Here is a 57,671-nt window from a genome sequence, read left to right as displayed (position 1 = left end):
GTACATTCCAGCGATTTGTGCGGACCCACCAGTTATCGATGTGATTTGTCTATACGGCGGCTATATCGATACAAAGCCGGTGGGCCCCCATCTCCTATAGCTTAACAATGGAAAGGACATGCCTTCGTAGTGTGGCCGAGAGCTTAGAAGTCTTTCGAATGGACTCCAAGCTCTCGGTATGCACTTTATACTACAATAGTCTAGTATAATAGTTATATTAATTTATACGAATGTTAGCTTACTTGATTTTTTTGGTATAAATAGAGAACAAACGTCAAAATATAATAGCTGTGATTAGATAATTAATCACAAACTACGTTCAATATGTATTAATGTAAAAACTAAAGATCTTATGGAGGTAAAATGATGAAAGTATCAAGTTTTTCAGAGAATTCACAACCACCTGACACAGATTTGGCTTCAAGTATGCCAGATATCAGCAATCTTTCTCAATGTATCGATGATGTTAAAAAAGCTGCATTTGACAGTGATACCGGTCCAAGTGATATAAAGGACTATAATGAGTTACGAGGAAAATTGGAAGCTTGTCGGGATAAGTTGCCCTCACTTTATCAAAAAGCCGTATTTGAACCGTTTATGCAAACACTAAATCATATTGGGCAAGATGGATTTAATAAAATCCTTTTACGAAATGATGGTACATCCCAAGTGATGTTCGATATTATTCAAGCGATATTGCAGTATGGGGAAGGGTATAACAAAAAGGCAACACGCGCTTTTCAGGAGGTAGTTAGTGATATCTATGATGGCTTTCTAAGTAATGAAGATCGTACAGGAGTAAAACGACCAGATAAAAGCGTTATTCCTCCACTTGTAAAATGGGGAAATCCAGAATCTGGCCCGTATACTATTCCGGTTGATGGCACTTCTCAAACCTTTGGTTTGCAGACAGGGATAGTGAATCTTCCTCCCGTTAATGCTAGACGGGGTGTTTTAGCATGGGGTGCACTAGGCCATGAAACAGGTGGACACGATATTCTACATGCTGATACTGGATTGCTTAAAGAACTTTCCACGAGTGTTTTCAATGAGCTGAACAATCAGAATTTGAATGATGGATTGCCAGAATATTGGGCATCAAGAATTGATGAAACAGCATCAGATGTTTTAGGGATACTTAATATGGGACCTGCAGCTGGCATAGGCTTAATCGGATATTTTAGGGGTCTTCGTGCCGCTTTCCAAGGAAAACCTGAATTAAGTAATGAGGGACCCACTAACGATCCACATCCAGCTGATATTTTACGGGGCTATTTAGCTGCATCTACAGTAAATTTACTTAGTTTTGACGGTGCAAAAAATTGGGCGGATGTTATAGCATCCGAGACAGATAAAGACCTTAAAAAAATTATTCTCGATGGAACTCAAGTAAGTGCGGAGGATGCTCGAAAATCTGCAGAAATTGTTGCATCTGTCATTGCGCAATCGAGACTACAAGTACTAGGCGGCCATGCACTAAGTGAGATTCAAAATTGGAAAAATACGGATGAAACGATTGTTCAGCAACTGCGCTCAAATTTATCAGTCGTAAACCCATTGCCTAATAACTTTGAATCAAGCGTGTTTGCTACTCATGTTGTTGCTGCCTCTGTTGTTGAGGCATTATCTAGCAATGGTAATCTTCCAGTTATATTTGATAGGATGTTAAGTATGTTAAATATTTTGCATGATGCGAATCCTTCATGGGGGCCTTTACATATTACGCTTCCAGGAAACATATGTCTACGTCAAGCTTACAGAAATTTCATTTAAAGTATTAAGAATAAAATAGAAGAATTTAGAAGTACTTTTGTGTAAATAAAAATAATTTATTTTTAGCAAATATCACTAATGATCTATCATGTTTAGAGGGATAAAAAGTAGAAGATCCACATGGTGAAACAAGACGTTTCTTAGTTTGCGTTAATGACTTGGAGGATATTTCTCTCTATTCTAAACATTGTTGTTACCTTTAAATAAAGTTTGATCAAATTAATACTAAATACCACTGATAAACAATTATAGAAAAGAGCGTGTTTTGAAAAAAGCTAATCAAAACACGCTCTTAATATTTTCAGTTTGTTTATTCTTTTATAAAAAAGTTTAATCATTTCCTATTTATATTTCCCAACTATTGAACTCTTTTTTTAATAAATCTACATGTCATTGTCGTATCGAAAACATTTGCTTCCAGCCAACTATGTTCTTGTTGTGGGTATCAAAATAAAGACGTTAAAAATCTAAACCTACGTAAATGGGTTTGCCCTTCATGTCAAACACATCATGATAGAGATATTAACGCAAGTATCAATCTAAAGCATGAAGCGATAAGGCTTCTAACCGCAAGGACTGCGGAGATAGCGCCTAATCAATTAGAGTTCGATAGAACTCTTTACTTAGGAATCCCCCACTTCTAAACGAAGAGAAAGTGGGGGGAGTTCAAAGATATTCCTCATGTATTTGCTGACGATAATAACCCAGACGTGAATGAAGTATTTAAAGATGTACAGTCCAATGACGGAGCAATAAAAAATTATATAGATGGCCAGTTATACAATCGTATTGTAAATGCTTTTGAACCAGTTATATTCTTAATTAAAGCAGTGTCCTATCCGATAGCATCCGTTGTAGCGTTATGCGGTGAGCTGTTCATTATGGTTGGTAGCCAGGAACGGGGTTTTTCTCTTATTTCAAGGGCAGGGATCGGCTATATAGTTGTTCAAATGATTCCATTGTTTATGCGATGAGTGATTCGTGCTTTTAAAAAAGTATTTTCTGAGAGTTATAAATCGCTAATAATTATTTTGATACCTGCATTCCTATTTGTTGATTATAATAATCTAATATTTATTGATTATATTTATTTTACGGCAGTTATAGTAGCGTATGTATCTTTTTTGTTCTCCGTAGTAATGACTTGTGTAACATTACGATATGAAGAACAAAAGAAAGCACATTTAGAACGAATAAGAAAGAGTGCTTTCAGAATGAAAAAAAGAAAGAGCACTTCTTGAGGAAAGATAAATATATACGGAATTGAAGAATATGTATTTTTTTACTGATGAAGCTATAAAAAAAGTCCTGTGTGTATAGGGACTTTTTTATTTATAGGAACGTATTATCTATCAGTTCAATTATATCCGTTGTAGCATTTGTGATGGTTTGTTTATTATGGTTGGTAGTCAGGAACGAGGATTCTTGCTAATAAGTCAACCGGGGATCGGTTATATAGTTGTTCAAAAGATTCCATTGTTTATGGGATTACTTGTTGAGATTGCTAAAGCAATTTAGTCCTATATAGATGGGCTTATTTTTTAAAAATCAGGCTTATATATTGTAGGCAAGTGCGTATACACATAAAGTAAGTATTCATAGAAATATCCAAAGATAGTATCTATTTCTTAGGGGAAGGTGTCGCTAATATTTAACTAATATGAATAAGTCTTGAGGATTATATCACATACGAAATAAAAATATATGGGTGATGATTATATGTACAATGAATATAATGTATTTGATAGGCAGACTACTGGTACATTAAATGTATTTTCATTTGTAGGAGAGCAAGCGAAACCGATTACTGGGGCAAAAGTTTCTGTTATGGATGTAAACGGAAACGTGATTACTAGACTACAAACGGATAAATCTGGTCAAACACAAACAATAAAATTACCAGCTCCTAAAAAAAGTCTTTCCTTATCTCCTGTTGGTGTTATTCCATATGCTAAGTACAATGTGAAAGTTGAATCAGAAGGACATGTCACTTCAGAAATTAAAGGGGTTCAAGTTTTTGCAGACATTGAGTCTACACAGCCTGTTCAACTTACTGAGTTGGGTCAAACCAGAAATCGTCAAATACAGGAAATTACCATTTCAGACCATGCGTTGTTAGGTAAAGTGCCAAAATTATCTGAGGAACAAATTCAAAAGGAAGTAATACAAGAAATGGTTCCGCATGCGTATCATTTAATAGATAATATACCCAAAATTCCTAGCCATGTTATTGTTCATGATGGACATCCAAATAACAATTCTGCACCTAATTATCGAGTGGATTTTAAAAATTATATTACAAATGTAGCATGTAGTGAAATCTATCCTGGCTGGCCTATTGAGTGTATTAAATCCAATGTCCATTGCATCGTTTCATTTACGTTAAACCGTGTATATACGGAGTTTTATAGAGGGAAAGGAAGGGGATTTACAATCACGTCCTCCACTGCATTTGACCATAAATATACTCATAACACAACTATCTTTTCGACCATTAGCAATGCAGTTAACAATATATTTGACAGATATATTAGCACTTCTGATTCATCACCATTTATACCATTTCTGGCTCAATATTGTGATGGGAAAATGGTGACATGCCCAAACTGGTTATCACAATGGGGAAGTAAACATCTTGCTGATTTAGGAAAAAATGATATGCAAATTTTGCAGCATTATTATGGGTCAAAAATTAATTTATTTAATGCTCCAATAGCGGAAGGTAATCTAGAATCGTTTCCAGGTCAAAATCTACAAATTGGTTCTACAGGAAAATATGTAAATGCTCTCCAACAGTATATAAATAAAATATCGCAAAATTATCCAGAAATAGGGGAAATTACAGTTGACGGCTCATTTGGGCCTGCAACTCAAAAGTCTGTCAAAAAATTTCAATCTATTTTCAAATTACCTCAGACAGGTATCGTAGATTCGGGTACTTGGTATAAGATCTCTGATATTTATGTAGCTGTGATGAAATTCGCTGAAGGTATCCCCCCTAGGTAACCACGATACACTTCCACTTCATTTAGAAATTTTCATTCCTTAAATGAAGGATATACCTATAATCCTTATGTAACTTAAGTGCCGATGTGGATATCTACAGTAAAGGATTGAAAGGAAACAGAGTACTAAAATAAGAGGTTTATTTATTTTAAGCTTGGAGGAAGAACAATAATGCCTTATTATTTTTATCCTTATGGGTTTATCCGTCCATCACCTTCACGCCAAAAACTCTATTTAAACTCTGATTACAATATAAAATTTTATTATCCTGAATATTGGATGAAAATGGCTGGTTATGAGGAGCGTTATGGATTTCAAATGGAATTTTTTCAAATATCACTCCTCTCTGATAATAGCTTATCGCTTGATCAAATCACCCAACAAGAAGCATTTCACCAAATAAGGCCCTATGGTTCTCAACCTTCTATAAAAAATATAAATGTCCAAGGGCAATCAGCACGTCTAATTTTGCCATCATCTGATCAGCCGCATGAAATGATGAAACAAGCCGCTATAATTGTTACTTATCCAACTCCAATTCAGTTATCAGGAAGAAAATATGAATACTTTATATTGTGGGCAGATACGTCTCACATTCAGATGATTATTCAAAGCCTACAGTTTTTAAAACAATAGTAATTGACGGTCCTATACTATAGGGCTTTTTTCTTTGCAGGAATTTCCCAATATCATGGAGTATTGTCATCAGGAGATGTTGGTACGCTATGACGGATGAAATAGTGTAATCTGCTAGTAAAGTAAACAAACCACTAGGGATAAGTGATAGAACCCTTAGAAAGTACATGGAAGTATTACAGCGTGAGGGATTCACTGTAAAGAAAGATAATCGTGGCAGACGCCGATATACAGACAATGACATTATGGTGATTGAAAAATTAATTGAACTGAGTAAGATATTTATAGGAATGCATAGGAGTTGCAAGGTATTTTAAAATAGTTTGAATTTGTTGCGGGAGATGTTTATAACTTAGAAACAATAATTCAATAACCAGTGGTATTATGTACGAAATCCAATGGTTTAATATTTTAACATTAAATACCAAGGAGAGGGGGACATAAATAATTAATAGTATAATCAATGTATAGTGGACTTGCTTATCTAACTTTTTCCAGTTCATTGCGTGCTGGAATGGTTTAACAATAGTGACAAAAATCAAAATGTAAGCCATAAGAGATGGAAGTATAAATGGAAAGACCATAAGAAAGTAATTAAGTAAATCATTCATTTCAATTTTAATGAGAGAAAGAGAATTTAGTTTGTAATAACTGTGATATCCATATTTAAAAAGAGCAGTGAATGAATAAGTTAAAGCAGTTAATAAAAGGACCACAATGGCAGCTTGTGTTAAAAATATAGAAGATTGATTCTTTTCTTTTTCACTCCTTTTGAAAGACGTACGATCAAATTTTCTTGTTTTAAAAGGTAATGTTGAATGTTTATGTTGTAACCTATTTTTCAAAATGATTCCTCCGCTAAGTTATTTTTTATATATATATTAAGTTTTAATGATTAATTTAGTCAAACCTGAACTACATATTTTTGAACCAAAATTAGGTCCAATTATTTCTAATCATAGTTGTAATAGATAAATAATGATAAGAATTTTACAGAATAAGCGCAATTCAGTTGAGAATTTGCTTTTATATAACAAGAAATATAGATTTTTAAATTAGTAATTTTATAATGTTCATTCGGTTTAAGCCCAATTGAAATGAAAAATATGTAAAGGGCTAATAGTCTATTGATATATGTTTTTCGTTAAGAAGAGGAGAGATATGTATTAGAATGTTTAATTTTACATTAAATCCGTGTTTAACGTAACCAACAATTGTAGGAATCTAAAATTTTCATTTATATCCATCAAGAAAGAGTCTTTATATACCAATTATAGAAGGATTCAAATTATGTATTTTTTACATAATAAAATCAAATTTAAAACGAATAATAAATAGCGTTTAAATCTAAAGTATATAAAGGAATAAAAGTTCAACAATGCAAAATTGCTGAACTTTTATTCCTTATTCTTTCCTATTCTGCCTAAACTATCTTTAATAGTTGTTTCTCCAAGTTGTGTATATAGCAAAGCTGTATCTTGACTCGTATGCCCAAGTTGCTGCATCACTTGTAACGAGTCTTTTTCTTCCATATATAATTTATTTGCCAATGTATGTCTTAATTTATGAGGAGACATTCTTTTACCGTAGGCCTTAGTATATTTTTCTACGATATCTTGGATAGCCCTAACCGAAAGAGGCTGTGCAGTATGTTTATACTTCGATAAGAATACATTTTTTAATTCTTTCCCTGGAGCATATTTTTTATCTCTAATTTCCATATAATTTTCAAGATCATTCAATGCAATTGGGGTAATCCATACAGAATCTTCTTTGTTTCCTTTTCGTATTACATCAATTAGCCTTTCTTTTAAGTTTATATCTTCCATACGAAGATCGGCCAATTCACTTACACGAATACCACTACCAAGAAAGAGGGAAAGAATAGCTACATCACGATCTTTATCTCTTAGGAAATAGAACAACTGATGTTTTGTTAAAGATTTTTCATGTTCGTACTTAATGTAATTCAAAAACTCTTGATCGTCATCATTATGAAATATTTTAGATCTCATACGTTTTGCACGGGCATTTAATGTTTCCTTATCTTTATGTATTTCAATTTTAGCCATTACATTTCTATAAAAATAACATTCTCCATCATCATTCTCTGATAGGGAGGTAAGGTACTTAAATAAAGACTTTAAGGCTGAAATTTTTCTGTTAACAGAGGAATTCTGCATATTTTGTTGTAGTTTTAAAAACCTCATAAAATTCTCAACATCTTTTTTCTTTAAATTCTCCAAATCAGAGAAAGATATGTCTTTAATGAGCTTAAATTCAATAATTTGTTCAGATAATAGCCAATTAAAGAAAACTCTAAAATCATATACATAATTCAGTAGGGTGGAGGGAGAGGCATCATGCAATTCTTTGTACTCCACAAATTCTTCTATGTAAAAAGGCATTTCATTTAAATTCTCGTATAATTTCTTACGATGTACTGATTTTTGACGTTGCTTGCTGTAATCCATAAAAATCACCTCATATATACTATAACAGAAAAAACACACGAACACAAGTTCGCGTTAAATTCAATTTTTACACGAACTTATTTACATAATTAAATTATGGGATACTAAAATTCACTCGAAATTGAATGGGAAAGTGTAGTTATTCTAATAAAAGTTATAGATAACCAAGTGATAAATTTATATTTGGCGATAAAAATTATATATGTATATAAAATTAAACGATTTTCAAATATAAATTCTAACAAAATGAATACATGAACACAGTTTAAAATTCGTTATAAAATGTGAATTGGTTAATTTAATCAAGGTTAATCAGGAGTTAGATAGATCAACACAAGAAAAGCTCTTATAAATTAAAATGTAATTCACTATAAAAATTGTTTATGAGTAATTCAGTATTTGATTATTCTTATATAAAATATGAATTATATGGCGTATACCAATATACTACTATTCATGCATTTGGGCTTGAAATCCCTAGAAACTGTATTTGATTTTTATATAATCGTATTATTGTGCGTAAAATTGGTATTTCGTGCGAAGTTATGCAGTGTATGCTTTTGCACCCCTCTTTCAATTCTTTTATGTTCAATCCAACAGAATGCATTGTTCACTTTTCATCAGTTAGTAATATTTTTTAGTCCCAGATCCATCTGCTTTTATATATCATTTTTGATTGTGCGGTTACTAATAGAGTCCGATCAGCATAAAAAACACATTAAGATAAATTTATGACAAAACAGCTAAGTTAATCCTTTAGGGCTAACTAGGCTGTATTATACTCAAAACTAAGCCGTTTGTAATATCAAAAGAGATTGTTTCTTTTAGTGCTTTTTACGTCAAAAGTGTTCTTTATTGCTCTTATTTTATGTAAAAGTTGAGCCTAATTTAATTCTAATACAGAATTGAAAATATAACTTTGAAATTCTCTTATATGTCTCAATAAGATAAGAATTCTTTTCATTTTGAGACGGAACCCCCTCTAATTTTTACAACTTCTGATAAGATTTCTTATGTAAACAAGGTTTTTGGGAAATATGCCGTCATATCAACGTTTTCGGCACTTTCGAATACTTCCATTTCCAATACCTTTTATACATCGTTGATTTTACGCTATTTCCACCATTAAACTCTCGTTATTTCCTGCATAAACTTCACTTTGTTAACTATCGATATTTTTGTGCGCTTTTTATGTGGAGACTGGTATTTATTTTTGTATATAGCCCCGTAAGGGAAAAACAAAAAGGGCGATTGCTATATGCATTTTAAGTTTGAATTTAACATTTCACCAGAGTTCATTGTAGCTATTGAACAATTGATCGTATCTCTCCACCTAGCAGGGCTCATTTGAATCTTGCTTTTTTTTTCGTTCGTTGTGTTCGTTTGTTTTGTTAGCACATGGTAAATCTATCAATTCTATTAAATCCATCAATTTAACTATTACATATTATTATTTGATTCATATACTGTAGTAGATTACTAGAAAGGAGGCGTAGTCATGACAAGTTGCGTTCTATTCATAAATGGCCAACCTTTTTTAGTTGTCTCAGTTGCTGGGATTGAAATTGCTAGATTAGAGATTTCTCTTCAAGTAGCATTAACTTTAATAGCGTTAGGAATTCCGATTTGTGCGTAATTAATCGAGTTCGGTTCCAAAAGAGGGCTTCGGCTCTCTTTTTTATTTATCCTTATCTTCCCTTAACAACAAATAAGACGCTAAATCGATCACGGCAGCGCCTACGATAATTGCTAATCCACGTAGAATTCCTGAGAACGCAAAACCTGCAATACGAATTCCTGGAGCATATCTATGCTCTAAATCTTCATTGTACGTTTTCTTATAATACGCTAGTTTAGAATCAATATTATATTTGTCGTTAATAATTACTTCATCGCTAGGAAATCCATCCATTTCAATCTGAACAGCTACATACTCTGCTCCTTCATTTACGGATTCATTAAAACACTTTTCTAATTCTTCTAATGTTACACCCATCATTAACCTCCATTTTATACAAAATAAAAGAGCACCCATAATCGATAGGTGCTCAAATATATGAAGTGGGGCTACCCCATACTCTAATATATGCTTGTCCTTTTCAAAAAGTGCAAGCGAAAAAGAGCAATTCCCAGTTCAAGTGCTCTCTCGTAAAATGTATAGGTTAACACATATTGGAAAGACCTTACTATGCCATTATATGATGTTCAATTCCAAATAATACCTAAGGACACCTTTAAAAATATTTATTGTGTAATCTCTATATAACAAAGAAAAAAGCACCCATTTTGGATGCTTTTTTTGTATTTAATCCTTCTTCTCTTTTACCACTAAAGAGAATACATTGTCCAAATTAACCATACGATCTCCAAATCTGAAGAATCTAGCTTCTCTTGCTTGTATAGAATTTTCTATAGCAGCAACTGTTACTGTCTTTTTATACTCAATTTCAAATTGGTGTTGTTTACCATCGACTGCTTCTATGCTTATTATAAATTTTTTCATTTACTTATTCCCCACCTCTCCCAATCTATCTATTCGACAGAAAAGAAGAATATCCTACAAAACAAAAAGCCACCACCGAAGTGACAGCTCCTGAAGGGGGAAGAGAGCGAACAAATGGCAATAAGTATCTCTTCAAGCCTCTGGTATTCTAGATACTCTCAGGCTTCTCCAAATCACCGCATCAACTAATATGGCTACACGCCCTGTGTCGGTGACTGGGAGAAGACTAAGAATCTTCTCGTTTATACTCCGTAGAGTCGGTATTTTAGGTCAGGTACACGATGTACCTGACCTAAAACTCTCTTTCAACATACAGTTTCCTATATGCTCAAAGAGAGCTATGGGGTAACTCTCTCATTTACACAAAGGGTATCTTTTAATTTATAAGACGCATATATTTATTCCGGCGCCTTATTTGAACTAACGTATTTTCAAGGGGACGGATGGGAGAATCTGCTGCGTTAGCTCAAAAAAAGAGCGGAAGCTCTTTGCCCTCGTTTGGTCATTAATAAAGATCGTGAGTAATTACTAATGAGCAATTGAAGCAATGTAATGATAAAGATCTAATTTATTCGTATTTCTTTTTAGAAACGCGATGTTCATTCAATCATGAACAACCACCCCATTTCCATTTTCAAGAACGACATTAACAAAGAATAGAAAGGCATTATATTCACTATCAACCCAGAGGACGCATTCCGAGTTGAATGATAAATATAATAGAAACAGTATGACGAATGCAAGTATATTACACCCGCCACACTGGAATATGTCATAGTTATACATTCATTGGTCTTTTCGTCCGTCAGAGTGCTCTTACCTCATCGCCCCACATTAGACATCCATCGCAACAGAGTGCACTGCATTAATGCCTACTTACATTTCAGCAATTAATACTTGCGGATATATCCTTGGGAGCATTCTTCCGCAGGATGCCAGCACCGGAAGGGATTGTGTTCCCCTTGTGATACTAACTTTACCGTTTATCCCAACCTCAAAAACCACTCAAAAAATACGCAAAAACTATGCATTTTCTCTGCCATTTTTAAATAATCCCAAGTGCTGTAGCAACCAGTTTAATTGCACTTTTCTTCTTCGTATAAAAATACGAGTTACTTATCATCAGTTCATTCTGTACAAACGAATCCTTTACAGATTTATTAGTTAAGAACTTCATTGAAATGATACTTCTTTCATCATCATCTAAAATATCATCTGGTACTTTCTCAATCTGTCTTACTTTAAATTGGCTCATAGTCTTCGAATTACGCAACTCCGGAAACAGACTGATTCCTTCCTGTTCCACTTCATTATTGAATCGCATCTTTAATGTACCGTATTCCTTTAATATGCTGACTACTTCCTTTTGCACTTTATTGTCATCGATTGCTGGTAATAAAGATAATTGTTCCATGAAGGAATTCCCCTATTTCGAATTTGTAATTTTAACATCACATAAGGTACGTAAAATTTTAATATCTCATTGTTGAATAAGGGAACGACGGTTAGTAAGTAGCCCCCACCATCTACTCGCCGTCGTTCCGCTATCCATTAAGCCTTTAATAACTTTCGTTTCTTGTTGTTCATCTTCTCTTTCGCTGCTTCAATGTTATTTGTAATCCTTGCATGGTCCTGATCTAACTGAATCATTCCCTCTAACACCCCTGGAATTAATCCTGTCTCATCGATGTATTGTAAGTAATCAACTGGTGCTCTTTCTGTTCGTTCCACTAAGTATCCATAAATATCAAAGTCTGCTCTTGATATAGACTTCTTACCATCCGGTTGATGAGAAACCCTTACATAAGATTGAACAACTGATGCTGGTACCAAGAATACTGTTTGGTCCTTACTAAACTCTATAAGGAAGAAACACACTGCTCCCATCTTCTCTGCTTTCTCCAAGTAATCTAATTGGTGCTGTGCAATGTTACTTAAATCGAATCGCGTAAGACTCTGTGTTGATTTCGCTTCAAATGCTACAGCTTGTCCTTTATACACACCGTCATAGTTCACTGTACTTTTAGCTTCATAGAAACCAATTAATACATGGTCACCTGTGCTTTTTAACACCTTCACAGGAATCGGACGCTTGTTTATAAGCGCCACTCCCTCGCGTTGATACATTTCATTCGATAGATTAATAAATTACTCATTACTTATTTTATTCTTACTTTACACACACGAGGCTTAAACATTAGTTATAGAAGTAATTCGCAAAAATAGCTCTTACAATTTTAATTAAGACCAGATCCATCTATCATCATTATTTTCAACTGTATTTTTTACTACCTGAACTTTCTCAATATTATCAGTTGTATTCCAGTTAATAGATGTTCCTCCCCAACCAACATATTTCATATCAATTTTGACAGTATCATCTGTTTTAAATGTTTGTCCTTTTGTTAAGTAAACTTCAATGCTAGCTTTTTTTCCATTTACCGAAGGATATTGAACAATCACATAGTCTGTAGGATCTTCTATCTCATCTTCCATCTTTCCTACTTTAGATACTTCACCAATTACATAATCAGGTGAACCGTCTTCTTTCATGTGCATGCCTAACTTGAATGATGTATTTTCAACTGAATTTGCAATCATATATTCAGTGAAATTACGCATCATAGCTCCAGTAGCTTTTACTTCATTTCCTACTTTAACATTCGAAAGTGATTCTACATAAATACTAATAGGTTCTTCAAATTGATTAGATTTCACAACAATCACACCACTATTAATATCTACTACACGCCCTTCAATCGTTGATAAATTCGATTCAACAGAAGCAGCACTCGCTTTTGTTGCTTCTAAACCTGGTAAATTCATTCCTGACAATGCTGCGATACCTAAAGCACCTGCTAAGATTATTTTTTTCATACCCATTTTATAACATCTCCATTCTTGATGAATTCATTTTATAGATTGAATGCAACCAACATGTAACTATTATAGTTACAACTTAATTGCATATCAACTATATTTCTCATGCAATCTTGCATACTATATTTTTAACACTTTAATATCTATTCCATTCCTTATTCCAATGTCCCGCCACAATTAGCGATGAAAAGACAAAATTGTATTTATAAGTGGTTGGAAGCATATCTCCTTCTATGTATTAGTAGTAAAACGAGCACTCTTTCACTATGAATAAGAGTGCTCGTTTTTTCTTTTATGGATAATTCTCGAATCGATATAGTCTCTCCTAGTAAGCGAAAATTAAATCAACTTCTTTGAAATGTCCATTTTATTCAATAAAAAGTAGGCTTACCCACTTAATATCAAACGATTAAATCCACCTCCAACGGTTAGATGTGCCCTAAAAATTAGAGGTGGATGTAGTTTATTTTATAAAACAGCTTTTAAAAATTTAATTCAAAGAGTTTACCGCAACTTGGAATTGTCCTGTAGATCCATCATCATTTGAAACGTAAATTTTATATGTTCCCACCGGTAATGGAGATAACGCATTCCGCACATTTGTAACATTAACTTTTTGTTCTCCCGGTTTTATATAACCACCAATGATTGGTTCTTTATTTGGACCTTTTACGCTATATCCCATTTTATTTTGACCATTATTTTTTATAAAAAAGCTTAAATCTGTACTCCCCGTATATACAAAAGAGGTTACAGCTTCTCCAGTATAATCCATTGTTTGAGTTAATAATAAGTCTGTAGGAACATGTTTAATGACATTGATTGCATCATTTGATTTCTGTACTTCTTCAGCATATGCACTATTCCCTAACATGCCAAATGTTAATGCTGAAATTACTCCACAACTAACTATTAATTTATTTAACTTCATTTTAAGTTCCCCCTTGATGTTTGTATTACACTACCATCATACATTCTTTTTAACTGGAGATTTTATGTAATGATTCATATCTTTTAAATTATATATATTAACGTTTTATTTTGGTCATTATTGAGAAGGATTATTAGGTTAGTACTTTCTTATAAATGATATAAACATTCTTATTTGGATAAAGGACATTCCTGTTTCTCATTCCATATAGATATGATTTATCAAGTTATTTTAGATAAACCATGTACTTAATAATCGTATGGATAGCAAATCGTACTTTCAAAAAGAAATATTTAACTGTTTTCGGCGCATCTTCTCGAAAATTTCTCAACTAATACATTCACATAGGTAAAAATCACAGGGGTATTTTTACAAAAATAAAAAGACCTTGTAAATCACAAAGTCTTTTTTCTTACACAAAATTTATAACTTGTATATTAGTATTACTTAAATTCCTTCACCAGGCTCTGTATTAGCAGGCGCTCCTCCATTATGTCTATGCTTCTTCTAGTTTTGGAGTAGGTGTGTCTTCTACGTTATAAAATAGTCCAAACATTCCATATTGTTACTACATATACTATAAAATGTTTGGACTATTTTATATAAATTAAAACTTACAGTTAGGAAGGTTTAATATGGCAGAATGTACAGGTTTAGCTTGTTTTTTATTCTCTTCGTGGCCATTAGGAACAGTTGTTACAATTACCACTAAATCAGGACAAATTATTGGACCGGCCACTTTTTCACTTTTCTTCCCGAATATTTGTGCGGTTGTATTAGTTGAAGAAGATGTGATAACCCCCTCTTCTACCAATACTATATTCATAAGTTGTGAAGATATTGAAAGTGTTACTTTAACCACCCCTTAAGATGATTCGCATTCGATCCATAGTAAAGACATTCTAATGAATGTCTTTTTTCATGAAAAAATCTAATCAATATACCCCCAAAAGTATTATTCTATTGTATCTATCATTCCAATAACTGGCTTTAATTTACTTTTTATTTTCCTTCTAAAGGTTACTTGTCTACACAACATTCTACATACTTTCATATGATATAGTATATTGTTCAAAGGAGGGATAAATTTGTTCTTATGCAATTTATTTCGTTGTTCAGGTGGAGCATGTCATATTTTTAAACATTTACCATCTGGTGAAGTTGTTACTGTGACTGGTAAATCTGGAAATATTATTGGACCCGCTATTTTTACAAATTTTGATCCTAATAATTGTATAGTCACATTAGAAGAGGAAAATTCAGTTACTCCTCCTACTACAAGTATCACTAAAATCAGTTGTAAAGAAATAGAAAGTATTACGTTTATCATATAAAATATTTTAAACCTAAAGCAGGGATTGAAATATGAAACTATTATACATTACTTCTGGTTACTCAAAAATTTACCATTATCTTGATCAAAGCATACAGAGTACACTTATCGATCAAAATTTTGAATGGTTAGCAGTACAGCCATGGGAATTGATAGAGAAATTGGATTTCATTACGGCAACGTTTCATCCTGATATTGTTTTCACCTTACTAGGTAATCATATACCACAAAAAGCAATTCAATATTTAAAAAATAGGAACATTAAATTAGCTGTATGGTTAACTGAGGACCCATTTTATATAGATACTTCTCTTCTTCAATTAAATAACTTTGATTTTATATTTACTATTGATAGCGAAGCACTTAAATATTATACAAGTTTAGGATATACCAATGTATATCACTTACCATTAGCAACTAATATAGATATATTTAAACCTGGTCTAAAAAATTCAACATATAAAAGCGAAGTATTGTTCATTGGATATCCTTATCCAACCCGAGTAAAATTGATACAGTTTCTATTGGAAAAAACCTCTTATCACTATACAATAATTGGTCAACATTGGAGAAATAAGTTATTTAAAAAATGGCGGAATCACCGAAGAATTAAGATTATAGAAGAATGGATTCCACCTCAAGAAGTTGCATTCTATTATAATAACGCTAGTCTTATATTAAATCCTCATCGTAGTTATCTATTTCCACAGAATAAAAATAAAAATAGAGTAAAAAGTAATACCATTAATAATCGTACGTTTGATATCGCAGCTTGCCAAGGCTTTCAAATTATTGAAGAAAAATCTGACCTTTCATCTTTCTTCAATAAAGATGAAATTATATCCTATAACAGCTTTGATGACTGTTTAAATAAAATATCTTTTCATTTAAATGATACGATTCTCAAGGGATTAATGGTCGAAAAAATTCATACAAAAGTAATTACACAGCATACTTTTCATGAGAGAATCAATTTTATAACGGCTATTTTACAATCACAACTTCATTAAGTTAGTGAACTACTCACCACTTAGCAGACGCTTGAAGTGGGAGCTTCTTGGGAAATAAGTGCTTTTTACTAGCCATTTATGTTTACCAAGCTAATAGGGTAGTCCCTCCCCTTAAAAATAGTATTTGTACGTTGGGCACATCTAGGCTACTTACTCTGCTTGATTTTCGCATATTTCAGTAGCGTAGGACGATAGAACGTTGAAGACTTTACGTTGTAGACGAATTTCCTACAACAACCTTATATCTTCAGTTCTAAAAGAGCAATCTGTACAAGTATATGATAGCAAATATGTTGCTTACGCCAACCGAAATGCATCTCCCGCCTGCCGTTGGGCTATCGCCTTGCACACGCTTGAGGAAGGAAAATTCTATCGGGAAGAGCGGTTAAATTAAAAATATCTTTTCTTCTATAATCATTCTGAATAAATTAAAATGCCTTTTCAATTTCTTGAATAGGCATTTTAATTTATTCAACGAATCCCTAGTAGTATCTAATTGTACTCTATCAAATAAGATCCCACGAAACAGGCGTTCCTTTTTCAATATCCTTATTCGCTTTCTTTCCGATAATTTTGGATAGGTGTTTTGGTAATAAGCCATTACCTGGTCTAATAGCTTTAATATTTTCAATCGTGAAAACTTCTCCCGCTTTTATGTTTTCTACAACATATAATGACCTTCTAAATTTCAAAGAATCTTTTTCTAAATCAGTAGGTCCATAATATACATTCCCTAAAGATTCCCATGCTTTTTCAGTTTCCCTTACTAATAATTTAAATTCAGCAGGTTCCATTGAAAATTCAGCGTCAACTCCTCCGTCAGACCTCGAAAGCGTTAAATGTTTCTCAATTACTGTTGCTCCCAAAGCAACACTTGCTACAGATACTCCTACCCCAAGTGTATGATCAGACAAACCTACTTCACATTTAAATAACTCCTTCATATGAGGTATGGTAGCTATATTTGTAGATTTTGGAGATGCAGGATACGTACTTGTACATTTTAATAGAATTAATTCTTTACATCCCTCTTCTCTCGCAGCTCTTACTGTTTCATCTAATTCAGCAATCGAGGCCATACCTGTCGAAATGATTATTGGTTTTCCTGTCGCTGCTACTTTACGTATGAGGGGAATATCAGTATTTTCAAAAGATGCGATTTTATAACAAGAAACATTCAATGATTCTAGAAAATCTACAGCAGTTTCATCAAATGGCGTACTAAATGGTATCATTCCTAATTCTGTACAGCGATCAAAAATTGGTTTATGCCACTCCCATGGTGTATATGCTTCTTTATATAAATGATAAAGTGATTTACCTTTCCATAAGCTTTTCGTATCCTGAATTAAAAAGTCACCAGTTTCTATATTTAAAGTCATTGTATCAGGTGTATATGTTTGAATTTTGAATCCTTGTGCTCCAGCCTCTGCAGCTGCCTCTACAATTTGTAGTGCTCTATCTAATGATTGATTATGATTGCCCGACATTTCTGCGATAATAAATGGCGGCGAGTTATGGCCAATCTCTCTATCGCTAATATATATATTACTCATATTTTTCACCTTCAAGTTCTTTTTTTATTGCTTCTTTCCTTTCCATCCATTGTTCATGCAACAGGGTCATTGTAATGACGTCGATATATTTATTATCCCTGAAAATATGGTTCACATATCTTCCATCTTCTTGGAAGCCGAGTTTCTGATGAAAGTTTAAACTAATACGATTTGATTCTAATATTTCTGCACATACCTTTTGTATGCCATTTGTTTCAAAAATAAAGTCTAATGCTACTATACCTAATACAGTTCCAGCACGCCTTACGCTTTGTTTGTCACCTATATAAAATCCCCAATAACAAGTTCGATTCATTTTATTTATCTTTGTAAAATTAATAAACCCAATAGGTTTTTCTTTATATATCAATATTCTTGCAATCTTTGTGTCATCAAACTTTAGTCTTTCAAACCAGTTAAAGTGTTCGTCTATTGTTATTTTATGATTTTCGTACATAATAGAACGAATTTCTTCTGTATTCCTCCACTTTAAAATAAGATTTAAATCTTTCTTTTCTATACATTCCAAATGGAAATCTTCAATATTTAACATACTATCCTCCTAAAATAATTTTTGCTATTTCATCCGAATTACTGGCACACTTTATGGCAAGAGCTTTATTAGACATTTCTCTCACTTTATCTGAATCTGTTAAAAGTTTGTTTAGACATTTCGTGATGGTTTCATCTGAAACACTTTCAGCTGTACCGATATTCCATGTAGCTCCAGCCTCTGCCACAGCTTTGGTTACTTCTATTTGATTTTGTGCAGTTGTAATTGTTATAGAAGGTAATCCAAGAAAACAGCGCTCCCATGTTGTTGTGCCCCCAGCTCCTATCCCTAAATCCGCTCGTATCATAAACTCTTCCATATTCTCTATTTGACAATAAAATGAAACGTTTGAAATGCTCCTGCAATAAGATTGAATATCTTTTTTATGAGGATTTTGGCTTCCTACAACCACATCTATTTTTAAAGTACCACTATTTATATTTTGTATAGCCCTTAACGTTTTTAATGTCTCATTTGTTACATCGTGTCCACCAAAAAATATAAAAATATGTTCAATCGTACCCGTTCTTTTTCGCAAAAATTTCTTAGCAGAATGGAACTCTGGCCGTAATATGGCATATTTAGGTCCTAATTTTACTAAAGAGTGCTCTGGTATTAATTCTTTATAGCGTTCATTAAGGCTTTCGTATAGATTTTGATCTAGTAACAATTCACAATCATGTACTCGATCTGCAAGATCATCAATTACCATAATCTTTTTTACAGTTTTTCTTAAAACAGTCTCCCACTTTTTATCTAAACCATAATGATCAATTATTAGCCAATCAAATTGGGGGAGTTGAGACAAAATGTCATTGGTTTGTTGTGCATCAACAAACCAATGACATTTTAGCCAATTCAAATAACTCCCATATACTGTACTTGAGAATTCAGTATTTTCATCATTTCTATCTAATAAAAATACGTGGAATCCCTTACTTAAAATATATTGCTGAAGATCACCTTGAAGCCTACGACAAATGAAATAAATTTGAGCACCTTTATTCTGTAACTCCTGAGCCAGTGTTAAACAACGCATAATATGGCCGGTACCTATTTCAATAGATGCATCCGCGCGAAAGACAATTTTTTTCTCAAGCAAGTTACTCCCTCCTCGTTAAAAGTACTACAATTTATTGATTGATAATTTTGTTTCTCTATTTAGCTCATCTACTAATGATTGTTGATTTGCCCATTTTAATTTCACATGACTATTGATTTGAATGAGTTCAGGGTTTCGAAGGATGTAATCTTTTATTTGGTGAAAATATATAGGTTTGGTTTTTACATTAAGATTTTTATAAAGTTCATTGAACAAATCTAAATCTGGTTGTTCATCTAATGTTAACCTCCAAGAAGGATAACAAAATGGAGGGGGGAGTTTTACTATATTGACCCGGAATAAATGAGGATTATTTATAAAATAAAATGGAAGGTATTCTGTATAGGTTAAGGTTTTCGGGGTTTGTAGCAATCGTTCGATTGCTTCTAATGTGAAAATATCGCCTGCTGTTCCGACAGGTAACGTACTTAACTGTGCTTGTGTATAATCTGTTCCACTTTTCAAATGTTGATCCAGTAAATAACTATTGATTTCTGGTGATACAACAGGGCAATCTCCTGTAATCCGTATAACAATGTTTGCATTTTCTTGTTTTGCAGCTTTGAGTATGCGATCTGCGGTATTTTCCGGATCACCTCTGAAAATTTTAATCTTCCCATCTAAATCAAAATTATCTAAAGGATCATCTTGTGTTACATCTGAAGTAGCAAGTATGACTGGGTGTCCTCCTGGGATAGCTAATGCATTTATAAGACATCGTTCTATAGAGGGCACTCCATGTATTGGCAATATTGCTTTTAAAGGCAACCTTGTAGATTTTAATCGGCAAAGTACGATAATTGCTACTTTCGGAGGTTCAATACTCTCTTTTGTTAATGGAGTTCCTGCTTGCAAATTATATAACGCTACTTGAGGTAATAATTTCTCGGACTCAAGCAGGGTAAGTGCATTTTCAACGATACCTAGTTTCATATCTATTTTATCAGTTGTAAGGATTTCCCCTTTTCTAATATCCACTTTTGTTACTGCTCTTAGCAACTTTTTATTTGACAATTTTCATAACACCCCTTTCATTTAATATTTAGCTACTCTATAAAAAGAAAGAACTTTTCTCACTGCTTTTATTACATCCCATACATCAGCTTCAGTCATTTTAGGAAATAGAGGAAGCGTAATAATTTCCTCATATAAATCTTCTGCTTGTGGACAAAGGTTCTTTTCATAACCTAACTTTTGATAAAACGGTTGTAAATGTACCGGTATATAGTGCACATTCACACCAATATTTTCTTTTTGTAAAGCATCATAAATTTCTTTCCGATCACACTTCAATAATTTAGTATTTAACCGAATAATATAAAGGTGCCAACTTGAGAGAGTATGAGGTAATTGCTTTGGTATGATGATTTCAGATAGACTACTAAATTCTTTATTATATATGTCTACATATTTCTTTCGAATTTTAATGAATGAATCTAATTTACTTAACTGTGATAAGCCAAGAGCAGCCTGTATATCAGTCATCCTGTAGTTGTAACCCAAAAATTGCATTTCATAATACCAAGGCCCATGATTATCAAGAAGTTTTTGAGGATTCCTTTCAATTCCATGTGTACGAAATTGAACAAGCTTTTCATAAAGCAAAGTATTATTTGTAGTAATTATTCCACCCTCTCCTGTTGTAATATGTTTCACAGGATGAAAGCTAAACATTGTCATATCACCAATTGAACCAATCTTTTGGTTTTTATAAGTGGCTCCTAATGCATGCGCTGCATCTTCAATGATAATCAAGTTATTTTCATTTGCTATTTTTTTTATTGTATCTAATTCTACAGGCTGCCCAGTAAAGTGTACGGGAATAATAGCCTTTGTTTTGTTTGTAATCTTTTCCTCTATAGACTTAGTACTGATATTGTATGTTTCATAGTCTATATCAGCGAAAACTGGCTTTCCACCCTGGTATAAAATACAATTTGCACTTGCTACAAATGTCATTGAAGTTGTAATTACCTCGTCTCCCTCTGTGATGCCAGCTGCATAGCAGGCAGCATGCAAAGCCGCTGTACCATTTGAAAAAGAAACTGCGTATTTTGCCCCAACGTATTTCGCTATAGCCTTCTCAAACTGTTGAATCGTTGGTCCTGTCGTTAAAAAATCTCCTTTTAATACATCTACGACTGCCTGAATATCATGTTCATCAATTTGTTGTTGACCATATGGCAAATATATTTCTCTTACAGGCTTTCCCCCATGTATACCGAGAATTTCCCTGACCATCATTCTTTCTCCTTAGGGTTAATTTTTAAAGATTTAATCCACTCTTCCGTTTTAATAATTCCTTCTTCTAAAGAAACTTTCGGTTCCCAATTTAATATTGTTTTTGCTTTTTTATAGTTACATAATAATTTTTGAATTTCACTTTGTGGATGAATATGAGTTACATGTTTAATACTTAATTTATTTCCCGAAATCAATTCTGCTAATTTATTAATTGATATATCTTGTCCTGTTCCTGCGTTAATAATATGACCATTTGCTTTTGAAGAATAGCCTGCTATCACAACGAAATCTGCACAATCTTCAACGTATAAAAGGTCTCTCGTTTGTTTCCCATCTCCATAAATATTTAGTGGTACATTATCTAACTTATTATTTATAAAAATGGCAACAACCCCACCTTCACCTCCGGTTTTCTGGAATGGTCCGTACGTATTAAACGGACGAATAACCACAACTGGTAGTTTATAAGCATAATAGTAAGATAAAACCATGTTTTCAGCAGCAATTTTTGATCCAGCATATGGAGACGCTGGTTTAATCGGGTCCAATTCTGATATTCCTTGTATTTTAGTAGCTTTATCATAGACCATACAAGTACTCATAAAGACCATTTTTGCATTATGCTTATGACATTGTTCTAACAAATTAAAAGTACCTATTGTATCGTTTTCAAAAGTCGTTCTAGCATCATCTATACTATCTTGAACATTAATACTTGCTGCTAAGTGATAACAAAGATCAAATGAATGATTTTTAAATAATTGGTCAACCAATTTTTTATCTTTAATATCTCCTTGTATACATTGCTTCAAGTTTAAATCATGAACGAACTCGATAATATTTGCTGTAGTTGAATTCGCTAAATTGTCTAATATCCATACTTCATGCTTATCTTGCAATAATCGATTTACAACCCACCTACCAATAAATCCTGCACCACCAGTTACTAATATTTTCATAGTTTCTCCCCTCCTGTTAGTAATTGCTGTTTTATAATTAAATTTCTCAGCTCTTCTTTTGAAATCGCATCTTGATAATCTGAGCGGTAAAATCCTGGCTTCGCTCTTTTAGCATTTTCATATTGAGCACCCTTTTTTAATGGACTTGGAATAATAAACATATCTGGTAATTCAAAAGCCTGTAACGATTCATCATGTGTCATAAGTTCTTCATACATTTTTTCACCAGGTTTTAATCCAATCTCTTCAACCGTAATGCTATCCTTGGACAAACTATACAACTTTGTAACTTCTTCTATCATCACTTCACTTAAATCCTTTAATGAGATAACTGGCATTTTTAATATAAAGGTTTCACCGCCCTTTGCTATTTTCATTGCTTCAATTGTTAACATTGTTGCCTGTTTCAGTGTCATCATAAATCTGCTCATACTTAGATCTGTTACAGTTATTTTTTTATTTTCTTTGATTTGATTTTGAAATAAAGGAATGACAGAACCTCTGGATCCCATAACATTTCCGAAACGGACACTTGCAAATATTGTTTCACTAGATCCTTTTGAATATTCCGCTGATGTTATCAATCTTTCAGCTGTTAGTTTTGTTGCACCGTAATTATTTGTTGGTGAAATTGCTTTATCAGAGCTTGTGAAAATTACCTTTTTTACTTTCTGGGCAATTGCTGCTTTTATTACATTTTGAGTTCCAAAAATGTTGGTCAATACCGCTTCAAACGGATTATATTCACAAAATGAAACATGCTTCATCGCCGCAACATGGAACACATAATCAATATTTTCCATTGCACTATATAGTCGATCATAATTTCGAATATCCCCAATTAAATAGCGAATATTTTTATTTTCACTCCTGAACTCTTCTTGTAATAAAAATTGATTATATTCACTTCTACTAAAAACTCTTATAACTTTTGGCTGTCCCTCTAAAACATTAGAAAGAATGCTTTTTCCAATTGTTCCTGTTCCACCAATAATTAAAACGGCTTTATTTTTAAAAAACATAGATATAAATACCTCCTTTTTTAAAATACTGTTTATCCTTGTGCGCTTTGAATTAAGCCTTGCAACCTTTTGGTGCTTACTTCTTGTGGATAATTTTCACTAATAAATTGTTGTCTTAATTCTTTTGCTAGACTTGACTGCAAAGAATCGTTTAAGACTTTTTCAATCGTGCACACCATATCTTCAATAGAGTGATTTACAAGCCAATCTAATTTATCATAATATTTATAATCTCTATCCTCTAATAACGATTTATAAACAACTACAGGTATATCTAATAACATTGCCTCTAACCCTACTGTTGAATTAGAAATAACCACAAGATTCGCATGTAAAATAACATCATACATGTTCACTTCATTTGTTATATATTTAACATTAGGATATACGTTACTTAACCGAACATATTCTCCCACTAGGTTACGCCCTTTTTCCCAAGGATGAGGCTTTATAATAACTGTGATATTTTTGTCTTTCACTAATTTTTCTGTCAATTCGATATAGAATGAAGTTTTAAATGGCTGTGTTGCAATAAAAACCACTTTTGTAGAGGGGTCTATTTTTAATTGTTTACAAAGATTCTTTTTATCCATATATGCCCTATCGAAGATGTCATCATATCTGGGATGTCCTATAATCTCAATTTGAGATTCACTGACCCCTTTTTGAAGGTACCAACCTCGTTCATATTTTCCATATACGACCTGTTTTGTAGCGAAAACTGGAAAGTATGCTTCTTCACCCATTATCGCACCATGCTGAAGACAATAACTCGGTATCCCTTCGCTTTTAGAGAGAAAAGTAAGAGCTCTGCTTGCTATATCCTCCGTTGTACCAACAATCACATCAGAAATAACTTGTTCTTTAAAAATGAAATATGCCATATTAAGTTTCTCTATCATAATAGGGAGGTCACTGAGTAATTTTTTTTGAAAAAACATGTTTGAAAATAGTGGATGTTTATTAAACTGTGAATAGATTTTTTTAGCCTTTTCGATGAAAACATGTGCAGTATTAGGGGCTTTATTTATATAATCTGGTGCACAAATTGTAGGAAGACCATAAAGTTCTGTCTTTTTTGATCTAGTTAATATCTTTGTATGATTTGGATTAAAGTGAGTAAAATTACTTAATGAAAAACGGAGATAATCTGAATTCAGGAGAATCGCTCCATTTTGATTTATTCTTTTTATCTTCGATTGAAATGAAGACATTCTTTTTTCAAACTCTAACTGCAACTTTGTTTCCTCTATAGGTTCAATTGACAGTTGTTTATAAAAATCTTTTTCTTTCATTTTATTTTTTACATCTTCGTCTAAATATTGATAGAAATTACTCAGTAATGGTAAAGGAACATTATAATGCTTTAATTCAGAAAAAATATCTATATATTCTAGATTTAATAACCAATAATTTTTCAAATAGATGTCACTCAACATTTCACCCTCTTTTTTTTCTTAAGTCTTCTCTTAATTCTTTACACGTTCTTTGTGGTGGTAATAATTGTACAAATTCATTTTTTTCTTCCGCAAATAACTGCGCATGTATTGAAAGTGAAGTAATATAATTGATATCTAAAATTTCATCTAAAGGATAAAAATCCCAATAATGATTTAATCTCCAAAAAAAGCGTGCATCTCCTATACGATAAAACTGAGGATCTTCATCCCAGTAAGAACTCCACCTTTTTTCAAGAATCGGCAAAACAGAGGCTCTATGCATAATAGAACAATGATCAATTGTACATGGAGCATTATTAGTAACTTTTTTGGCAGGTCTTTTAACAGTTTTAATAGGTAAATCTGCCTCATCTAGATGAATCGTTTTTGATGCAGAATAAGTAATTTGAACATCTTTATTCTCATCAAGATAACTAGACATCTTTCTAAGTCGCTCTTTTTCGTATTGATTATCATCTGTAATATAAGTAATATACTCCCCTTTTGCATGTTTAAGTGCCTCATTAATTAAAGCAGCATATCTGACTTTTTTTGTTCGTTCAGAAATATGGGCTACATTACTTTTATAAAAGTGTACATTTTTCTTGTTTATGAATGGTTGAATCACTTTCTGAGTCATTTCGTTAGAATCATCATCCATAATAAAAAGTTCAAAATCTTGGAAAGTTTGGTTTAATACACTTAATATCGATTTTTCTACAAATGTGGGCTTATTATAACTTGTCATAATAACTGTAATTTTAGGCAAATATTACTCTCCTCCTTATCATTAAATACAAAACAGTTACGTTATTATATAAGCAGAAAGGACGAACCGTTCCTATAATTTTAAAAAAGATTTATATATATATGAAAAGATAAAGTAGTAATCTTATTTGCCCTTGCATCTTTCGTATAATCCGCTATAGTCCATACCATATCTATGAAAAGGTAATAAACTATTCAAGCGCAAAAATGGAAGGTATCAATGAAAGATTATAATCATTTATTAGGTTTCACTTCAAAAAGCGCATTAACTTTTTATAAATAAGAACAGCTAACTCAAAAGATTCGATTAATAAAAGCATTTATTACAATCCAGCCATTGTATTTTATTAAATTCAATAGCTATTCAATGATAATTAATAAATGATTCAGATTATTAGGAAGAGGTGACGACTTTGAAACCCCTAATTTCAATTATCCTTACTAGCTATAATAAGCCTTCTTTAATTAATCAAGTTATTGAAAGTGTTCAAATGCAAACTTTGAATGAATGGGAACTTTTTATTATGGATGATAACTCATGTCCAGATACTATAAATATCATAAAAAAGTATTTAGATGACCCTAGAATTTATTATAAGAATAGTTTTATTCAAGATAATGAGAGATACAAAACCACAAGATATGCAACGCTCATCAATGAGGCACTTCCATTAACACGCGGAGATTATATTTGCTATTTAACTGACGATACTTTGTACGTTCCAAATAGATTAGCTGAAATGTTATCTTTCTTACAAAATAGTCCTGAAATAGATGTGGTGTATTCTTCTCAGCACGTAAAATGTGTTGATTATAATCTACAACCTACTCATGAATATGTAAGGAAGGCCTCGGAAATTTTATATACAGCTGCAAATGTTGTGGATCACTGTTCAGTTATGCATACAAGAAGAATTTTATTAAAGGTTTATCAAAAATACAGTAATTATTGGGAGACCGATCCTCTATATTGGTTTAATGGAGATGCAATGTTTTGGAAACGTCTAAATACATTCCAACCTTTCTATCCTATTAACAAAGTGCTCGATATTACCTTCAAAACACCTTTTTCCTTCCAAAATCTATATGCCAACCTCCCATCTAAAGATTTAAATGGTATATTGCTTAGAAATTCACAAGGTGACGTATTTTTAGTTGATAATTATAAACGTAGGCCCCTATCAAAAGAAATGCTTTCTTACTTCAAATATAATCAAAATCAAATTGTCCCAATTCCTGAACCATTTATTTACAAATATACAGAAGGACCACCTATAACTCTTACAGAACCCATACCAAATTTACGTGTTGTAAAAAATGAAAAAGGAGAATTATTCTATATAGAAAATAATCAAAAACGTCCATTTATTAACACGATAGCATTTCGCAAATTTAAATTTTCAGTTCAAGAAATTATTAAAGTTTCGCAACGTATTTTAGCTGAATTTTCAGACGGACCACCTATTTATCCGAATTTATCTAATTACACGATTCTACCTGAAGGGAAAGTATTTATCTATCATCACAATTATTTCATTATGACAGATCGCATGCTTCACCCAATAGATAAAGACATGTTACAAAAACTATATCTATTAAAGAACTGTATACCGATTTCAAAAACCAGCTTATCCTACTTTAAAATTGGTCCTCCTATTTCATCATATCCATCTCACTTAGCTGAAGAGTACCAAAAAGACTGACAAACGAGAATTGTGCCAAGAAGAACTATCCTACAAAAAAACAAAAGACAATAAATCATCCTATCAAATAATTAACCAAAATAAAAAAGAAAACTTCACCCCCTGGTGAAGTCCACCTAAAATAAAGCTAGGTACCTAAGTTATTTGGAATGTCATCATAATCTGTTATTGAGAGTTCGTGAAAATTCCTATAGCTCTATTCAATTATTATATTCAACATAAATTGAAGATCTTTGAGAATCGAACTTTCTTGTAATTATGCTTACTATTTCTTCTATATTTTCATGTAGAAAGAAATGCTGACCTTCAAAGGAATGGAATGTACACATTTTATTTGTGTATTGCTCCCATTTTTTCACCTCTTCATATATAGTAAATTCATCGTCTTTTCCATTTAAAATCAGAAAATCAACATCACATGCTTTCATGTTGTAGTCATGTATATATGTCTCCACGATTTTAAAATCAGCTCTTAGAATAGGGAGAAAAATCCCCAATAATTCTTCTGATTGAAACACCTTTGACGATGTACCACCCATAACAATAACTTCATTTTTGAATTGTTCATCGGGTAGGTTATGTCGAATATTTTTCATCTTACTATTAGGATGATTTCTACCGGACAAAACAAGAAATTCAGGCAATACATTATTAGAATCCTGTATTTTTCTAGCTAATTCATAGGCGATCAAACTTCCCATGCTATGCCCATATAAAATATAGGGCGAATTATCTAGTTGCTTAACTATACTATTGTAGACATCATTTACAGCCTCTTCCATACTCTGGTACAGGCTTTCTTCAATTCTATATCCTCTACCAGCTAACTCTATTGGGATTACTTCAATATGTGGATTAAAGTGATTTTTCCATTTCGAGTAACTAAACGCAGAGCCCCCAGCATGTGGAAAGCAAAAAAGTTTAATCTTTTTCATAGATTTTCTCCTTATTTTAAAATTTGTTTATATTTTGGCCAATTGTATAAATGTCTTTAATTATTATCCCATTCGGTAATTCATCACGTGTTGCACAAGCAGATATCTTATAATTTGGCTCAATATTATATTGTCTAAAGTAAAAGTTTTGGGTTATATTCTTGTATGAAATTAAGGTTCGTGACTCTTTTTTTACAGTGAATGAATTTAACGGGATATAAAGTCCTTTACCAATCGTTTTTATATAGCTTTCTTTTAATGTCCATAAATCAAAAAAATAATTGATTTGTTCATCAGAATTCATATTAGATAAATCATAAAATTCTTCCTCTGAAAAAAATTCATTTGCTAATTTAAGAGCCTCTATGTCTGAAACTCTTTCAATATCAATACCTACATTAGAATTAGCAGTGGCACAGACCACCCATTCTCCTGAATGCGAAATATTAAAGTGAAAGTCAGAAAAATTTTGAACAAAAGGTTTTCCGTACTCATTATATATAAATTTAATTTCTTCATTATTAATTTTATATTTTTGGCAAATTAGGGAACGGATTAATAAATCTCCTATCAAAGTCCTATTAATATCACATAAATTTAATAAACGCTTCATTCGTTCTCTCTTCTCATTTGAAATCAAGTTACTAAATTGATTAAACAAATGATTTTCAATATTCTTTGGTATTTTCACAGCATGAATTTGTATGATAAATCACTTCCTTTTTAAAAGGATGGCTTCCTATGTATACGTTATAGAAATTCAATTTCATTTTCTAACTTGCATTTATTCAAGTGCAAATATAATAGAAAAGGTGCATATTTACATATCAATGAAAATATACACCTTTTCTCAGCAATATCATCAAAGCATTCGCTTCTGGTACAAAAACTTCAGAGAATTTACAGCATACTATGAACAACTCATATATGTTTCTATGTCCCTATCAAGCAATTTTTCATTAGCCCCTTAAAAAGTAATGCTCTTGATATATACATAATCTCCTACACTTGATGTGCAGTTATTGGACTGCTCTCTTCATTTACACTACTACTCACAAATAACAACTTTACTAATAACAATGTTCGTTTATAAAGTTGCCTATTTTGTGCTCTCTACTTTTCCATTAGTGAAAGGGACGTCTCTTTTATTCTTTCTAATTCATTTAGTAGATACTTAGCTAACTTTTCAACTGCGGGGGAAGCTACTATTTCTTCGTGTGATCCAGGGACCGAATACATATTCACTCTTCCTTTTAATAAAGGCTTCCAATCCGTAAACAATTCTTTACCTTCCTCAGCACTAAAGTAAATGACTTCCCCAAAATATGGTGTTAAATCATGCTCTGCCATTAAATTCAGACATTTCCTGTGAGCATTGATAATTTGCTTCAAATTCGTAAGATTTGCATCAGGCGGGAGCACTCCTTCCACAATTAATTGCTCAACAAGCATGTCCTGTTGATGAACAAGCTCTTCTTCCTGCTCCACTAACTCTATATTGATGAAATGCTCCAATATATAAGATAGCATTTCATCCTCTGTCTTGTAATCCCGTTCTGAAGGCACCTTGGTATCCAATAGTACCAACACCTCAACTTCTTCTCCCTGGTTCCGTAGCATAGTTGCGATTTCATAGGCGATGGCACCGCCCAGAGACCATCCTCCCAGACGATACGGCCCCTCTGGCTGAGCCCGCTTCATTTCCTCGATGTAGAGTTGAACTACTTCCGATAAAATCAACCCGTTCATTCCTTCTTTCTCTACGAGAGGATTCTGTAGACCATAAAATGAGCAGTGATCCTTGAGTAACCTTGCTAGCTGAATGTAACAGAGTACATTACCCATAAACGGGTGAACACAGAAGAAAGGTCTTTTCTCTGATTCTTGTAATGGAACCAGAACCGATAATGATTCTTCCATACGATGATTCTCACGGATGAGACAAGCGATTCCTTCCACTGTCGGGTTCTTAATTAGTGCGGGCACCTTAATCTCTTTTCCAAATTTCTCTCTGACCTTTGAAATCAATTTGATTACAAGGAGAGAGTGACCTCCTATATTGAAGAAATCATCGTTTACATGGATATCTTCTAACTGTAGCAAATCCTGCCAGATTGTAATCAGCTGATACTCGATTTCATCCCGTGGGATGATTGGTGTAGAAAAGGTACTTTCTCTTTGAATCGTTAAGCTGTTCAGTGCCTTTCGATCAACCTTCCCATTTGTTGTAAGCGGAATCGCATCCACCTCAATAAAGTGTGCAGGAATCATATAATTCGGTACTTGCCTCTTGAGATGCTCACGCCATTCATGCATACTTCCTTCACCCACCACATAGGCAACCAATCTCTGATCTCCTGGTTGGTCCTCTCTTATCAAGACTACCGCCTCTTTCACCGATGGATGACTTTCTAAATTCGCTTCAATCTCTCCAAGCTCAATCCGGAATCCTCGAATTTTCACTTGATTATCGATTCTTCCCAAATAATCCAAATGGCCATCAGCTAAATAGCGGACTAGATCTCCCGTCCGGTATAACCGTTCCCCTTCATTAAATGGATGAGGAATAAAACGTTCTGACGTTAACTCTGGACGATTCAAGTATCCTCTCGCTAGGCCTGCTCCACCGATATAAAGTTCACCCGTTACACCAACTGGAACAGGTAACAAATTCTCATCCAATACATAGGCTTGAACGTTTGGCAACGGACGCCCAATGGTTACTCTCTTACTATCTTTTTTGATACGATAGCATGTCGCATCAACCGTACATTCCGTAGGACCATATACATTATAAAAATGGATATGGTCATTTTCTACTAGTTGTTCCCACAGTGATGGCATAATCGCTTCTCCACCGACCAGTACCTTGCTTGGAACATGAACACTATCGTTTGTTTCTAACAACCCCTCATCTATGAGTAATTGGAGTAGTGAAGGTGTTATATCGAACATTTCCAACTTATTCTCCCGAATATAAGATACAAACTGTTGAGGATCACTGCGAACTTCTTTTGAAATAATATATAAACTAGAACCATACAAAAGCATTTGTAATTGTTTAACGGATGAATCAAAGGCGATTGAGGCATTTAGACCAACGCGCATGTTAACATGTGTCCGATGTGAAAAAACCTCTTTCTGTAAACCATAGGATAGATTTAATACCGAATGGTGCTGCACCATAACCCCTTTTGGATTCCCGGTCGAACCTGAAGTGTAGATAACATACGCCAAGTTTTCTCCTGTCACTTTACATATTGGTGAAAGGGTGTTTTCTTGCGAAATCATTGCTTGATCTCGGTTCAAACAAACTGTTTCAACTTCTTCAGGTATCCAACCTTGTGATACTTCGTTCGTAACCAATATTTGAATTCCTGTGTCCTCCAGAATATATCGTAGGTGACTTTCTGGATACGATGGATCCAGCGGAACATAGGCTGATCCAGCTTTCAAGATTCCCATGAGACCGACAATCATCTCAACTGAACGTTGGAAACAAAGCCCGACCAATGACTCCGTCCCAATCCCACATTTCTGAAGATAATGGGCCAATTGGTTTGCTTTCTCATTCAGCTCTCGATACGTCAACTGCTGATTTTCATCCACCACTGCCACCGCATCAGGTGTACGATCCACTTGATCTTCAAACAGTTTGTGGATTACACTCTCACGTGGATACGCTGCTGCATTATCATTCCATTCTTCCAGTAGTTGTTTCTGTTCTATTTCCGTAACATACACCAGCTCCGACAGAGTTTGATCAACGTTCTCGATCATTTGCTTTAACACCTGGCTTAAATGCCCCAGCATCCGTTCAATAGTGAGACCATTAAACTTGCTACGATCATACTTCAACTTTAACAACAACTGGCTTTCTGGAACAACTGTCAATCCTAATGGATAATGAGTTTGCTCTACTCCTTCCAACTCACCAATTTCTAGATTTCCTGAGGAATCCTCTTTCACTGGGTAGTTTTCAAACACATACAAGCTATGGAACAGCGGGGTTCCTCTAGGAACTTCACTCCATCCTTGAATCTCTGTCAAAGAAGCATATTCATATTGTCTTCTTTCTATCTCTTCCTCTTGTATCTTCTGCAACCAATCCATTACTTTTATATCATCTATTAACTGAATTCGCGTCGGTGATGTGGTAATAAAAGGACCTACAATGTTTTCAACATCAATAATCTCCGTAGGGCGTCCTGAGCTAGTTACACCATAGACAATGTCATCTTCTCCACTATACCGGCTCATGAGATACGCCCACGCACCTTGAATTACCGTATTCAAAGTGAGCCTATTTCGCTTCGCCCAGTTTTGTAACGCATGGGTTTGCTCTTTTGATAAATAAGTTACCTTCTCTGTGTAACCTTGTTCTTTCTCTTTACTTTCTAAGCCCAACGGGGTTGGAGCTGTAAAACCTTTAAGTTTCTCTCTCCAGAATTGCTCCGCCTGCTCCTGATTCTGCTCTCTTAGCCATTGAATATATTTCTTGTATGGCGATGACTTAGGTAAATGCACGGCTTCTCCATTCATTCTCCTCTGGTACACTGTAAGCAATTCGTTAAAGACCAGTGGTAGGCTCCATCCATCCAACAGAATATGGTGATGTGTCCAAACAATCCGATATTCTTCCTCACCTTCTTGAATGACAGTCACCCGCATCAATGGCGCTTCATCAAAAAGAAAGGCTTGTTTTCGATCCAATGCCAAAAAGGCTTTTCTTTTCTCCTCTTTTTCTTCAGCAGTCAGCGTACGCCAATCTTCTACATTCACTTTAAATGGAATACTCTCATACACCACTTGTAAAGGCTCTTCAACTTCATCCCAAACGAAAGCTGAGCGGAAAATTTCATGCCGCTGAATTACGGATTTCCACGCCTGCTCGAAAGTAGGAATATCCATTTTCCCTTTAATCATAAAACTTAATTGCACTATATACGGCGCTACATGTTCATCCCCTTGGTCATGCAATGTATGGAAAATCATACCTTCTTGCAAAGGCGATAATGGATATAAATCAGTAATTGGATAGTTCTTTCCACGATTCATCTTGGTTAGTACTTTTGTCAAACCTACTTGGTTAAGATTAGCCATCGCAAAATCCGAAACGGTCAGTGCAGATTCTCCATCTGATGAAGATTGAATCAATCTACTCAGTTGATGGAGCATATTCTCTGCAATACTTTGAATCGTTGATTTCGCGAATTGTCCCACATTGTATACCCAAGTGAACTGAAGTTTCCCATCCGTTACCATTCCAATTATATCGATTAAATGCGATCGCTTGGAACCAGAAGCATGATCTAAGCGCTTAAATCCGTTCTCCGGAATAAGCATTGCATCGTCAGAAAACATTTGGTCAAATTGTCCAAGATAGTTAAAACTAATAGACGGTGTATGTTGAGACCCCCATTGCTCACACATTGCTGCGTTCAGGTACCGCAAAACCCCATAGTCAACACCCTTATTAGGAATTTTACGTACTTGTTCTTTAACTGCTTTTAATGCTGCAATTGGCGTGTCGGCACCGGTAATATTTAAGTGAACAGGATAAATACTTGTAAACCACCCCACGGTTCTCGATAGGTCAACGTCTTCGATAATCTCTTCCCGACCATGCCCCTCCAAATCCACGGTCAGCGCCGGATGACCTGTCCATGCTGCCATAGCCTGTACCAATGCTGTCAATAGTACTTCATTGATTTGGACACGATGAGTGCTTGAAATCTCTTGCAATACAGCATGGGTCTCTTTCTCATCCAGCACCACCGTAATCTCCTCGGTTCCTGTATTTGCTGGAACTTCGAAGGTGGTATCCACTGGTAGCATAGCCACTTCTTGTTCGGATTGCTGCTCCCAGTAATCACGCACTTCTTGCACAATCCCAGCTTCAGCGTAATGATGCAATTTCTCCGACCACACTTTAAAGGATGTACTCTTTGTAGGTAATTGGATCATCTGATCCTGGCTCGCTTGATTATACGCCGTTTGCAGATCCTCCAGTAAAATCCGCCACGAAACACCATCCACTGCTAAGTGATGAATCACCCAGAATAATCGGCCGGCTCTTTTCTCACCTTCATCAAAATACACCATTCTCATTAGCGGTCCTGCGTGTAAGTGCAAGCTTGCTTGTGCAGTGTCAATCTCCGTTTGAATCACTTGATGCCATTCTGCTTGCGGCACTTCGTCTAATGAAATAACGATCAGCGTCGATTGTTCTTCGATCCCTTCGTTCCGCTGTTTCCAAGCTCCATCCGGTAAACGTTCATATCTTAAACGCAAGGCATCATGATGGATTAGAAGGGTACGCACAGCTTTCTCCAGTAATACTATATCCAATCGCTCTTTTGTTCTAAAAAACATGGATTGATTCCAATGGTGTGGGTTAGGATGATCTTGTGCTAAAAACCATTGCTGGATTGGTGTAAGGATCAGTTCTCCAGTTACAACACCCTGATCTGCTTGTACACCCCGTTCTTCTTTGACTACTTGCGCCAACTCGGCAATCGTTTGGTGTTCAAACATTTGCTTTGGTGTCAATTGCAAACCTGCTTGCTTCGCACGAGAGACAATCTGAATGCTGAGAATCGAGTCTCCACCAATTTCAAAGAAGTTATCATGGATTCCCACCTTTTTAATCCCTAATACTTGCTTCCAAATGGTAGCCAGTGTTTCTTCGTTACCATTCCGCGTGGCAACACATTCACTTTCGATTTTTCTCTCCTCTGGTACAGGTAAGGCCTCACGATCAACTTTACCATTAGCAGTTAGTGGAATGGCTTCCATCATCACAAATCCTGAAGGAACCATATGGCTTGGTAGTTCCGCCTTGAGATAATCTCTCCACTCACCTACATTCCCATCACCCACGACATATGCCACCAACCGTTTATCACCCGGCTGATCTTCTCGAACAATTACGACAGCCTCTTTTATGGATGCATATGCGTTTAAAGCAGATTCAATTTCTCCGAGCTCAATTCGGAAACCACGGATTTTCACCTGGTGATCAATCCGCCCAAGATAATCCAGATTTCCATCCGGTAAGTATCTCGCTAAGTCTCCTGTCCGATATAATCGCGATCCTGGGTCACTACTGAATGGATGAGGAATGAAACGTTCTGCAGTCAATTCGGGTCTGTTTAAATACCCACGTGCGAGTCCTGCTCCACCAATATATAGTTCGCCAGCTACACCAATAGGCACAGGTTGTTGACAAGCGTCTAGTACATACGCTTCTAAATCTGGAATCCGTTTTCCGATATTACTTCTTGAAGCATACTGCACATCATCTTGAGTAATTGGATAATAAGTAACATGAACGGTAGTTTCTGTAATTCCATACATATTAATTAACTGTGGGTCCTGCTCTCCATACCTTTGAAACCATGGTAACAAGCTGGTAGGATCGAGTGCTTCCCCACCAAATATGACATAGCGCAGATACAAGTCTTTCATCTCATCTTCTTGTTCACACACTTGTATCAATTGTCGAAATGCGGATGGTGTCTGATTAAGAACCGTAACCTTCTCCTTTACTAACAGTTGATAGAAATCCTTGGGCGATCGACTAATCCAGTAAGGAACAACAATCAATCTTCCGCCATGGAGTAATGCCCCCCAAATCTCCCATACCGAGAAATCAAACGCATAAGAATGGAAAAGCGTCCAAGTATCTTTTTCATCAAACTGATACCAACATTCCGTTGATTTAAATAAACGAATCACATTGTGATGCTCTACCATAACTCCCTTCGGATTCCCTGTTGATCCCGAAGTATAGATTACATACGCCAAGTTTTCTCCTGTCACTTCACATATTGGTGAAAGGGTGCTTTCTCCCGAGACCATCGCTTTATCCCGATCCAAACAAACTGCTTTGATTTCTTCAGGTATCCAACCTTTTAATGCTTCGTTCGTGACCAATACTTGAATCTCTGTGTCCTCCAGAATATATCGTAGGCGACTTTCTGGATACGATGGATCCAATGGGACATAGGCTGCCCCAGCTTTCAAGATCCCCATGAGACCGACAATCATCTCAACTGAACGCTGGAAGCAGAGACCAACCAATGACTCGTTCCCAATCCCACATTTCTGGAGATAGTGGGCCAATTGGTTTGCTTTCTCATTCAGCTCTCGATACGTCAACTGCTGATTTTCATCCACCACCGCTACCGTGTCAGGTGTACGACCCACTTGATCTTCAAAAAGTGTATGGATCGCACTCTCACGTGGATACGCTACAGCATTATTATTCCACTCTTCCAGCAATTGCTTCTCCAATTCCGATAGCATCTTCAACTTCATCAATGATTTATCAGGATGTTCCACGATTTCATTCAACCAGTTTTCAAAATGCTCAGCCATACGTCTGATCGTTACAATGTCAAATAAATCAGTCTTATAGTCAAAACAAAGGAATAAACCCTCTTCCACCTCTGCGGCGCTTAAACTCAAATCAAACTTGGCGATCGAAGCATGACTTTCCATCGGTTCTAAACTTCTTCCATGAAGTTCTGGAAGCTCTCGTTTCGCGTTTTGTAAGGTAAACATGGTTTGGAAGATCGGAGAATGACTTGTACTTCGCTCGGGTTGTATGACTTCTACAATCTTTTCAAACGGAACATCTTGGTATTCATACGCCTTCAATGCTTTTGTCCGTACCTGAGACAACAACTCTTGGAATGTCGGTGCGCCACTTAAATCAGCCCGATAGACTAACGTATTGACAAAGAAACCAATCAATCCTTCAATCTCTCGATAATTTCGATTCGCAATTGGGCTTCCAACAAGAATATCTGATTGTCCTGTATAACGGGCAAGGAAACTTTGATAAGATGCCAATAAGGTCATGAAAAGCGTTGCCCCTTCTTGACGACTAAGTTCGTTTAATTTATCCAGTAATGAGCGTGACAACAACACATTATGAGTTAATCCATGGTGGGTTTGCACCGGAGGACGGGGACGATCCATCGGCAACATTAAGACTGGTAACTCACCAGACAGTTCTTCCTTCCAATATGCAAGCTGTTGATTTAGTACTTCCTCTTTTAACCAATCCCTTTGCCATTGAGCAAAATCGGCATATTGAACTGGTAATGGTGCGAGCTCTGCTGGTTTTTCGCCAATCGCCTCCTCATAAAATACCATCCATTCTTGGAGCAAGATTTCCATCGACCATCCATCCGAGATAATATGATGCATATTACACAGAAGAACCCATTCTTCTTCTGAAATTTTCACGATTTGTCCACGGAACAATGGCCCTTGCTCTAAGTCAAATGGGGATTCGACTTCTGTTTGAATCCATTGCTCCACTTCTCTTTCTCTCTCTTCTGGAGAAATCTTAGTTAAATCAATTTGTGGAAGGGAACGGAAAGTATACGGTTGAATCTTCTGCACAGGATGACCGTCCACTTCATGAAATACTGTCCGCAATGATTCATGACGCTCTATCAACTGATTCCATCCCAACTCCAATGCTTCTAGTAACCAATTTCCTGTAAGACGGCATACCATCGGCATATTATAAAGTGCACTATTAGGTGTAAATTGATCGATAAACCATAAGCGCTGTTGAGCATAAGAAAGTGGAATCGCATTTCCTCGTTCCATCGGCATCAATGGCGGAATTTCTCGTTTTTTGCCTCCCTTACGTAACTGATCTAATCGCTTCGCCAGTGCCTCCACCGTTGAATACTCGAACAGTTCACGCACCGGTAGTTTTATTTGAAAGACTTCTTGTAAGCGTGAAACCACTTGAGTAGCAAGTAGAGAATGACCACCAAGTTCGAAGAAAGAATCCTGAACACCAATATTTCCTATCTCTAGTACTTGACTCCATATTGAAGCGATAAGCTCTTCCAGCGGAGTTCGTGGGTATACAGTATTTTCAGTAGATGGTTCACCAGGTATAGGCAATGCCTTCAAATCAAGTTTCCCATTCGGTGTAAGTGGTAAAAATGCCACCTCAACAAAGTTTGTTGGAACCATGTAATTTGGTAAATGTGTTTGTAGATGCTCTCGCCATTCATGAACGTTTCCTTCACCAACTATATAAGCCACTAATCGCTTGTCACCTGGATTATCCTCTCGTACCAATACAACAGCTTCTTTCACAGAAGAATGCGCCTGCAAAATTGCTTCAATTTCTCCCAATTCAATCCGGAAACCACGAATTTTTACTTGGTCATCTATTCGACCATGGAACTGAAGAGCACCATCAGAAAGATAACTTGCTTTGTCTCCGGTGTAATAGAGACGTTCTCCTGACTTGAATGGATGTGGAATAAATTTTTCCTTTGTGAGATCCCGACGATTAGCATATCCACGAGCAAGACTCTTTCCTCCAATATAAAGATCTCCAATCACACCAATTGGTACTAGCTGAAGATGAGAATCTAACACATAAACTTCTGTATTCGCAATCGGTCGACCAATAGATGGCGTACCTGTTGTCACTCCTACAGGTACATAACAATCCGTGGTAACAACGGTATTTTCCGATGGACCATACTGATTGATTACCGTAAAAGGAATATCGTTAGATGGATACTGCGTTAATTGATCCCCGCCCGTAATGATAAAACGAAGATCCGTCTTCTCTGGCCAAGATAATTTCAAGAGTCTTTCCAGAATAGGCGTAGGTGCAAAACTAGCTGTTATTCGCGAATCAATGAGCCAGTCTCTTAGTGCTCCTGGATTAATTCTCAGTTCCTCTGTTGACAAGTAGAGTGCTGCACCAGCAGTTAGATACGGCCAAATCTCCTGAACAGCCGAATCAAAAGCAATCCCCGCAATCTGAGTCGCACGATCCTCTGCTGTAATACGATAAACTTCTTGATGCCAAGAGACCATATTCATTAATGAGCGATATTCAACCATGACACCCTTTGGCTTTCCTGTAGAACCAGAGGTATAGACGATATAAGCTAAGTTCTCTGGATTTATCTGCCGTGTAGGTGCGATTACACTTTCCACTGTTAATTCTTCTAACCTCACCATTTCGACCTGTTCGAAAAGGCCTTCTTGTCCTTCTGCCGTCACTACAAATTGAATTCCTGCATCTTCAATCATGTATTCTAACCTTGATTTTGGATACAACGGATCTAAAACGACATAAGCTCCACCAGCCTTTAATATGCCTAGTAAACTTACCATGAGCTCAGCCGACCTCGGAAGATAAACTCCCACGACTGATTCTGGAGCGACTCCTTTTCGCTGTAAAACATTTGCCAACTGATTTGCTTGTGCATCCAGTTCATCGTAAGTCCACTCTTTTGTTTGATCAACCACCGCAATCGCTTCAGGACTCCTAGCTACTTGTTCCTCAAATCTGTCGCAAATAAGACCTTGTGGGGACATTTCCATTACAGTGTCATTCCATGTTTCTAATAACAAAGTACGCTCAGGTTCCGATAGCATGCTCAGACTATGCAACGGATTTTGCGGGTGATGTGAAACTTCGTGTAGCCATTTCTCAAAGTGCCCTGCCATCCGTTCAATAGTTGTAGCATTGAATAAATCCTTATTGTATTCAAAAGTAAAAAGTAATCCCTCTTCCGTCTCAGCTGCCATTACACTTAAATCAAACTTTGCGATTGGACTATGGCTTTCTATCATTTCAATACTTCTACCAGATAACACCGGGAACTCTTGTTTCATATTTTGCAAAATGAACATAGTCTGGAAGATTGGCGAATGACTTGTACTCCGCTCTGGTTGTACAACTTCTACAATTTTTTCAAAAGGGATATCTTGATATTCATAGGCCTTCAATGCCTTTTGACGAACCTGAGACAGAACATCCTGAAATGTCGGTCTACCACTCAGATTAGCTCGATAAACCAGCGTATTGACGAAGAAACCAATTAGTCCTTCAATTTCTCTGTAATTTCGATTAGCAATTGGACTTCCGACCAGAATATCTTCTTGTCCCGTATAACGTGATAGAAAACTTTGATATGCAGCTAACAGGGTCATGAAGAGTGTGGCCCCTTCTTGACGACTAAATTCGTTCAATTTGTCGTGTAGCGTGCTTGGCAGAACCAGAGTATATGTCGACCCATGATGAGTTTGTATTGCGGGACGCGGGCAATCCATAGGAAGTTGGAGTACAGGAAGCTCCCCAGACAATTCTTCCCTCCAATATTGGAGTTGTTGATCAAGCACTTCCTCCTTCAACCATCCTTTTTGCCACTGAGCAAAGTCGGCATATTGAACCGGTAATGGTTCAAGTTCTGCTACCTTTCCATCTGTGGCTTTCTCATAGAATGCCATCCACTCTTCAAGTAGGACTCCCATTGACCATCCATCTGAAATGATATGATGGAGAGTACAAAGGAGAATCCATTCTTCTTCTCCCACTTGCAAAATACTTGTCCTGATTAGTGGACCCTCTGTTAAATCAAATGGCACTTCTGTTTCGTGTTTAATTAAACGTTTAACTTCTTCTTCTCGGTCTTCTGGAGAAAACATAGTTAAATCCGTTTTCTGAATTGATCGAAAAGCATACGGTTCAATTTGCTGCACGGGTTGGCCGTTAACTTCATGAAAGACCGTCCGCAATGATTCATGACGCTCTATTAACTGATTCCATCCCGTTTCCAATGCCTCAGGTAGCCAATTCCCTGTAAGGCGGCATACCATTGGCATATTGTAAAGAGCACTATTAGGTGTAAATTGATCAATAAACCATAAGCGCTGTTGGGCGTAAGATAGCGGGATAGTTTCCCCTCGTTTCATCGGCATTAGTGGAGGAATCTCTCGTTTTCTATCTCCTTTACGTAATTGCTCTAATCGCTTTGCCAGTGACTCCACTGTTGCATACTCAAATAGTTCACGTACCGGTAATTCGATTTGAAAGATTTCTTGTAAGCGTGAAACTACTTGGGTAGCTAGCAGCGAGTGACCACCGATTTCAAAAAAAGAATCTTGGACACTAATATTTCTTATACCTAACACTTGACTCCATACGGAAACGATGAGCTCCTCTACTGGTGTTCGTGATGAACTAATATCTTCACTTATGAACTGTGCTTCCAATTCCAGTAAGGCTTTCCGATTAACCTTACCATTTGGAGTGAGTGGCATCGCTTCAACTTGGAAAAAGTATGCCGGAACCATATAATGCGGCAGTTGCTTCTTGAGATATTCACGCCACTCTCCAGTATCCCCTTCACCCACTACATAAGCTACTAACTGCTTATCTCCTGGACGACCTTCCTTCACCAACACGACAGCCTCTTTTACAGATGGGTAATCATGTAAAGATGCTTCGATCTCTCCCAGTTCAATTCGGAATCCTCTGATTTTTACTTGGTTATCTATTCTTCCAATATACTCCAAGTTACGATCACTCATATATCTCACCAGGTCACCCGTTCGATATAATCGTTCCCCTTCCTTAAAAGGATGCGGAATAAAACGTTCAGTAGTTAACTCTGGTCGATTGAAGTAGCCACGTGCCAAGCCTACTCCACCAAGGTAAAGTTCCCCCGCCACACCAATCGGTACCACCTGTTGATGTTGATCCAACACATACAACTCTGTATTATCAATTGGACGCCCAATTGGAATAGTCATTGGTTCTTTTTCTAAATCACAATCATAATAAGTCACATCCACAGTCGCTTCGGTAGGGCCATACAAGTTAATTAACTTTGTTTGCTGAACATCGTAAAATACCCCCTTAAACCTGCGAACTTGTTCAGTGTTTAATGCTTCTCCACTAGTAAAAACCTGACTTAAAGACGAAACATTCCTTTTCGAGTTATATTGTTCCATGTAATCTAAGAAAGTAGATAACATCGACGGAACAAAGTGCATGGTGGTCACACGATATCGTTCGATATACTCCTCAATCACCCCAGGATCTTTCTCACCTCCGGGTAGAAGTAAACAAACACGTGCTCCTACAAATGACCACCAAAATAATTCCCAGACAGAAACATCAAACGAAAACGGTGTCTTTTGTAGGATTGTATCCTCCTCAGATAATGGATATTTTTTCTGCATCCACTGTAGGCGGTTGATAACCGAATGATGTTCAATCATTACTCCCTTCGGATTTCCCGTCGAACCCGAAGTGTATATGATATACGCTAAGTTATTTGCTGTTACTCCACTCACTGGAGCCAAATTACTCTCTTTAGAAATCATTGCTTGATCCCGGTCTAAACAAATTGCTTCAATATCTTTAGGTAACCAGTCCTGTAGTGCCTCTTTTGTTAACAGCACTTGAATTTGTGAATTCTCTAAAATGTATCTCAGACGGTTTTCGGGATAACTTGGGTCCAGTGGGACATAAGCCCCACCTGCTTTCAAAATCCCAAAGAGACCAATAATCATATCAGGAGAACGTTCAACACATATACCGACCAATGATTCAGGTCCTATACCTCGTTTTTGTAGATAATGTGCCAATTGGTTCGATTTTTCATTGAGTTCTTGATACGTTAGTTTTCCGCCTTCATAAACTACCGCCACTGCATCAGGTGTACGTGCGACTTGCTGCTCAAATAGCTCATGAATCATACAATCATGTCCATAAACAACGTCCGTATCATTCCATTCTTCTAGGAGTTGTTTCTGCTCAGTGTCCGATAACATCGACAGCTTTGTATATGATTCATCTGGATGATACGCGATTTCATTTAGCCAGTTCTCAAAATGGCCTGCCATACGTGAAATGGTAATACTATCAAATAAATCCGTGTTGTATTCAAATGAGACAAATAGACCTTCTTCCACTTCGTAGGCAGTTAAACTCAAATCAAATTTTGCAATAGACATATTACTTTCTACCATTTCGATACTTCTACCAGGCAGTTCTAGTCGTTCTTGTTTTATATTATGTAGTGTAAACATGGTCTGAAAGATAGGAGAATGACTCATACTTCGTTCAGGTTGCACAGCTTCTACCACTTTTTCAAACGGTATATCTTGGTATTCGTAAGCTTTTAACGCCTTTTTCTTTGTTTGAAGCAAAATCTCCCGAAAAGTAGGGGTTCCACTCAAATCTGATCGGTAAACCAGCGTATTAACAAAGAAACCAATTAATCCTTCTACTCCCTTATGGTTCCGATTTGCAATCGGACTTCCAACGAGAATATCTTTTTGTCCTGTATAACGAGCAAGAAAGCTCTGGTATGCAGCCATTAAAGTCATAAATAAGGTAGATCCTTCTTGTCGACTTATATCCTTCAATTGACTGAGTAATTTATAAGGAAAAATCACGTGATGCGTATCCCCAGCATAAGTTTGCGTAACCGGTCGAGGTCGATCCACTGGCAGTTGTAATATAGGAAGATCCCCAGACAATTCTTCCTGCCAATACGTAAGTTGACGATTTAGCACATCACCTTGCAACCAATCCTTTTGCCACTTCGCAAAGTCTGCATATTGAATGGATAGTGAACTTAATTTAGCAGGATTCCCGCCAGTTTCCTCTTCATAGAAAGCAATTAATTCATTCATGAATATACCGATGGACCAAGCATCAGATATAATATGATGCATCGTACACAGTAATAACCATTCATCCTTTCCTAATTGAACAAGCTGATAACGAATTAAAGGGCCATTCATTAAATCAAATGCTTCTTGCGCTTCTCTCGCAATTAAACTATCTACCTCTTTTCCTTTTGCTTCTAGAGGAAGTTGAGAGTAATCCCTTACAGGTAATGTTCTAGGAAGGAATTCGACAATATGTTGTACAGGTTGCTCTCCTACTTCCTTAAAAACGGTACGTAATGATTCATGACGTTCAATGAGTCGATTGAATCCCTTTTCTAATGCTTTAGGAATCCAATTTCCTTTTAGACGCCATACTGTTGGAATATTATATAATGAACTGTTTGGGTTAAATCTATCCATAAACCACAAACGTTGTTGTGCATAAGACAACGGAAGTGCTTCTTTATTCTCCTTTTTTTGCATTTTCTCCTGAAGCCAAGCTCTCTTCTCAGGAGAAAGTGAACTCAGTTTTGCAAGTAAATCACTTCTCATTTTTTTACCCCTTCCTCAACCAAATTACTCTCGAATATCCCTTGTGCTTCTTCCTCTGATAACTCTTCCAATTGCTTAAGAAGTTCAAGTAATTCTTCATCATTACTCACTTCTGCTTCTTTTTGAATATAGTCTTGAAGACTTACATTCTCCTTACTATCATTCTGCATTTCTTTATTTTCGCTATAGAGCAATTGATTAATTCGTTCTGCCAATTCCTGCACCGTATGAAACGTAAATAAATCATGCAATGGTAACTCAATTCCAAAAGCCTCTTTAAGATCGGAGACAGCTTGTGTAGCAAGTAATGAATGGCCACCTATTTCAAAAAACGAATCTTGGATTCCAATATTTTCTACACCTAAAACTTGATGCCATATTGAAACGATTGTTTTTTCCGTAGGTGTACGAGGAGAAATATAACCACTCGCTCTCTCCTGTCTCTCTGGTGATGGTAAGGCCTTCCTATCAATTTTCCCATTTGGGGTGAGTGGAAATGCGTTCAATCCGACAAAATAGGCTGGAACCATGTAATTTGGCAACTGGACCTTGAGATAATCATGCCACTTATGAGCATCCCCATCTCCCACAACATAGGCAACCAAACGTGGATTACCAGGATAATCTTCCCGCACCATCACAATGACTTCGTTAACTAATGTATGCTTTTGTAATGTCGCTTCAATTTCTCCTAGTTCAATTCGGAACCCACGAATTTTTACCTGATGATCGATTCGGCCAAGATACTCCAAATTCCCATCCGGCAGATATCTTACTAGATCTCCAGTCCGGTATACTCGCTCTCCTTCTTTAAACGGATGCGGTATAAAACGCTCTTTTGTTAAGTCAGGGCGATTTAAGTATCCACGTGCTAATCCTGATCCACTAATGTAAAGCTCACCAACTACACCAATTGGAACCATTTTTTGTTCCGCGCTCAGTACATATACTTCTGTATTGAAGACTGGTTTACCAATTGGTGGTACCCTATACATGGCACCCTTTTCTAATTCCATATATGTGGAATACGTAGTATCTTCGGACGGTCCATATAGGTTGTACACCTTCTCAATCGTACTTCTCTCGTATAAGTCTTGAACAAGTGAATATGACAATGGTTCTCCAGCCAAATTCATCACCTTTACCGAAGAAGGGATGGTTTTTGCTCGAACCAGTTCCTTCGCTGCCGATGGCACAGTATTGACCAAAGTCACACCCTTGGTAGACAACTTGTCTAGATGTAGAGCATTTTCAGCGACAATCACCTTACCACCCATCGTCAAGGGAACAAACAATTCAAAAACGGATAAATCAAAGGATAGCGAAGTTGAAGCCAACACTCCTGCTAAATCCTTTCGGGAATATGTGTGATGCGCCCAATGAATCATTGTTACTGTATTCCTGTGCTCAATCATTACTCCCTTTGGATTTCCTGTGGAACCTGAAGTATAGATGATATAGGCTAAGTTATTGCTCGTCACTTCACTCGTACACACCGTAGTTACTTCTTGTTCTATTTCTGCTCGATCACAATCAATAGAAATCACGTCAACGGATTTAGGTAAAACCATTTTTTGCTGTAACTTTTCCTGTGTCACCAGTACCTTTATATGAGCATCCTCTAAAATATATTGCAGTCGACTTTCCGGATACGCTGGATCAATTGGGACATATGCTCCTCCTGCCTTCATGATTCCTAAGAGGCCGACAATCATCTCGGATGAACGTGTAACGCAAATCCCAACCATTGATTCGCATCCTACACCATGCTTCTGTAGATAATGTGCCAGTTGATTCGAGCGTTCGTCCAACTCCCGATATGTTAGTTCTTCATCTTCGCACACTACTGCAATTGCTTCTGGTGTTTTTTCCACTTGTTCTTCAAATAATGTATGAATTGTGCTTTCTCGTATATCTACAACACCTGTTTCATTCCATTCCTCTAGTAGTTGCTTATATTCCACTTTCGATAACATATTCATTTCCGATAATAAATCTTTTGGATGAGATACAATTTGATATAACCAATGTTCAAAATGACTTGCCATACGTTCAATGGTTGTATCATTAAACAAATCAGTATTATATTCAAAGGTTAGCGATAAGCCTTCTTCCGTCTCAGAAGCAAATAAACTCAAATCAAATTTCGCCACAGAAGTATGACTTTCCATGAGTTCCATGTGTCTTTCAGATAGCTGAGGAAACTCTTGTTTCGTATTCTGTAAAGTAAACATGGTTTGAAATATCGGTGAATGACTTGTATTCCGTTCCGGTTTTACGGATTCTACCACTTTCTCAAATGGAATGTCCTGATACTCGTATGCTTTTAGTGCTTTTTTTCGTATCTGCGACAAAAGTTCTTGGAACGTCGGATTTCCACTGAAATCAGCTCGATAAACCAACGTATTTGCAAAGAAACCTATTAATCCTTCAATCTCTTTAACATTTCGATTTGCAATTGGGCTCCCAACCAAGATGTCGTCTTGTCCTGAATAACGAGAAAGGAAGCTTTGATACGCTGCCATCAATGTCATAAATAAAGTGGATCCTTCTTGCAGACTTAAACCTTTGAGTTTTTCCTGTAGGGAATTCGCCACCATTAAGGACTGACTCGCACCACGGTGGGTTTGAACCGCAGGTCGAGGACGATCCATCGGTAATTGTAAAACCGGTAGCTCCCCAGACAATTCTTCCTTCCAATATTGGAGGTGCTGATCCAAATTCTCTTCTTTTTGCCATTCCTTCTGCCACATGACAAAGTCTGCATATTGAATGGATAACTCCTTTAATTCCGCCGGTTTTCCGCTTAGTGCTCCTTCATAAAAAGCCATCCATTCTTCAAGTAAGATTCCCATTGACCACCCATCTGAAATAATATGATGCATCGTACAAAGGAGAACCCATTCTTCCCTGTCCACTTTCAATATTCGTGTTCGAATCAGAGGACCTTGCCCAAAATGAAATGTTTCCTCCGCTTCGTTTTGAATAAGCCGTTTCATTTCCCTTTTCCTATCTTCCAAAGAAAGGTCTGTTAGATCTGTTTGAGGGATATGTCTGAATACATGAGATTGAACCTGTTGAAAAGGTTCACCCTCTTGTTCTAGAATTATCGTTCGTAATGATTCATGACGTTCCAACAACTGATTCCATCCGGCCTCCAATGCTTCAATTGACCACTTTCCTGTTAAGCGACACGCTGCATGAATATTGTACATCGCACTATTTGGCATTAATTGATCAATAAACCATAGGCGTTTCTGTGCATAGGAAAGTGGAATAGATCCTTCCCGCTTCATAGGTACAAGGGATGGAACTTCTCGTTTTTTATCTTCTTTGCGCAACTGATCTACTCGTTTCGCTAATGCTTCCACTGTATCGTGCTTGAAAAGTTCACGTAGCGGGATTTTAACCTGGAACAACTCTTGTAATCGAGAGACGATTTGAGTAGCGAGTAGTGAGTGCCCACCCCGTTCAAAGAAGGAATCCTGAATACCGATATTTTCTGTTCCTAACACTTGACTCCAAACTGAGGCAATAAGCTCTTCCGATGGCGTCCGAGGTAGAACATTTAATTCTCCAATAAGTTGCTCATCAGGTGCTGGCAAGGCCTTTCGGTCGATTTTCCCATTCGGAGTAAGCGGGAACTGTTCTAACTCTACAAGGTGCGCTGGAATCATGTGATTCGGCAATTGGTTTTGTAAATACTCTCTCCACTTTCGGGTATTTCCATCGCTTATTACATATGCAACCAATCGCTGATCACCCGGGCGATCTTCTCTAACTAATACGACAGCCTCTTTAATAAACGAACATTTTTCTAAAGTCGCTTCAATTTCTCCAAGTTCAATCCGAAAACCACGCATTTTCACTTGATGGTCCATTCTCCCTATAAATTCTAAATTTCCATCAGTTAGATATCTTACTGAATCTCCTGTTCGATATAGTCGTTCTCCCAATCGAAATGGATGCGAAACGAATTTTTCGGTAGTGAGATTCGGACGATTTAAGTATCCACGAGCTAAACCGGCACCACCAATATATAACTCACCCTCTATCCCTATTGATTGCAAGCGTTGATTTTGGTCTAATACATATAATTGCGTGTTCTGTATCGGCTGCCCAATAGAAACAAATTCTTGATTAGGTTGAATGTCAAATGCATTTACGTAAATAGTTGCTTCAGTTGGCCCATAAAAGTTGGTTAATTTTACCATCTCACTCTGATTCCATTGCTGTTGAAACCGTCTAACCAATCCTGAACTTAGCTCTTCCCCACCAGAAAATACATGACGCACGGACGAACATTTTATTTTTAACTCAATATGAGTGAAATGATCTAAGAAAACAGATAACATCGAAGGAACAAATTGAACAATAGTAACCTGATGTTTTTCTATCACTTCAGCTATAATGGTAGGATCTTTCTCTCCACCTGGAGGTAAGAAAGATACACAAGCGCCTACGCTAATACCCCAAAATAACTCCCAAACAGATACATCAAATGAAAATGGTGTTTTCTGCAAGATAACATCCTTTTCAGAAAGTGGATATTGATGTTGCATCCATTCAAGATAATTAATCACTGAATGATGCTCAATCATCACTCCCTTTGGATTCCCTGTAGATCCTGAAGTATACATAACATACGCTAAACCTCTTCCTGTTACACCACTTATACACGGGGTTGATTCTTCTTCAATTGCAGTATAATCTTGATTCATATAAATCGTTTCAATATGTTCAGATATATATGAATTTTCATAATCCTCCCCCGTCACTAGTACTTCAATTCCAGCATCCTCTAATATATAACGAAGCCGACTCTCTGGATAAGTAGGGTCAAGTGGAACATACGCTCCTCCTGATTTTAGAATCCCTAATAACGCTATCATCATTTGTAATGAGCGTTCCATATATACCCCGACTAGAGACTCTGGACCTACACCACGCTTTTGTAAATAATGAGCTAGCTGATTAGCGCGTTCATCCAACTCTTTATAGGTAATTTGTTCATTTTCGTAAATAGCCGCGATTGCTTCTGGCGTTTTCTTAACTTGCTCCTCAAATATCGTATGAATCATGCCATCAGCTGAATATTTTACTTTAGTATTATTCCATTCCTCTAGTAACTGTGTCTGCTCTTCCATTGTTAAATGAGTAATTTCGGAGAGCTTTGAATCTAGGCTCTTCGTCATCTGAATTAATGTTTGCAATAAGTGACCCTGAATACGATTTATTGTTTCTTCATTGAAATAGCTTCGGTCATACATCAACTTTAAAGTAATTTCCTTACCAGGCATTACAATGAGTGTTAAAGGATAATTTGTTTGTTCTACGCTTTGAACCTCTAGTAATCTAAAATCATCATTTCTCTCACCTTGAATTGGATAATTTTCAAATACATACAAGGTATGAAATAGGGAACTATTCCGCGGAACCTCACTCCACCCTTGAATATCAACCAACGAATTATACTCATATTGTCTTCGTTCCATTTCTTTCATCTGTATTTTACGAAGCCAATCTACTACTGATGTATCATCCGTTAATCGAATTCTAGTAGGTAATGTGTTAATAAATAGACCCACCATATTCTCTGCTCCTATCAAATCAGTAGGACGTCCAGAGCTAGTTATGCCAAACACGATGTCACTTTCACCGCTATACCTACTCATCAAGTAAGCCCATGCGCCTTGTACTAATGTATTCAATGTTAATCGACTATTTCGTACCCACTCTTGTAAATTCTTAGTAAGTTCCTCAGATATTTGATAAGTACACTCTCCATAGCCCTTATCCTCTCCTTGATCCTTTCTTTCCATTTCTAATGGTGTAGGTGCATAAAATCCCTTTAATTCTTCTTTCCAAAATTCCTCTGCTTTACTTTGATCTTGCTTATTTATCCACTGGATATATTTTTTGTAAGGAAGAGGTTTAGGAAGATTAAACAATTCTCCCTTTATCATCTTGAGATAAACTTCCATTACCTCACTAAAGACTAGGGAAACACTCCATCCATCCAACAAAATATGATGATGTGTCCAAATGATTCTCATTTTCTCTTCTGCTTCTTTAATCGCAGTGATTCTCATCAACGGTGCTTCGTCCAATAAAAATCCTTTTCTACGATCTGCAGTCAAAAACTGGTGTAATTTCTGCTCCCTCTCCTCATGTGGCTGGGCGCTCCAATCTTCTTGATGAATAGTAAAAGGAAGACGTTGGTAAACTGCTTGCAGAGGTTTTTCTACTTCCTCCCACACAAATACTGAACGTAGAACTTCATGTTGATGAATAACATATTCCCAAGCCTTTTCAAAAGTATCAACATCCAATCGGCCACCGAGCAAGAAGCCTACTTGTACAATGTAGGAAAAAGAATGATCATCATCTTGATCGTATAAAGTATGAAACAGTATTCCTTTTTGCAAAGGTGATAATCCATATATATCAATAACGTCCCCCATCTTTACACCCTCTTCTTTTTTAATTTAAGTAATACTTTACTCAAGCTTTCTTCCGTAAGGTCCTCTGCATCAGCAAAATCTGATACTGTAAAAGCAGACTCAGTTGTTGGTTTATTTATAAGTTGACGAAGATGCCTCAACATACCATCTGCTATCACTTGAATTGTTAATCTAGAAAACTGTTCTCTACTATACATCCAAACAAAATGTAACTTCTCATCTTTTACCATACCGATAACATCAATTAGATGAGATGGTTTGGAATCTGGTGCATGATCTAAAAATGTAAACCCTGTCTCTTGCATAAACAAAGATTCTTTAGAAAACACTTGATCAAATTGGCCCAAATAGTTAAAGCTTATTGAAGGTTTTTGCTGATAAAACGGAAGTAATTCTCTATTCAAGTAACGTAAAATACCATAATCAACGCCACGATTCGGAATTCGACGCAATTGATCTTTTACAGCCTTTAATCCTTCAATAGGTGTTGTAGATCCTTGAAAATTAAGATGAACAGGATAAATACTCGTGAACCAGCCAACTGTCCGTGATAGATCCATACCTTCAATCATCTCTTCTCTCCCGTGTCCTTCTAGATGGATAGAAACCGTTTGCTGATTTGTACGATCGACGATAGCTTGTCCTAACGCCGTCAATAGTACCTCGTTAATCCTTGTCTTATGAGTCACCGGAACTTCTTGTAAAAGCGCATGGGTTTCTTCTACTCCTAAAGTCCTTGTCACTTTATTAATGGATTCTTCTGTTGTTTCTTGTATTGGGTAGTCCATCGGAATCTTCATCACTTCTTCTTCCTGTTTATTCCAATAATCTTTTGCTTCTTTTAAAATACCAGAATCACTGTATGTCTGTAGTCGTTCCGACCACTCTTTAAAAGATGTACTTTTCGCAGGTAAACGAACTCTCTGACCTTGTTTCAACTGGTTGTATACAGCCTGTAAATCTTCCAATAGAATTCTCCATGATACTCCATCTACTACTAAATGATGAATCACCCAGAATAATCGATCGTTCCCATTCAACATATCCTCGAAATAAACTACTCTCATTAACGGACCTGTAACTAAATTGAAACTAGATTGTGCGATATTCATCTCTTCTTGTATCACTTGATTCCACGCTTGTTCATTAGCATTGTGCCGTTTTACCACACGAATTACAGACTGCTCATCAATCCCCTCATTTCTCTGCCTCCATGTTCCATTTGGTAACTGTTCGTACCGGAAACGTAAAGCATCATGGTGTTTGAGTAAGTTTAATATAGCTCCCTCTAGTAACTCCATGTCCAATCTCTCTCTTACTCTTAAAAGCATCGATTGATTCCAATACTCCGGACGTGGGTGTTCTTGCTCGCAGAACCAGTACTGAATTGGAGTAAGAGGTACATCTCCTGTCACAACTCCCTGCTCCGCTTGTACGCCCTGATTTTCTGTGACCACTTGTGCCAACTCAGCAATAGTTGGGCATTCAAACATTTGCTTTGGAGTAAGTTTTAATCCCGATTGACTCGTTTGTGATATGATCTGAATGCTGAGAATCGAGTCGCCACCAATTTCAAAGAAATTATCATAGATTCCTACCTTTTTAACACCTAATACTTGCTTCCAGATGGTAGCCAGTATCTTTTCGTTACTATTCCGAGGAGCAACAGCTTCACTGTTAGTCTGCTCTTCCTCCGGCATAGGTAAGACCTCACGATCAACTTTACCGTTAGCTGTTAGTGGAATGGCTTCCATCGTCACAAATCTCGAAGGGACCATATAGCTCGGTAGTTTTGCTTTAAGATACTCTCGCCACGCACCTACATTTCCATCTCCTACAACATATGCTACTAATCGTTTGTCACCCGGTTGATCTTCTCTAACAATTACAACAGCCTCTTTTATAGATGCATATGCATTTAAAGTAGACTCAATCTCCCCAATCTCAATTCGGAAACCACGTATTTTGACCTGATGATCAATTCTTCCACGATAATCCAGATTCCCATCTGGCAAATACCTTGCTAAGTCTCCTGTCCGATATAATCTTGCTTTCGGATCACTACTAAATGGATGAGGTATAAAGCGCTCTGCAGTTAATTCAGGTCGATTTAAATACCCACGTGCAAGCCCTGCCCCGCCAATATAAAGCTCACCATCTACACCTATAGGTACAGGTTGTTGATAAGTGTCTAGTATATACACTTCTAAATCTGGAATCCGCTTTCCGATATTACTTCTTGAAGCATGCTGCACATCATCTTGAGTAATTGGATAATATGTAACATGAACGGTAGTTTCTGTAATTCCATACATATTAATTAGCTGCGGTTTTTTCTCCCCATACCTTTGAAACCACGGTAACAAGCTAATAGGTTCTAATACTTCTCCACCAAATATCACATAACGCAGCTGCAAGTTTTTATTCTCATCTTCTTGTTCACACACCTGTATTAACTGTCGAAATGCGGAAGGTGTTTGATTTAGAACTGTGACTTCTTCATCTACCAACAATTGATAAAAATCTTTGGGCGATCGACTAATCCAGTACGGAACAACAACTAATTTCCCACCATATAATAACGCTCCCCAAATTTCCCATACTGAGAAATCAAATGCATAAGAATGAAAAAGCGTCCAAGTATCATTGTCATTAAACTGATACCAACAATCCGTCGATTTAAATAAACGAATGACATTGTGATGCTCTATCATAACGCCCTTTGGATTCCCTGTTGATCCCGAAGTATAGATTACGTAAGCTAGATTTTGAGCATTTACATCAGAAACCGGCAATGTCTTACTTTCTTGCTCGATCTCATCTCGTTCACGATCCAGGCAAATTGATTTAATATTTTCTGGTAACCATTTCAATTCTTTTAAACTTTCTTGTGTTATGAATAACTGAATGCTAGCATCCTCTAAAATATATTGAAGTCGCTGCTCTGGATATGTTGGATCAAGTGGAACATAAGCTCCACCAGCCTTCAAAATCCCTAAAATACCTACAATCATTTCGAGAGAACGTTCAACGCACAGTCCAACTAAAGTATCAGGTCCTACTCCTTTTTTCTGCAGATAATGAGCTAACTGATTTGCACGTTCATTAAGCCCCCTATAAGTAACTTTTTCTTTTTCATACGTAACTGCAATAGCGTTTGGATAAATCATCGCTTGCTGTTCGAACAATGTATGAATAGTTACTTGAGGTGGAAAATCAAGATTAGGATTGTTGAATTCTACTAAACTTCTTCTTTTATCCTCATCAGAAATGATTTCGATTTCAGCTACCTTCTGCTTTGGGTTTTCAAAAGTGTTTTCTATTATCGCTAACATAACGTTAAAAAAACGTTTTATCTCTTCTCTAGAAAATAGCTCCTCACGATAATCAATATGTACATGTAAAGAGTCTATATCAATTAAATTTTCAATATGCACTGCAAAATCTTGTACCTCTTCATGGTTTGGAATCCATAGTGAGTCACCACTTTCATCACGATCTCTATAATCAATCGTAGTTCCGAAAAGTCTCACATTGTTGTTATTCTCTTTATTAATTTGCTTTAATAACAAATCAAATGGAAATTTCTGATGTCGTAATGATTTACTTTGTTTTCTGGACACTCGACCAATAAATGAAAGTACTTCTTCTTCAGGGTCGATATCCATTCTTAGAGGAACTGTACTCACCATCATTCCAATTAATTCCCGCTCCATTTTTGTCATACGATTGCCATAAGCCATTCCTAATGCAATATCAAGCGACGAGGTCCACCGATAAATCGACAACGAAAACGCAGCTACAAAAAGAGTATATACACTAATTTTAAAATTTTCAGAAAATTTCTCTATCTTTCTCTTCAAATACTCTGATAATATAAACGTCTCGCGTGATGCTCTCGTACTAACTTGGTACGCATTATAGGACTTCAACCCCGTCACAGATGGCAGTGTTTTGAATTCTTCTAACCAGAATTTTCGATCTTTTTGAAAGCGACTACCATTCAAGTATGTTTGTTCATTGATCAGAAATTTAACATATGAATTTCTAAGTACGGCTTCGTCAGTCTCGCTATGAATCTCATAATAATATTTAGCAATCTGACTAGTAAAAATTTGGATTGATAAACCATCCATGATAATGTGATGAACATTCCCAAAGACTGCACACTCATTATCGTTTAATTTTATTAAAGCAAAATAGTATAAATCAGAATTAAATAATGTAAACGTTTCTTGTGTTTTCTGCTCAATCCATTTCTCCAGCAAATCTGGATCTTCCACGGAACTAAAATCGAAAAACTCAAATTCTTGTTCTTCATGTTTAACAAAATATTGTTCAGGTTCCTGATGCCCATTTTCTTTTAGTCTGATGCAAAGACCATCATTTTCACTAATAACACGATTCACAACTCGGTTTAATTTTGAATAATCCATTTTTCTATGAAGTTTAAACAAAAATCTTAAATTACATATCCCTTTACCGGAATGAATAACTTCTGTATACCATATTCTCCTTTGTGGATGACTTAACGGATAACATTCCTCAATGGCCATAAAAAATCTTCCCTTCAAAAATTATTTACTCTTATAGGTTCTTGTTTATGTGTAACCCATAAATATTTCTGTAGTGAAACCCCAATTACTCCAATGATGATGAGCCCAATACCCACATAAAAATAGAGTTCAATTACTCCGAAAAAGTGAACCAGTGGACCGCTCATAGCAGGAGAAATAATGAGGACTGCATTTGCTAAACTGCTTTGAATCCCAAATACTCTTCCGACCTGTTCTTGATGAGATTCTATTTGTAGAATGACTTGATTGGATACAAACATAAGTCCACTTCCAATACCAGCTATAAAACTGATCAGATAGGCAAAAATGAGGGATCCATCAGGACTTATCAGAGTTATCAGACTAATTCCCCCGAAGCCAATTCCCATTAAAGCAATACCTCCACATATTACCCAACCATATTGAAAATGTTTTAATTTCTGAGTTAAGAATGCGCCAATTATTCCCCCAAGACCAATAATAGAAATGATGTATCCCATTTTACTCTTATCATTTGGGAACAAGCTCTTAAATAAAGTAGGGAACTGTGAGTCTACTAATTGTAATACTGCCATAGCTATTGTAAAGAAAATCATGGTTGATAATATCATCCGATTGGATAATACATAACCCCAACCTTGTAACCAAGCAGTCCAAGTACTTTGCTTTTTCTTTTCTATACGTTCTCTTGACAGAGATTCCTGTAACCTTATTGTGGGCAACAGAACCAGAGCAGCTAGTAAACAGCATATTGCCCTTATAATCAGACAAAACTCTGGCTGAAACCAGCTCAGTAACATTCCCCCTATAAGTGGCCCTAGTATCTTGGTACCTTGCTCAACTATCCCATTGATACTTACCGCTTTGGTAAGTAGATTAGGAGAAACAATCTGTCGTGTTAGTGTTTGCTGTGCAGGATAATAAAAAACGGTGAAAATGGACCGAACCATTAATGCTAACAAAAGCCAATGAATATTTTGGACAAATAAAAGAACAATTGTTAATAAACCAACCATTAGGTTACAAAACATCATAATTGGAATTTTTCTATAGCGATCAGCAATCACGCCTGCCCATGAACTAAATATAATTCCAGGAAGTGCATACGCAACGGGAATTAATCCAATCATGGTGGGGTCTACTTCCCATTCAAAACTAACAATGGTCATAATGGCTAACATGTCAATAAATACTCCGAGCATAAGCAGTGAATATGCAGAGAAAACTTGTAAATAAATTGTATTTCTCCATAGACTTTTTGATTCGGTAGTTTTCATAAAAACGAGCTCCTTAAGTTTACTAAATAGGGACGATAGAAGCTAATTGAGTGGGATACGAGACTTCTCCCGCCTCTTCAATCCTATTCTTTTTTTGCAGTTCGTTTGTGATGGTAATGAAATCAATGGCTTGCTTAGACTCTCTCAAAGACACTAACGTTCTAAAAATGAGATATTGACTAACAATTAAATCATAACACTCCTATTAATGGGATTATTTTCTAAAAATAATATAGAAAACAATGAATATTCCGATTATTATTTCTGAAAACCGGAAATATCTCTGTAAAACAACTAAATTAAGATTGAATCGTATCGCAGATTTTAATTAATATTAATAAATAGAATCTACTTTGAGCGTAAGGAATTTGTAAGGAATGGATAAGGAAAAAGAGAGTTTCATTGTATAGGATAAAAATATAACGAGGCGTGAAAGGTGGAACAGATATGGGTTCTGGTGCAAAAACTTAAGGACAATTGTAATGAATCTATAAATCTTGGACATACTGTTACTATTACTTTAG

At 36.0% G+C, this 57,671-nt stretch carries 31 protein-coding genes and 3 pseudogenes; 11 read left to right on the top strand and 23 right to left on the bottom strand.

Annotated features, from left to right (window positions below):
- The first annotated feature begins 366 nt into the window (after positions 1–366).
- The 6 genes and pseudogenes from MKX66_RS28060 to MKX66_RS28035 form a co-directional block, all read left to right on the top strand.
- The gene (locus MKX66_RS28060; RefSeq protein ID WP_341087744.1) at positions 367–1,773 is read left to right on the top strand and encodes a hypothetical protein; all 1,407 of its coding nucleotides are present in this window, start codon (positions 367–369) and stop codon (positions 1,771–1,773) included.
- Positions 1,774–2,162: 389 nt separating this feature from the next.
- A pseudogene (locus MKX66_RS28055) lies at positions 2,163–2,417 on the top strand (zinc ribbon domain-containing protein); the annotation flags it as partial.
- A 27-nt stretch (positions 2,418–2,444) separates the two neighbouring features.
- Positions 2,445–2,747 (top strand): annotated as a pseudogene (locus MKX66_RS28050) (hypothetical protein); the annotation flags it as partial.
- 745 nt (positions 2,748–3,492) lie between these two features.
- Positions 3,493–4,779: a peptidoglycan-binding protein gene (locus MKX66_RS28045; RefSeq protein ID WP_341087739.1), complete on the top strand. Its 1,287-nt coding sequence runs from the start codon at positions 3,493–3,495 to the stop codon at positions 4,777–4,779.
- Between the two features lie 171 nt (positions 4,780–4,950).
- Positions 4,951–5,415, top strand: coding sequence for a peptidase M56 (locus MKX66_RS28040; RefSeq protein WP_326997561.1), 465 nt, complete (start codon positions 4,951–4,953; stop codon positions 5,413–5,415).
- Between the two features lie 89 nt (positions 5,416–5,504).
- Positions 5,505–5,693 (top strand): annotated as a pseudogene (locus MKX66_RS28035) (MerR family transcriptional regulator); the annotation flags it as partial.
- 1,119 nt (positions 5,694–6,812) lie between these two features.
- Here MKX66_RS28035 and xerS read toward each other — a convergent pair.
- Complete coding sequence (xerS, locus tag MKX66_RS28030) at positions 6,813–7,889, bottom strand: tyrosine recombinase XerS (protein WP_341087735.1); 1,077 nt, start codon at positions 7,887–7,889, stop codon at positions 6,813–6,815.
- 1,498 nt (positions 7,890–9,387) lie between these two features.
- Here xerS and MKX66_RS28025 point away from each other — a divergent pair.
- Positions 9,388–9,525 carry a DUF3956 domain-containing protein gene (locus MKX66_RS28025; RefSeq protein WP_113769897.1) on the top strand — a complete coding sequence of 46 codons (138 nt, stop codon included), beginning with the start codon at positions 9,388–9,390 and terminating at the stop codon, positions 9,523–9,525.
- Between the two features lie 42 nt (positions 9,526–9,567).
- Here the strand turns inward: MKX66_RS28025 and MKX66_RS28020 are convergent, their stop codons facing one another.
- From MKX66_RS28020 to MKX66_RS27995, 6 genes are all read right to left on the bottom strand, one after another.
- On the bottom strand, positions 9,568–9,885 hold the full coding sequence (locus MKX66_RS28020) for a hypothetical protein (protein WP_341087733.1): 318 nt from the start codon (positions 9,883–9,885) through the stop codon (positions 9,568–9,570).
- A gap of 309 nt (positions 9,886–10,194) precedes the next feature.
- Positions 10,195–10,392 carry a hypothetical protein gene (locus MKX66_RS28015; protein ID WP_113769899.1) on the bottom strand — a complete coding sequence of 66 codons (198 nt, stop codon included), beginning with the start codon at positions 10,390–10,392 and terminating at the stop codon, positions 10,195–10,197.
- Positions 10,393–11,437: 1,045 nt separating this feature from the next.
- A complete protein-coding gene (locus MKX66_RS28010) occupies positions 11,438–11,806 on the bottom strand; it encodes an ArpU family phage packaging/lysis transcriptional regulator (protein ID WP_326996925.1) in 369 nt (122 codons plus the stop codon).
- Positions 11,807–11,943: 137 nt separating this feature from the next.
- The gene (locus MKX66_RS28005; protein WP_326996949.1) at positions 11,944–12,537 is read right to left on the bottom strand and encodes a Holliday junction resolvase RecU; all 594 of its coding nucleotides are present in this window, start codon (positions 12,535–12,537) and stop codon (positions 11,944–11,946) included.
- Positions 12,538–12,633: 96 nt separating this feature from the next.
- Positions 12,634–13,275 (bottom strand): hypothetical protein, encoded by a 642-nt coding sequence (locus MKX66_RS28000; protein ID WP_341087732.1) that lies wholly within the window; start codon positions 13,273–13,275, stop codon positions 12,634–12,636.
- Positions 13,276–13,762: 487 nt separating this feature from the next.
- Entirely contained in the window at positions 13,763–14,203 is a 441-nt protein-coding gene (locus MKX66_RS27995) for a hypothetical protein (RefSeq protein ID WP_113769903.1), read from the bottom strand.
- Between the two features lie 635 nt (positions 14,204–14,838).
- On the opposite strand from MKX66_RS27995, the gene MKX66_RS27990 reads away from it, so the two are divergent.
- The 3 genes from MKX66_RS27990 (at position 14,839) to MKX66_RS27980 (ending at position 16,546) form a co-directional block, all read left to right on the top strand.
- Positions 14,839–15,072 (top strand): CGEA protein, encoded by a 234-nt coding sequence (locus MKX66_RS27990; RefSeq protein WP_113769904.1) that lies wholly within the window; start codon positions 14,839–14,841, stop codon positions 15,070–15,072.
- Between the two features lie 219 nt (positions 15,073–15,291).
- Positions 15,292–15,537, top strand: a complete 246-nt coding sequence (locus tag MKX66_RS27985; protein ID WP_341087726.1) for a CGEA protein — start codon at positions 15,292–15,294, stop codon at positions 15,535–15,537.
- Between the two features lie 31 nt (positions 15,538–15,568).
- Positions 15,569–16,546 carry a CgeB family protein gene (locus MKX66_RS27980; protein WP_326996923.1) on the top strand — a complete coding sequence of 326 codons (978 nt, stop codon included), beginning with the start codon at positions 15,569–15,571 and terminating at the stop codon, positions 16,544–16,546.
- Positions 16,547–17,052: 506 nt separating this feature from the next.
- On the opposite strand, the gene pseI is transcribed toward MKX66_RS27980, so the two are convergent.
- Genes pseI through MKX66_RS27935 form a run of 9 tightly spaced genes read right to left on the bottom strand, consistent with a single transcriptional unit; the run spans position 17,053 to position 26,190 of the window.
- Positions 17,053–18,102 carry a pseudaminic acid synthase gene (gene pseI, locus MKX66_RS27975; RefSeq protein ID WP_326996922.1) on the bottom strand — a complete coding sequence of 350 codons (1,050 nt, stop codon included), beginning with the start codon at positions 18,100–18,102 and terminating at the stop codon, positions 17,053–17,055.
- Positions 18,095–18,655, bottom strand: a complete 561-nt coding sequence (gene pseH, locus MKX66_RS27970; RefSeq protein ID WP_326996921.1) for a UDP-4-amino-4,6-dideoxy-N-acetyl-beta-L-altrosamine N-acetyltransferase — start codon at positions 18,653–18,655, stop codon at positions 18,095–18,097. Before pseH ends, pseI begins: the two co-directional genes overlap by 8 nt.
- A 1-nt stretch (position 18,656) precedes the next feature.
- Positions 18,657–19,757, bottom strand: a complete 1,101-nt coding sequence (gene pseG / locus MKX66_RS27965) for a UDP-2,4-diacetamido-2,4,6-trideoxy-beta-L-altropyranose hydrolase (RefSeq protein ID WP_326996920.1) — start codon at positions 19,755–19,757, stop codon at positions 18,657–18,659.
- A gap of 24 nt (positions 19,758–19,781) precedes the next feature.
- Positions 19,782–20,771, bottom strand: a complete 990-nt coding sequence (locus MKX66_RS27960) for a cytidylyltransferase domain-containing protein (RefSeq protein ID WP_326996919.1) — start codon at positions 20,769–20,771, stop codon at positions 19,782–19,784.
- A 21-nt stretch (positions 20,772–20,792) separates the two neighbouring features.
- Positions 20,793–21,998 (bottom strand): UDP-4-amino-4,6-dideoxy-N-acetyl-beta-L-altrosamine transaminase, encoded by a 1,206-nt coding sequence (pseC, locus tag MKX66_RS27955; protein ID WP_326996918.1) that lies wholly within the window; start codon positions 21,996–21,998, stop codon positions 20,793–20,795.
- A complete protein-coding gene (locus MKX66_RS27950) occupies positions 21,998–22,960 on the bottom strand; it encodes a dTDP-glucose 4,6-dehydratase (RefSeq protein WP_326996917.1) in 963 nt (320 codons plus the stop codon). The genes pseC and MKX66_RS27950 overlap by 1 nt, the downstream gene beginning before the upstream one ends.
- The gene (locus MKX66_RS27945) at positions 22,957–23,982 is read right to left on the bottom strand and encodes an SDR family NAD(P)-dependent oxidoreductase (RefSeq protein WP_326996916.1); all 1,026 of its coding nucleotides are present in this window, start codon (positions 23,980–23,982) and stop codon (positions 22,957–22,959) included. Before MKX66_RS27945 ends, MKX66_RS27950 begins: the two co-directional genes overlap by 4 nt.
- Positions 23,983–24,014: 32 nt before the next feature.
- Positions 24,015–25,418 carry a CDP-glycerol glycerophosphotransferase family protein gene (locus tag MKX66_RS27940; RefSeq protein ID WP_341087715.1) on the bottom strand — a complete coding sequence of 468 codons (1,404 nt, stop codon included), beginning with the start codon at positions 25,416–25,418 and terminating at the stop codon, positions 24,015–24,017.
- Between the two features lie 4 nt (positions 25,419–25,422).
- Positions 25,423–26,190 (bottom strand): glycosyltransferase family 2 protein, encoded by a 768-nt coding sequence (locus tag MKX66_RS27935; RefSeq protein WP_326996915.1) that lies wholly within the window; start codon positions 26,188–26,190, stop codon positions 25,423–25,425.
- A gap of 412 nt (positions 26,191–26,602) precedes the next feature.
- Between MKX66_RS27935 and MKX66_RS27930 the strand changes: the two genes are divergently transcribed.
- Positions 26,603–27,892 carry a glycosyltransferase family 2 protein gene (locus MKX66_RS27930; RefSeq protein ID WP_326996914.1) on the top strand — a complete coding sequence of 430 codons (1,290 nt, stop codon included), beginning with the start codon at positions 26,603–26,605 and terminating at the stop codon, positions 27,890–27,892.
- Positions 27,893–28,092: 200 nt separating this feature from the next.
- Here the strand turns inward: MKX66_RS27930 and MKX66_RS27925 are convergent, their stop codons facing one another.
- The 7 genes from MKX66_RS27925 to MKX66_RS30950 all read right to left on the bottom strand — a co-directional run bounded on the left by MKX66_RS27925 (position 28,093) and on the right by MKX66_RS30950 (position 57,316).
- Entirely contained in the window at positions 28,093–28,827 is a 735-nt protein-coding gene (locus MKX66_RS27925; protein WP_326996913.1) for a thioesterase II family protein, read from the bottom strand.
- Positions 28,828–28,843: 16 nt separating this feature from the next.
- Positions 28,844–29,518: a 4'-phosphopantetheinyl transferase family protein gene (locus tag MKX66_RS27920; protein WP_412097844.1), complete on the bottom strand. Its 675-nt coding sequence runs from the start codon at positions 29,516–29,518 to the stop codon at positions 28,844–28,846.
- A gap of 422 nt (positions 29,519–29,940) precedes the next feature.
- Positions 29,941–44,850 carry a non-ribosomal peptide synthetase gene (locus tag MKX66_RS27915; protein WP_341087713.1) on the bottom strand — a complete coding sequence of 4,970 codons (14,910 nt, stop codon included), beginning with the start codon at positions 44,848–44,850 and terminating at the stop codon, positions 29,941–29,943.
- Entirely contained in the window at positions 44,847–51,314 is a 6,468-nt protein-coding gene (locus MKX66_RS27910) for an amino acid adenylation domain-containing protein (RefSeq protein WP_341087710.1), read from the bottom strand. Before MKX66_RS27910 ends, MKX66_RS27915 begins: the two co-directional genes overlap by 4 nt.
- A 2-nt stretch (positions 51,315–51,316) precedes the next feature.
- A complete protein-coding gene (locus MKX66_RS27905; RefSeq protein ID WP_341087707.1) occupies positions 51,317–55,870 on the bottom strand; it encodes an amino acid adenylation domain-containing protein in 4,554 nt (1,517 codons plus the stop codon).
- A 14-nt stretch (positions 55,871–55,884) separates the two neighbouring features.
- The gene (locus MKX66_RS27900; RefSeq protein WP_044438583.1) at positions 55,885–57,147 is read right to left on the bottom strand and encodes an MFS transporter; all 1,263 of its coding nucleotides are present in this window, start codon (positions 57,145–57,147) and stop codon (positions 55,885–55,887) included.
- A 22-nt stretch (positions 57,148–57,169) separates the two neighbouring features.
- Positions 57,170–57,316, bottom strand: coding sequence for a DnaB-like helicase N-terminal domain-containing protein (locus MKX66_RS30950; RefSeq protein ID WP_080784409.1), 147 nt, complete (start codon positions 57,314–57,316; stop codon positions 57,170–57,172).
- Positions 57,317–57,671: the final 355 nt, after the last annotated feature.

Origin of the sequence: Bacillus sp. FSL R9-9530, assembly GCF_038008145.1 — a bacterium.
In the GTDB taxonomy this organism is placed as follows: Bacteria; Bacillota; Bacilli; order Bacillales; family Bacillaceae_G; genus Bacillus_A; species Bacillus_A mycoides.
This window is presented reverse-complemented; position numbering and strand designations above follow the sequence as displayed.

Bases quoted from the DNA above. Each gene is read 5' to 3' on its own strand.
- pseH (WP_326996921.1), bottom strand. From the start codon at position 18,655: ATGTTAAATATTGAAGATTTCCATTTGGAATGTATAGAAAAGAAAGAT.
- MKX66_RS28045 (WP_341087739.1), top strand. From the start codon at position 3,493: ATGTACAATGAATATAATGTATTTGATAGGCAGACTACTGGTACATTA.
- MKX66_RS27980 (WP_326996923.1), top strand. From the start codon at position 15,569: ATGAAACTATTATACATTACTTCTGGTTACTCAAAAATTTACCATTAT.
- MKX66_RS28010 (WP_326996925.1), bottom strand. From the start codon at position 11,806: ATGGAACAATTATCTTTATTACCAGCAATCGATGACAATAAAGTGCAA.
- MKX66_RS27915 (WP_341087713.1), bottom strand. From the start codon at position 44,850: ATGAGAAGTGATTTACTTGCAAAACTGAGTTCACTTTCTCCTGAGAAG.
- MKX66_RS27900 (WP_044438583.1), bottom strand. From the start codon at position 57,147: ATGAAAACTACCGAATCAAAAAGTCTATGGAGAAATACAATTTATTTA.
- MKX66_RS28020 (WP_341087733.1), bottom strand. From the start codon at position 9,885: ATGGGTGTAACATTAGAAGAATTAGAAAAGTGTTTTAATGAATCCGTA.
- MKX66_RS27905 (WP_341087707.1), bottom strand. From the start codon at position 55,870: ATGGCCATTGAGGAATGTTATCCGTTAAGTCATCCACAAAGGAGAATA.
- pseC (WP_326996918.1), bottom strand. From the start codon at position 21,998: ATGGTCAGGGAAATTCTCGGTATACATGGGGGAAAGCCTGTAAGAGAA.
- MKX66_RS28015 (WP_113769899.1), bottom strand. From the start codon at position 10,392: ATGAAAAAATTTATAATAAGCATAGAAGCAGTCGATGGTAAACAACAC.
- MKX66_RS28060 (WP_341087744.1), top strand. From the start codon at position 367: ATGAAAGTATCAAGTTTTTCAGAGAATTCACAACCACCTGACACAGAT.
- MKX66_RS27910 (WP_341087710.1), bottom strand. From the start codon at position 51,314: ATGGGGGACGTTATTGATATATATGGATTATCACCTTTGCAAAAAGGA.
- MKX66_RS28000 (WP_341087732.1), bottom strand. From the start codon at position 13,275: ATGGGTATGAAAAAAATAATCTTAGCAGGTGCTTTAGGTATCGCAGCA.
- pseI (WP_326996922.1), bottom strand. From the start codon at position 18,102: ATGAGTAATATATATATTAGCGATAGAGAGATTGGCCATAACTCGCCG.
- MKX66_RS27950 (WP_326996917.1), bottom strand. From the start codon at position 22,960: ATGAAAATATTAGTAACTGGTGGTGCAGGATTTATTGGTAGGTGGGTT.
- MKX66_RS28040 (WP_326997561.1), top strand. From the start codon at position 4,951: ATGCCTTATTATTTTTATCCTTATGGGTTTATCCGTCCATCACCTTCA.
- MKX66_RS27925 (WP_326996913.1), bottom strand. From the start codon at position 28,827: ATGAAAAAGATTAAACTTTTTTGCTTTCCACATGCTGGGGGCTCTGCG.
- xerS (WP_341087735.1), bottom strand. From the start codon at position 7,889: ATGGATTACAGCAAGCAACGTCAAAAATCAGTACATCGTAAGAAATTA.
- MKX66_RS28025 (WP_113769897.1), top strand. From the start codon at position 9,388: ATGACAAGTTGCGTTCTATTCATAAATGGCCAACCTTTTTTAGTTGTC.
- MKX66_RS27945 (WP_326996916.1), bottom strand. From the start codon at position 23,982: ATGTTTTTTAAAAATAAAGCCGTTTTAATTATTGGTGGAACAGGAACA.
- MKX66_RS27995 (WP_113769903.1), bottom strand. From the start codon at position 14,203: ATGAAGTTAAATAAATTAATAGTTAGTTGTGGAGTAATTTCAGCATTA.
- MKX66_RS27990 (WP_113769904.1), top strand. From the start codon at position 14,839: ATGGCAGAATGTACAGGTTTAGCTTGTTTTTTATTCTCTTCGTGGCCA.